General features: G+C 28.5%; 42 protein-coding genes and 1 rRNA gene. 5 read left to right on the forward strand and 38 right to left on the reverse strand.

The window, feature by feature from the left end; genetic code table 11:
- The 21 genes from CHF27_RS10345 to yabG form a co-directional block, all read right to left on the reverse strand.
- Positions 1–306, reverse strand: a 16S ribosomal RNA gene (locus CHF27_RS10345); the annotation flags it as partial.
- Between the two features lie 183 nt (positions 307–489).
- On the reverse strand, positions 490–675 hold the full coding sequence (locus CHF27_RS10350; protein ID WP_095406705.1) for a hypothetical protein: 186 nt from the start codon (positions 673–675) through the stop codon (positions 490–492).
- A 296-nt stretch (positions 676–971) separates the two neighbouring features.
- Positions 972–2,498 (reverse strand): lysine--tRNA ligase, encoded by a 1,527-nt coding sequence (lysS, locus tag CHF27_RS10355; RefSeq protein ID WP_095406706.1) that lies wholly within the window; start codon positions 2,496–2,498, stop codon positions 972–974.
- Positions 2,499–2,512: 14 nt separating this feature from the next.
- Complete coding sequence (greA, locus tag CHF27_RS10360) at positions 2,513–2,992, reverse strand: transcription elongation factor GreA (RefSeq protein ID WP_095406707.1); 480 nt, start codon at positions 2,990–2,992, stop codon at positions 2,513–2,515.
- A gap of 99 nt (positions 2,993–3,091) precedes the next feature.
- Complete coding sequence (gene dusB / locus CHF27_RS10365) at positions 3,092–4,066, reverse strand: tRNA dihydrouridine synthase DusB (RefSeq protein ID WP_095406708.1); 975 nt, start codon at positions 4,064–4,066, stop codon at positions 3,092–3,094.
- Between the two features lie 121 nt (positions 4,067–4,187).
- Positions 4,188–4,958, reverse strand: a complete 771-nt coding sequence (locus CHF27_RS10370; RefSeq protein ID WP_095406709.1) for a type III pantothenate kinase — start codon at positions 4,956–4,958, stop codon at positions 4,188–4,190.
- A gap of 18 nt (positions 4,959–4,976) precedes the next feature.
- Positions 4,977–5,576, reverse strand: a complete 600-nt coding sequence (locus CHF27_RS10375) for an ECF transporter S component (RefSeq protein ID WP_095406710.1) — start codon at positions 5,574–5,576, stop codon at positions 4,977–4,979.
- 162 nt (positions 5,577–5,738) lie between these two features.
- The gene (locus CHF27_RS10380) at positions 5,739–6,698 is read right to left on the reverse strand and encodes a P1 family peptidase (protein WP_095406711.1); all 960 of its coding nucleotides are present in this window, start codon (positions 6,696–6,698) and stop codon (positions 5,739–5,741) included.
- Positions 6,691–7,668 (reverse strand): biotin--[acetyl-CoA-carboxylase] ligase, encoded by a 978-nt coding sequence (locus tag CHF27_RS10385; protein ID WP_095406712.1) that lies wholly within the window; start codon positions 7,666–7,668, stop codon positions 6,691–6,693. The genes CHF27_RS10380 and CHF27_RS10385 overlap by 8 nt, the downstream gene beginning before the upstream one ends.
- A gap of 160 nt (positions 7,669–7,828) precedes the next feature.
- A complete protein-coding gene (gene ftsH / locus CHF27_RS10390) occupies positions 7,829–9,784 on the reverse strand; it encodes an ATP-dependent zinc metalloprotease FtsH (RefSeq protein ID WP_095406713.1) in 1,956 nt (651 codons plus the stop codon).
- Positions 9,785–9,816: 32 nt separating this feature from the next.
- Complete coding sequence (tilS, locus tag CHF27_RS10395; protein WP_095406714.1) at positions 9,817–11,202, reverse strand: tRNA lysidine(34) synthetase TilS; 1,386 nt, start codon at positions 11,200–11,202, stop codon at positions 9,817–9,819.
- Between the two features lie 204 nt (positions 11,203–11,406).
- Complete coding sequence (locus CHF27_RS10400) at positions 11,407–11,820, reverse strand: DUF1934 domain-containing protein (RefSeq protein WP_095406715.1); 414 nt, start codon at positions 11,818–11,820, stop codon at positions 11,407–11,409.
- Positions 11,821–11,883: 63 nt separating this feature from the next.
- Positions 11,884–12,693, reverse strand: coding sequence for a glutamate racemase (murI, locus tag CHF27_RS10405; protein WP_095406716.1), 810 nt, complete (start codon positions 12,691–12,693; stop codon positions 11,884–11,886).
- A 15-nt stretch (positions 12,694–12,708) separates the two neighbouring features.
- Entirely contained in the window at positions 12,709–13,776 is a 1,068-nt protein-coding gene (locus tag CHF27_RS10410; RefSeq protein ID WP_095406717.1) for a D-alanine--D-alanine ligase family protein, read from the reverse strand.
- A 142-nt stretch (positions 13,777–13,918) separates the two neighbouring features.
- Positions 13,919–14,437: a cell wall hydrolase gene (locus CHF27_RS10415; RefSeq protein WP_095406718.1), complete on the reverse strand. Its 519-nt coding sequence runs from the start codon at positions 14,435–14,437 to the stop codon at positions 13,919–13,921.
- A 34-nt stretch (positions 14,438–14,471) separates the two neighbouring features.
- Positions 14,472–15,122 (reverse strand): stage II sporulation protein R, encoded by a 651-nt coding sequence (gene spoIIR, locus CHF27_RS10420; RefSeq protein ID WP_095406719.1) that lies wholly within the window; start codon positions 15,120–15,122, stop codon positions 14,472–14,474.
- 96 nt (positions 15,123–15,218) lie between these two features.
- On the reverse strand, positions 15,219–15,899 hold the full coding sequence (locus tag CHF27_RS10425) for a GntR family transcriptional regulator (RefSeq protein ID WP_095406720.1): 681 nt from the start codon (positions 15,897–15,899) through the stop codon (positions 15,219–15,221).
- The gene (ispE, locus tag CHF27_RS10430; protein ID WP_095406721.1) at positions 15,892–16,773 is read right to left on the reverse strand and encodes a 4-(cytidine 5'-diphospho)-2-C-methyl-D-erythritol kinase; all 882 of its coding nucleotides are present in this window, start codon (positions 16,771–16,773) and stop codon (positions 15,892–15,894) included. Before ispE ends, CHF27_RS10425 begins: the two co-directional genes overlap by 8 nt.
- A 108-nt stretch (positions 16,774–16,881) precedes the next feature.
- On the reverse strand, positions 16,882–18,432 hold the full coding sequence (locus CHF27_RS10435; RefSeq protein WP_095406722.1) for a DUF3794 and LysM peptidoglycan-binding domain-containing protein: 1,551 nt from the start codon (positions 18,430–18,432) through the stop codon (positions 16,882–16,884).
- Between the two features lie 91 nt (positions 18,433–18,523).
- Positions 18,524–18,790: a Veg family protein gene (locus CHF27_RS10440; RefSeq protein ID WP_095406723.1), complete on the reverse strand. Its 267-nt coding sequence runs from the start codon at positions 18,788–18,790 to the stop codon at positions 18,524–18,526.
- A gap of 144 nt (positions 18,791–18,934) precedes the next feature.
- A complete protein-coding gene (gene yabG, locus CHF27_RS10445) occupies positions 18,935–19,795 on the reverse strand; it encodes a sporulation peptidase YabG (RefSeq protein WP_095406724.1) in 861 nt (286 codons plus the stop codon).
- A gap of 169 nt (positions 19,796–19,964) precedes the next feature.
- Between yabG and CHF27_RS10450 the strand changes: the two genes are divergently transcribed.
- Together CHF27_RS10450 and CHF27_RS10455 are read left to right on the forward strand one after the other, a co-directional pair.
- A complete protein-coding gene (locus tag CHF27_RS10450) occupies positions 19,965–21,059 on the forward strand; it encodes a PfkB family carbohydrate kinase (RefSeq protein ID WP_095406725.1) in 1,095 nt (364 codons plus the stop codon).
- Entirely contained in the window at positions 21,053–21,973 is a 921-nt protein-coding gene (locus tag CHF27_RS10455) for a pseudouridine-5'-phosphate glycosidase (RefSeq protein ID WP_095406726.1), read from the forward strand. Before CHF27_RS10450 ends, CHF27_RS10455 begins: the two co-directional genes overlap by 7 nt.
- A 68-nt stretch (positions 21,974–22,041) precedes the next feature.
- On the opposite strand, the gene CHF27_RS10460 is transcribed toward CHF27_RS10455, so the two are convergent.
- The 5 genes from CHF27_RS10460 to CHF27_RS10480 form a co-directional block, all read right to left on the reverse strand.
- Positions 22,042–22,203, reverse strand: coding sequence for a hypothetical protein (locus tag CHF27_RS10460; protein WP_095406727.1), 162 nt, complete (start codon positions 22,201–22,203; stop codon positions 22,042–22,044).
- A 9-nt stretch (positions 22,204–22,212) separates the two neighbouring features.
- On the reverse strand, positions 22,213–22,710 hold the full coding sequence (locus CHF27_RS10465) for an SEC-C metal-binding domain-containing protein (protein WP_095406728.1): 498 nt from the start codon (positions 22,708–22,710) through the stop codon (positions 22,213–22,215).
- 113 nt (positions 22,711–22,823) lie between these two features.
- The gene (locus CHF27_RS10470; RefSeq protein ID WP_095406729.1) at positions 22,824–23,528 is read right to left on the reverse strand and encodes a peptide arginase family protein; all 705 of its coding nucleotides are present in this window, start codon (positions 23,526–23,528) and stop codon (positions 22,824–22,826) included.
- A 207-nt stretch (positions 23,529–23,735) separates the two neighbouring features.
- Positions 23,736–24,401: an RluA family pseudouridine synthase gene (locus CHF27_RS10475; protein WP_095406730.1), complete on the reverse strand. Its 666-nt coding sequence runs from the start codon at positions 24,399–24,401 to the stop codon at positions 23,736–23,738.
- On the reverse strand, positions 24,401–25,273 hold the full coding sequence (locus CHF27_RS10480) for a class I SAM-dependent methyltransferase (protein ID WP_095406731.1): 873 nt from the start codon (positions 25,271–25,273) through the stop codon (positions 24,401–24,403). The genes CHF27_RS10475 and CHF27_RS10480 overlap by 1 nt, the downstream gene beginning before the upstream one ends.
- 302 nt (positions 25,274–25,575) lie before the next feature.
- Here CHF27_RS10480 and CHF27_RS10485 point away from each other — a divergent pair, with 302 nt between their 5' ends.
- Positions 25,576–26,319 (forward strand): RsiV family protein, encoded by a 744-nt coding sequence (locus CHF27_RS10485; protein ID WP_095406732.1) that lies wholly within the window; start codon positions 25,576–25,578, stop codon positions 26,317–26,319.
- A 104-nt stretch (positions 26,320–26,423) separates the two neighbouring features.
- Here CHF27_RS10485 and pyrF read toward each other — a convergent pair whose 3' ends face one another.
- Together pyrF and CHF27_RS10495 are read right to left on the reverse strand one after the other, a co-directional pair.
- Positions 26,424–27,143: an orotidine-5'-phosphate decarboxylase gene (gene pyrF / locus CHF27_RS10490; RefSeq protein ID WP_095406733.1), complete on the reverse strand. Its 720-nt coding sequence runs from the start codon at positions 27,141–27,143 to the stop codon at positions 26,424–26,426.
- A 299-nt stretch (positions 27,144–27,442) separates the two neighbouring features.
- Positions 27,443–28,264 carry a nitroreductase family protein gene (locus CHF27_RS10495; RefSeq protein ID WP_095406734.1) on the reverse strand — a complete coding sequence of 274 codons (822 nt, stop codon included), beginning with the start codon at positions 28,262–28,264 and terminating at the stop codon, positions 27,443–27,445.
- Between the two features lie 295 nt (positions 28,265–28,559).
- Between CHF27_RS10495 and CHF27_RS10500 the strand changes: the two genes are divergently transcribed.
- Positions 28,560–29,789, forward strand: coding sequence for an aminopeptidase (locus CHF27_RS10500; protein WP_095406735.1), 1,230 nt, complete (start codon positions 28,560–28,562; stop codon positions 29,787–29,789).
- Between the two features lie 171 nt (positions 29,790–29,960).
- Here CHF27_RS10500 and CHF27_RS10505 read toward each other — a convergent pair whose 3' ends face one another.
- From CHF27_RS10505 to CHF27_RS10520, 4 genes are all read right to left on the reverse strand, one after another.
- A complete protein-coding gene (locus CHF27_RS10505; RefSeq protein WP_095406736.1) occupies positions 29,961–30,917 on the reverse strand; it encodes a carbohydrate kinase family protein in 957 nt (318 codons plus the stop codon).
- A gap of 125 nt (positions 30,918–31,042) precedes the next feature.
- On the reverse strand, positions 31,043–33,439 hold the full coding sequence (locus CHF27_RS10510; RefSeq protein ID WP_095406737.1) for a homocysteine S-methyltransferase family protein: 2,397 nt from the start codon (positions 33,437–33,439) through the stop codon (positions 31,043–31,045).
- Positions 33,411–34,139, reverse strand: a complete 729-nt coding sequence (locus tag CHF27_RS10515; RefSeq protein ID WP_095406738.1) for a vitamin B12 dependent-methionine synthase activation domain-containing protein — start codon at positions 34,137–34,139, stop codon at positions 33,411–33,413. Before CHF27_RS10515 ends, CHF27_RS10510 begins: the two co-directional genes overlap by 29 nt.
- A gap of 3 nt (positions 34,140–34,142) precedes the next feature.
- Positions 34,143–34,598, reverse strand: a complete 456-nt coding sequence (locus CHF27_RS10520) for an S-ribosylhomocysteine lyase (RefSeq protein ID WP_095406739.1) — start codon at positions 34,596–34,598, stop codon at positions 34,143–34,145.
- A 266-nt stretch (positions 34,599–34,864) separates the two neighbouring features.
- On the opposite strand from CHF27_RS10520, the gene CHF27_RS10525 reads away from it, so the two are divergent.
- Entirely contained in the window at positions 34,865–35,584 is a 720-nt protein-coding gene (locus CHF27_RS10525; RefSeq protein ID WP_199533662.1) for a tRNA 2-thiocytidine biosynthesis TtcA family protein, read from the forward strand.
- 78 nt (positions 35,585–35,662) lie between these two features.
- Here CHF27_RS10525 and CHF27_RS10530 read toward each other — a convergent pair whose 3' ends face one another.
- From CHF27_RS10530 to argF, 6 genes are all read right to left on the reverse strand, one after another.
- Positions 35,663–36,496, reverse strand: a complete 834-nt coding sequence (locus CHF27_RS10530; protein WP_243445000.1) for a metallophosphoesterase — start codon at positions 36,494–36,496, stop codon at positions 35,663–35,665.
- 18 nt (positions 36,497–36,514) lie between these two features.
- The gene (locus CHF27_RS10535) at positions 36,515–37,453 is read right to left on the reverse strand and encodes an NAD-dependent epimerase/dehydratase family protein (RefSeq protein ID WP_095406741.1); all 939 of its coding nucleotides are present in this window, start codon (positions 37,451–37,453) and stop codon (positions 36,515–36,517) included.
- 209 nt (positions 37,454–37,662) lie between these two features.
- Positions 37,663–38,058: a hypothetical protein gene (locus tag CHF27_RS10540; RefSeq protein WP_095406742.1), complete on the reverse strand. Its 396-nt coding sequence runs from the start codon at positions 38,056–38,058 to the stop codon at positions 37,663–37,665.
- A gap of 106 nt (positions 38,059–38,164) precedes the next feature.
- On the reverse strand, positions 38,165–39,730 hold the full coding sequence (locus CHF27_RS10545; RefSeq protein WP_243445001.1) for a YfcC family protein: 1,566 nt from the start codon (positions 39,728–39,730) through the stop codon (positions 38,165–38,167).
- A 260-nt stretch (positions 39,731–39,990) separates the two neighbouring features.
- Entirely contained in the window at positions 39,991–40,926 is a 936-nt protein-coding gene (arcC, locus tag CHF27_RS10550; RefSeq protein ID WP_095406743.1) for a carbamate kinase, read from the reverse strand.
- A 195-nt stretch (positions 40,927–41,121) separates the two neighbouring features.
- A partial coding sequence (gene argF, locus CHF27_RS10555) for an ornithine carbamoyltransferase (protein ID WP_115976165.1) occupies positions 41,122–42,104 on the reverse strand: 983 nt, incomplete at its 5' end.

The following is a 42,104-nucleotide window of genomic DNA, read 5'->3' on the forward strand; positions in this document are numbered from 1 at the left end:
CCAATGTGGCCGATCACCCTCTCAGGTCGGCTACTGATCGTCGCCTTGGTAAGCCGTTACCTTACCAACTAGCTAATCAGACGCGGGTCCATCCTGTACCGCTAAAGCTTTGGTGCTTCGAAGATGTCTTCATAGCACTTTATCTCGTATTAGCATACCTTTCGGTATGTTATCCGTGTGTACAGGGCAGGTTACCCACGCGTTACTCACCCGTCCGCCGCTCTTCTCCGAAGAGAATCGCTCGACTTGCATGTGTTAGGCACGCCGCCAGCGTTCATCCTGAGCCAGGATCAAACTCTCAAATAAAAGTTTTGATGGGCTCAGATACTGTTATATATCTGGCTTTGTTTGGTTGTTTCAAATTCTATAAATTAACCTACTGTTTAATTTTCAAAGTTCTTCGTTTTGTTTTCCTTGTTTCTCAAGGACAAGTAATACTATACCACCTTTGAAAAATATGGTCAATACTTTTTTTAATTTTTTTTATAATTATTTTGCAATTTTTCTTCCTTTCGTACATAAATCTGCTTGAATACTAGGTTTGTTTATATTTTTATTAGATGTTTTTTTTGTAGAGTTAAAAATTTTCAGTGCATCACTACAAAAATAAACCATTATTTCTATAACTAAAAAGCTTATACATATAAGACATAACCAGTTAACTATTTCAAACATAATAAAACCCTCCAATAATCATTTTTATATCTATTTCTTAACTTATATGTCTTTTTCCTTTATAAAAAATATATCTTAAATTCTCATAAAAATATAGCTTGTCTTATATTTTTCAACTTTTGATATTTTATTACATCAATATATATCAGTTTTTAATGTATATTGATGACTTTAACATTAATTTTTTCTAAGCTTTTTTCAAAATAAAAACAAATTAACTTATTTTAAAATAAAAAAGAGTTATATTAAAATAATATCTTTAATATAACTCTTTCATGATTTTTAAAATTTTTAGCTTATTCTTCTATTTTATTTTGATTAGTTTCTATAGGTTTCATAGTAGGGAATAATAATACATCTCTGATTGATGCAGAGTTAGTTAATAACATCATAACTCTATCTATACCTATTCCTAATCCACCAGTAGGAGGTAAACCTACTTCAAGTGCATTTAAGAAGTCCTCATCCATATCACAAGCTTCATCATCACCTAGTTCTTTCTTTCTTAATTGATCCATAAATCTTCCTTTTTGGTCAATAGGGTCATTAAGTTCAGAGAAAGCATTTGCTAATTCCCATCTATTTGCGAAAGCTTCAAATCTATCAGTCTTTCTTGGGTCTTCTACATTTCTCTTAGCTAAAGGTGATACTTCAACTGGGTGATGAGTTATAAATGTAGGTTGTATTAATTTATCTTCTCCAAACTCTTCGAAGAATGCATTTATAACTTCTCCTCTTCTCATACCTGGAGTTAATTCTATTCCTTTTTCTTTAGCTATAGCTAAAGCTTCTTCATCTGTATCTATAGTAGAGAAATCTACACCTGTATATTCTTTAACACACTCTTCCATAGTCATTCTTTTCCATGGAGGTGTAAAATCTATTTCTATTCCTTGGTAATTTATTTTCATACTTCCAGTAGCTTCTTTAGCCATATGAGCAACAACATTTTCAGTTATATTCATCATGTCTGTATAATCTGCATATGCTTGGTATAATTCTATTGCTGTATACTCTGGATTATGCTTTATAGACATACCTTCATTTCTAAACATTCTACCCATTTCGTACACTTTATCAAATCCACCAACTATAAGTCTCTTTAAATATAACTCATTAGCTATTCTTAAGTACATTGGTATATCTAATGTATTATGGTGAGTTATAAACGGTTTAGCATTTGCTCCACCTGCTATTGTATTTAATATTGGAGTTTCAACTTCTAAGAATCCTCTTTCATCTAAATATGATCTTAAAGCTTTTAATGCTTTAGTTCTTATTAAGAAAGCTTCTTTTACTTCTGGATTTACTATTAAATCAACATATCTTTGTCTATATCTTAAATCTGGATCTTTTAATCCATGATATTTTTCTGGTAATACTTGAAGAGATTTAGATAATAATATAACATTACTAGCTTTTACAGATATCTCTTCTCTTTTAGTTTTGAATACTGTTCCTTCAATACCTATTATATCTCCTATATCGTATGTAGAGAATATTGAATATTCTTCTTCCCCTATTGCATCTAATCTAACATAACATTGTATTCTTCCTTCTTGGTCTTGTAAATCTATAAAACCAGCTTTACCTTGTATTCTTTTGCTCATTATACGTCCAGCTATTTTTACAACTGTACCTTCTGTAGTTTCAAAATTATTTTTTATTTCCATAGAATTACTAGTTCTATCATATCTACTTTGGTGGAAAGGGTCTCTTCCCATTTCTTGTAGTTTAGCTAATTTATCTCTTCTTACTTGAAGAACCTCACTAAGATTTTCTTGAGATTGTTCTTCTATAATATTTTGTTGATCTTTATTCATTTTCTTCCCTCCATTTATCTTCTTATTTCTAGTATTTTAAACTTAGCAACCCCATCAGGAACGTGAACATCCACTACTTCTCCTGTACCTCTCCCTAATAGAGCTTTTCCAACAGGCGATTCATTAGATATTTTACCATCATATGGATCTGCTTCTGCTGAACCTACTATAGTATACTCAACTTCTTCATCAAACTCTATATCATTAACTTTAACTATAGATCCTATTGTAACTTTATTTAAATCTATCTTACTTTCATCTATAATTGTAGCTTTTCTAATCATGTTTTCTAATTTCATTATTCTTTCTTCTAATTGAGCTTGCTCATTTTTTGCTTCATCATACTCAGCATTCTCAGATATATCTCCAAAAGATATAGCTACTTTTATTCTCTCAGCAACTTCTCTTCTTTTAACTGCTTTTGAGTACTCTAGTTCTTCCTCTAATTTACTGTAACCTTCTTGAGTTAACAGTATTTCCTTGTTTTCTTCCATAACCCCTACAACTCCTTTTCTATCTGCTTAGGAACCAACCTAATTATAGTTTAATTTTTTATACTTATTTTAATTTATGCGGTATATTATAAGTTACTCTTATTCTAATGTCAAGGAGTGTTGCATATAGCTATTTAGCTTATCTATTACTTCTTCACAACTCTCTATCTTATTAATTTCATCTCTAACTTTAGCCGAATGTCTAAGACCTTTTAAGTACCAAGCAATATGTTTTCTCATTTCTCTAACAGCTACATACTCTCCATGCTCTTTAACTGCTAGTTTTAAATGTTTAATAGCTGTATTCATTTTTTCTTCAACTGTTGCTTCCGGTAAAATCTCTCCAGTCTGCATATAATGATTTATCCTCTTAAATATCCAAGGATTTCCTTGAGCACCTCTACCTATCATTATAGCATCACAGTGAGTTTTGTCTAACATATTTATTGCATCTTCTACTTCAAAAACGTCACCATTCCCTATAACTGGTATACTTATATTGTTTTTAATTTGAGATATTATGTCCCAATCTGCCTTGCCGGAGTAATATTGTTCCCTTGTTCTACCATGTATAGCTAATGCACTTATCCCACAATATTCTGCAATCTTTGCAATTTCAATAGCATTTATATTTTCGTCATCCCAACCTTTTCTAATTTTTACAGTAACAGGTTTTTTAGAATTTTTTACTACAGAAGTTAAAACCTGCTCTACTAGCTTAGGATTTTTCATTAGAGCTGATCCATCTCCATTTTTTATAACCTTAGGTGCTGGACACCCCATATTTATATCAAGTATTTCATTTGAATAATCATTCATTATTTCAGCAGCTCTACCCATAAAGTCTGGATCAGATCCAAAAATTTGGACTGCAACAGGATGTTCTTTTTCTTCTATCTTAAGCATTTTTTTAGTATTTTCATCATCATAACAAAGTGCCTTTGCATTTATCATTTCAGTATAAAGTAATCCACAGTTTTGTTCTTTACATATTAGCCTAAAAGGAAGGTCTGTAACTCCTGCCATTGGTGATAAAAAAACTTTATTTTTTAATTCGACATTCCCTATCTTCATATTTTTTCTCCTTATTTAATTATGATATTTTAATTAAAGTTGTAGTTTTTATTATTTATATCCATAAGTCCATTCATTATCACAAAAAAGGAACTGGATTAATAATCCAATTCCTTTTCTATTATTCCTTATTTTTCTCGTATATTAATCTTAAACCTTCTAAAGTTAAAAATTTATCTACATGATCTATACTTTTAGTTTCTGATGCTATTAATACAGCTAATCCACCTGTGGCAACTACTTTAATATTATCATAGTTTAGTTCTTTTTTCATCATTTCTATTATTTTATCTACCAACCCTACGTATCCGTAGATTATTCCAGATTGCATTGCTGATACAGTGTTTTTACAAATAGTAGTTCCAGACTTAATAAGTTCTACCCTAGGTAACTTTGATGCTCTTTGGAATAAAGCTTCACTTGATATCTTTATACCCGGAGCTATCGTCCCTCCTAAATAGTCACCTTTATCTGAGATTGCACAAAATGTTGTGGCAGTTCCAAAATCAACTATTATAAGAGGAGCTTTATATTTATCTATACCAGCTACTGCATTTACTATTCTGTCAGCTCCAACTTGTTTTGGGTTATCATATTTAATATTTAATCCTGTTTTTATTCCAGGACCTACTATCATAGGTTGTTTATTACAGTACTTTATACAGAAATTTTCAAGAGAATGCATAACATCAGGTACAACAGATGATATTATAATATCATCAATTACGCTAATATCCATTTTTTCATACTGGAATAAACTATTTATTAGCATACCATATTCATCAGATGTTTTTTGTTTATCTGTATTAATTCTCCAATCCTTGATTAGTTCTTTATCTTTATATATACCTAAAACCATATTGGTATTTCCAATGTCGAATACTAAAAGCATATATCATTAACCTTCTTTCTAATTTTTGCTTTTTTTAAGTATAACCGCAACAGCAGATACTACTAAAGCTCCACCTACAGCTTCAGGTATTCCATTTGTTGCCGCAATTGTAAATATAAGTTTCTTTGCTGCAGATGCACTTTCTCCTAGAGCCTTTGCATATCTTTCTCCGTAAAGAACATAAAGCATTCCCAAAACACCAATGGTATTTGTAATTGCTCCAATTGCTCCTGCTACTAATCCAGATACATATACATTTTTAGTTACCTTAATAGCTAATCTGTATGAGTAATAAGCTAGTATTCCTATCAACACTCTTGGCAGTATAGATACTAGTGGATTAATAAATGGAAAAGATGTTATTGTAGGCATAGTAAGCGCTCTTAAAAGGCTCGTTGCACCAAATATAAAACCTACTACCATTCCTACTACTGGTCCTTCTATTATAGCACCTATTATTACAGGTATATACATTGTAGTAATAGCTATAGGTCCTATTTGAATGTATCCTAAAAAAGGAACCATTGATAACATAATTGATATAGCTGAAAGTATAGCTATTATAGTTATCCTTCTTACATTTACATTTTTTCTTGATGATGTTTGTGTTTCCATCATAAAAATACACCCCCGTTCCAGCTCATTACGATGCCGGACTTCTTAATTTTTTAATTTTTACTTAGTTTGTTACCCTTGATAATAAGTCAGGCTCCTAATTTATAGGATGCCAGCTGTAACAAAAACAATTTTATCAATAGGTAATGACATTGTCAATAATTCTTATTCGCCAAATATTTCTTTATATGATAATATATTTCCTACACTTTCAGCATTTTTAATTGCATTTGTTATACTTTTTTCAACTACCTCTGTTGCTATACTTCCTAATAGCGTTAAATCTGTTTCTATTTCTCCTGTAGCCATTGTAAAAATAGTATCGCCATCATGAGGTGTATGAATTGGGAAAATAGCCTTAGCATATCCATCGTGAGACATTTGAGATATCTTTTTACATTCAGCCTTATTTAACTTCGCATTAGTAACTACTACTCCTATGGTTGTATTATCTATGCTAAATCCACCTTTTGTCCCACTTTGTTTCATTAGTTCATAACTATTAATTGTTTTTGTTTTTGTTTCATCCAATGCTCCTGCTATAATTTTTCCATTTTCATAAATATCTCCAAAAGCATTAACCGCAATCAGAGCTGAAACTACTAGTCCACTCTCTAGTTTTATAGAATAACTTCCTATTCCACCTTTCATTGCATAACCAGGCCCTTTTATTTTGCCTACCGTAGCCCCACAACCTGCTCCGTAGTTTCCTTGTTTCAAATTATTTGAATTAGCTAATTCACATGCTTTATATCCCATTTCTATACTCGGTCTACATTTATAGTCCCCTACTGCTAAATCAAATAAAACCGCCCCTACAACAATAGGAACTTTCCCTACTCCTACATCAAATCCAATTCCCTTTTCTTCTAAATACCGACTTACACCACAAGTAGATTCTAATCCAAAAGCTGACCCTCCAGAAAGTACAACTGCATGAACTTTTTGAACTAAATTTATAGGGTCTAATAAATCTGTTTCTCTAGTCCCTGGAGCAGACCCTCTAACATCCACACCGCAAACAGCTCCTTCTTCGCATATAACAACACTACATCCTGTTAAACCCTTCTTGTCTTCAACTTGTCCTACTTTAATGCCTTTAACATCTAGTATATTACTATACATATCCTTTCTCTCCTCTTATTGAAACTTCACCCGATACAATTTCTTTAATAGAACCATTATCCTTTTCTACTATTAAATTCCCATCTTCATTTATATCTATACATTTAACTAATTCTCTATCTTCTCCTTGTAATATATATATCTTTTTACCAATTATAGCTGAATAATTCCTACAAACCTTTAATGTCTCTAATTTTGAATTTTTATGAATATAGTCAAAGTATAAAGTTTCAAATTCTTTTATTATAGCCTTAACTACATCTACTCTTGATAAATTGTATCCCTCTTTGTATAAAGAAGTAGCTATATTTTCTATTTCACTTGAAAATTCCATAGTTTTAACATTTATACCTATTCCTAAAACAACATAATTAATTCTTTCTATCTCTGCTGATAATTCCGTTAATATTCCACAAATTTTCTTGCCATTTACTATAACATCATTAGGCCATTTTATTTTCGTGTTTACTCCTAATGTATTAAGTGCTTTAGCTATACTAGCTCCTGCTATTAGAGTTATAAACGGCGCTTTATACGGTACAATATTCGGTTTTAATATTATACTCATCCATATACCCTCATGAGATTTAGAATGCCAATGTCTTCCTAGACGTCCTCTACCACTAGTTTGTTCTTCACTCACTATAGTAGTTCCTTCATTTTCATTAGTAGCTATTTGTTTTGCATAATCATTAGTTGAATCTATAGTTTCAAAACTAATAACTTTTTTTCCTATTATATCAGTATCTAGCTCATGGCAAATATTGTTAGAAGCTAACAAATCACTCGGCCTTTCTGCTAGCCTATACCCTTTTCTATTTACAGATTCTATGTTATATCCTTCTTCTCTTAATGCTTTAATATGTTTCCATATTGCTGCTCGTGACACTCCTAGTTGTTTAGATAATTCTTCACCTGAAACAAACTCCATTCCACTTTCTAGTATTTTTTCTATTATTTTTTCTCTCATAATAACACCTCTAATTTATCTAGTTATGCACATATAATAAAAGTATACATTACTATCTATAATTAAAAACCTATGTATATCCTTATAATTTAAATAATATTTCAATATATTCAATTAATTAAAAAAATAGGATCTAAATAATAGATCCTATTTTTTTAATTTATTTATCTTCTTCTGAATTTTCATGTTTTACATCTTCTTTTTTCATTAGGTCTACAGAAGATTTATTTTCTACAACATTTTCTCTATCTTCAGATTCATCTTCTTTTGTAACAACAGTCTCTTCTAGTTCTAAAGATAACTCTTTGTTAAATGCTTTTATAAATTGATCTGAGTCTAAAGTTTCATGTACTAATAACGCTTGAGCTACATATTCTAATTTATCCATATTATCTTCTAATATGTGTTTAGTCTCTCTGTATGCAACATCTACTATACGTCTTATTTCCTTATCTATTTCAGAAGCAACTTCTTCAGAATAGTTTCTTTTACTTGTGAAACTATTTCCTAAGAATACTTCATCATCTCCATCTCCAAATACCATAGGACCAAGTTTTGAACTCATTCCATACTTAGTTACCATACCTCTAGCTATAGAAGTAACTCTTTCTAAGTCATTTGAAGCTCCTGTTGATATATCTTTTATAACTATTTCCTCAGCTACTCTTCCTCCAAGGGCCATAATTATAGTTTCTTTCATTTCATTTTTAGTTCCATACATCTTATCTTCAGTTGGAAGAGGTTCTGTAAATCCTCCTGCTCTTCCTCTTGGTATGATAGTTACTTGATGTACTGGACTTATATGTGGAAGTACATGCATACATATTGCATGACCTGCTTCATGATAAGCTGTTAGTTTTCTATCTTTTTCACTTATAACTCTAGATTTTTTAGCTACACCAACCATAACTTTTGTTATAGCTTCTTCTATAGTTTCCATATGAATTTTCTTTTCTCTTCTTCTAGCTGTTAATATAGCTGATTCATTCATAATATTTTCTATATCTGCTGGAGTAAATCCAGGTGTTCTTCTTGCTAGAACTTCTGTTTTAACATCTTCTGCTAAAGGCTTATTTCTAGAGTGAACTTTAAATATAGCTTCTCTTCCTCTAACATCTGGTGCACCAACAACTACTTCTCTATCAAATCTTCCTGGTCTAAGTAAAGCAGGGTCTAGTATATCAGGTCTATTTGTAGCTGCCATAATTATAATACCTTGGTTTACACCAAATCCATCCATCTCAACTAGAAGCTGATTAAGAGTTTGCTCTCTTTCATCATGTCCACCACCAAGACCAGCGCCCCTTTTTCTACCAACAGCATCTATTTCATCTATGAATATTATAGCTGGCGCATTTTTCTTAGCTTGCTCAAATAAATCTCTAACTCTAGATGCACCAACACCAACAAACATTTCAACGAAATCAGAACCACTTATACTAAAGAATGGTACTCCTGCTTCTCCAGCAACTGCTCTTGATAAATATGTCTTACCTGTTCCTGGAGGTCCTACCATAAGTATCCCTTTTGGTATTCTTGCTCCTAATTCAATATATCTCTTTGGATTTTTCAGAAAATCAACAACTTCTTGTAGATCTTCCTTTTCCTCTGTTAGACCTGCTACATCCTTAAATGTAACTCTTGTCTTTTCATCATCTTTATGAACTTTGGCTTTTGATTTACCAAAACTCATAACCTTTCCGCCTCCACCTTGAGACTGATTCATAAATACAAACCAGAATATTACCATGATGAATATTAACATCAATGTTGGTAACATATCTACAAACCATGGAGTTGATGGTTTTGCTTCTCCACCAAACACTAATTTACCCTCTATTGTTTGCTGTAAAATATCATCTGAAAGCTTATCTCCCATTACTTCTTTAGGTACATATGATTTAAATTTAGCGTTTGTGTCTTTAACAGTTCCTTCTACTGAAGTTTCATTTACAAAATACAATCTAGAAATATTTCCTTTAGTTAATTGTGTATATACTTCAGAAAATTTCATTTCCTCTACTTTTTCTGTAGGATTACCTGAGAATTGGACTATTCCTACTATAATTATAAAAATCAGTAGGTAGAAACCTGCCCCTTTTAAAAGTTTATTCAAAAGAAGCCCTCCTTTCATAAGTTGTTTTTATTCTATAGTTTCTTAAAGCTAACCTTTAAGACTTCTTTTGTTTCTGAGTCAATTTTATAATTTTCACTTTCTTTATAATCCCCTACACAAATTATACCTTGGTCATCTTTAATTATAGGCACTTTGCATCTATCTTCTCTTGGGATTTTTAAATCTATAAATAAGTCTTTAATTTTTTTACTTCCTACAGAAAGCTTTATTTTATCTCCTGGCTCTCTATTTCTTATAATTATACCTCCTTTTATCTTATTAAAATCAAACTTTTTAGATGATTTATCAACCTTTATACTTTTGTATCTCTCTATACTCATTGTTTTGGTTTCAATAATAACACCTAATTCTTTAATTTTTATAAATCCATTACTAGGTATATTATAGCAAAAATCTATTTCTTCATTAACTATTTCTTTAGTAGTTAATATTATACTATTCTTTTTTCTATAAGCAAACACGCCTCTTGGTAAATTTATCATTTTATCTATTTTTGAATCAGATTCTAATTCTATAATATCTTCTATATGCTTTTGATCTATAAAATTAGTATCTCCAAGTATATGTTTTATACTATTTCTAAAAATTCTTACCTTTACTGCATTATGTAGAGTAATATATTTTGATAATTCAATTTCAACTGCATCTTTACTCTTTTTAGAAATTTCATCAAATTTTATTAATGCTTCTTTCTCTATGTAATCGCTATCACATTTTAAACTATTACTCATTCTCACTATAGATTCTATTACATTAGAGTTAAAATTATCCTTCATATATGGCAGAAGTTGTAATCTAATTTTATTTCTAGTATATATACTTTCTAAATTTGTTTTATCTATTCTTGGCTTTAAATTAAATTGTTCACAATATGCTTCTATATCTTCTCTTTGTATATCTAAAATAGGTCTAATTATAACACCATCTCTTATATACTCTATTCCGCGCAATCCTTGAAGACCTGTTCCTCTCATTATACGCATCAAAACAGTTTCCGCTTGATCATTTAGATTATGAGCTATCGCAATTTTATTAGATTTTGTTTTTTTCTTAATTTCATCAAACATGTTGTATCTAAGAGTTCTAGCCCCCTCTTCTAAAGATACCCCTTTTTTTTCACAATATTCAGGTACATTAATTGATTTAACAAAAAAGGTAATACCCATATCTTCACATATTTTAGAAACATACAAAGCATCCTTTTGGGCTTCTATTCCTCTTATTTGATGATTTAAATGAGCTGCATATACTTCTATATCCAATTCTTCTTTTAATCTATTTAATATATGTAACAGACAAACTGAATCTGGCCCTCCAGATAAACCTAGTACAATTTTGTCGCCCTTTTCTATTAGATTATATTTATTTATCGTACTTCGTACTTTATCAAATATCATAATTATCCCTCTTACATTTAGTTTTTATTAACTTTAAATTATAGTTTCTATAAAAAAACTATAAACCCTTGTACATTTTTTCAAAGCTATCAAAATTTAGTATAAATATAATAATACCAAATAAATTAAATAAAAGGTAGTTTTTTCACTACCCCATATAAAATTTATATAACTACTTTTATAATACACTTTTTATAATAAATATTACATGATATTCTGTATATTTATTTGTATTTTATTTTTACCTTCGAAAATATCCATTATTTTTATATTATAATCTATGCTTAATTTTATATAATCTTCTTTTATATTTATACTTAAATCTTTAGTGTCTGTTTCTATAATAAACAGACCTTGAGGTGTTGTATATTTAGTAACACTAGTCTTATCTTTTTTAAAAGTCATATTTGAATTTACTTGACCAAATCTTTTTATACTGATTTCTTCTTTAGAAATTTTTATAGTTGTTGTTGTTTCATTACTTTCCTCTACCTCTTTATATACCACATATATATCTTCATTTTTTTTATATAACTTTCCTATAGCATCTACATCTATGATGTCTTTATCTCCTTTTTCATCATACTGTATTGTTCTTATATTAACTTTTACATTCACAGTAATTTTACCTCCTAAAAAGATAAACTTTAGATATTTTCTACCTAAAGTTTATTTTATCAACTAATATTTGTATATTTCCACTTGTTTAATATCTCTTATTTCTTGTTTTAAAAATTCTTGTGCTATACTTGCAAACTTTTCAGGAATATCAGAAACATAATATTCATATATTGATTGACTATCACCTGATTCTCTAAGTAAATCTTTTTCTTCTAATATCTTTTTTAAGTCAAGAGCTGTTTCCTTAGCAGGATTAACTAGTTTTATTTCTGTTCCTACAAATTCTCCTATTGTTCTTTTTAATAAAGGATAATGTGTGCATCCCAAAACTAATGAATCTATATTTTGATCTTTTAATTCTTGCAGATATCTCTCTGCTGTTAAGTGTGCTATGTCTGTATTTGCCCAACCTTCTTCTACAATTGGTACAAATAATGGACATGCTTTATCTATTATTTTTATATCTTTATCTATTTTTCCTATTTCTAAATTATAAGCTTTCGAACTTATTGTTCCTTGAGTTCCTATAACTCCTACTATTTTATTTTTAGTAGAATATGCTGCAGTTCTTGCTCCAGCTTCTATAACACCTATTATAGGCAAATCATATTTATGATTTGCTTCCTTCAAAGACCTTGCAGTCGCTGTATTACAAGCTATAACTATAGCTTTTACATTTTTAGAAATTAAAAAATTAATAGCTTGAAATGTATATTTTATTATAGTTTCTTTCGATCTCGGTCCATAAGGTACTCTCGCTGTATCTCCGAAATATATGACATTTTCATTAGGAAGAACTTTATTTATAGCTTTTAAAACTGTTAATCCCCCTAACCCTGAATCAAATACTCCTATTGGTCTATTATTCATGTTATAACACCTACTTTACTTTCTTGAATCTAATGCTAAATCTATAAGTTTATCTATTAAATCAGCATAATCTAAACCTGTAGCTTCCCACATTTTAGGATACATACTTATATTAGTAAATCCAGGTAAAGTATTTATTTCATTTATAAATATTTCACCTGATTTTTTATCTATAAAGAAATCAACTCTAGAAAGACCTTTTCCATCTATTCCTTTAAATGCCTTTACTGCCATATTTCTTATATCTTCCATAGATTTAGAATCTATATTAGCAGGTATCTCATAAGTTGATGTACCATTTATATATTTATCTTCATAATCATAAAAATCTTTTGCTGGTTTTATTTCTCCTGCTATAGATGCCTTTACATCTTCATTACCTAATACTGCAACTTCTATCTCTCTAGCATCTATACCTTGCTCTAAAACTATTCTAGAGTCATATTTTAAAGCTTCGTTTATTCCCTCTAAAAGTTCTTTTCTATCATTTGCTTTAGATATACCTACACTTGAACCTAAATTTGCTGGTTTTACGAAAATAGGATAATTTAATTCGTCTTCAATTGAATCTAATTCTTTTTCTGATTCTTTATTGAATACCCATCTGTTTGTATCAGTGTAATTTACTTGAGGTAACCCTAATTGAGTAAATACTTTTTTACAAATTAGCTTATCCATACCTACACTAGAAGCTAAAACACCACATCCTACATATGGTATTTGACTTATCTCGAAAAGACCTTGTATAGTTCCATCTTCTCCATAAGGTCCATGTAAAACTGGGAAAAGTACATCTAATTTTTCAATATGACCATCTTCAAATAATAATCCAACCTCTTTATTCCCCATAGGCACTAAATTAATTTCCACATTTAAATTTGCTAAATTAACCCACTTACCATTTCTTATATTTTCTTCAGTACCTTCATAGTACATCCATTTTCCATCTTTTGTTATCCCTATAGTAAAAACATTATATTTTTCTTTATTTATATGTTTATATATCGAAGCTGTTGATAGCAACGAAACCTCATGTTCTCCTGATTTTCCACCGAATATTAAAGCCACATTTAGTTTATTCATCTTTATGTCACCCTTCTGCTAAATATTTTATCTCAAATATTATATGAATTTTGTTATCTAAGTGATTATTATAGTTTATTTTCAATAAAAAATAAAGGAGCAAAAGCTCCTTTACCTATAATTTTCCGTAATGTATTTTTAACTATTTAGCAAACACATGATTTCCTATTCTTACATGAGGATCTAAAGTTTTTATCCACTGACATGTGGCTATCTCAGGATTCCAAAAATATACAGCTCTCTTAGTTGGATCTTGACCGTATAAAGCTTCCTGTGCTGCTTTATATGCTGATTCTGTAGGTTTCATATTTATTGAACCATCATTCACAACTGAAAAAGCATTTCTTTGATATATAACGTCTTCTATAGAATTTGGAAATCTAGGATCTATAACCCTATTTATTACAACTGCTGCTACCGCTACTTGACCTTCATAGGTTTCTCCTCTAGCTTCTCCTGTAACTAATTTTGACAATAGTAGCAACTCTTCATTAGTTAAATGTATTACTTCTTTTCTTCGCTCTTTTGTTGATTTTGATTGAGCTGTTGGTACTATATCGTAATCATTTACACCATTATCTTCTGCTAACACAATTTCTGTAGGAATAAAAACGTAAGTTAAAACTAATAAGGTAACTATAAATTTACAGCACCTCTCCATAGTTAAAGTCACTCCTTTATGATTCTTAATTTATCTAGAATATTTCTTTTATTATCTCCACTATTTTAAATTTAATTTTTATTTTACTAGATTGTTTTGAAGTTTTTTGTGATATTAAATCATATTCCTCCTTAGTTAAAACAGATTTTAACTTTTCGTCTGTTGCCTTATCTATTACACCATTGTTTTCATCTACAAAGCATAATGGTGGAAACATAACACACCACCAATTCTTTCCCTCACCTTTACCTATTACTATTTTTAATGCTTTATATTCTCCTGATGGTAGGACAATATTAGAATATTGCTTTGTAGGAAAATTGCTATATTTTATTCCTACCTTTACGTCATAATTATATCCATTTTCAGAAATAATATTTTTACTTATTTTTTCCAAATTATCATATTCATGTTTTATGATAGTTTCACTTTCTTTTATACTAGAAGATTTTGATAGTTTTGGTTGTAAATATTTTATAACTTCATCTCTTACTTTTAACTTTAATTCTTGGTCTTCTTCTGAATCACTATTAGCTATTACATGAAATCTTATTAATTTATCTTTATAATTACTAGATATATCATCTATTTTTTTCACTTCACTATTTACACATATTGTCATTATTGATAAAACTGATATTAAGCTTAAAATTAAAACCGTTAATCTAATTTTTATCCTTTTCATTTTAATTTATCCCCCCAAGATATTTTTATATCTTGATTATTTCCAATACGTATTTATTTATACAAATCCATAAAAAAAAGAAGGCTCCACCTTCTTTTACAATTCTTTATTATTCATAGCTCTCTCTATCATAAACTGTTCAGCTTTTTCTATATGCTCAGTTGCATATTTTTGAGCTAATTCACTGTCTCCAGATATTATAGCATCCAATATATTTTTGTGTTCCTCTATTATACTTACAGATGAATCATAATCAGATATATAAGTTACTCTAAATCTATAAACTTGTTCCCATAAAGTATTTATTAGCTGATGCAATTTCTTATTATTAGTAGCTTTAAATATACATTCATGGAATTCAACATCTTTTTTTAATAAAGTATCTATATCTGCTTCTATAGTACTTGTATTAAATTCCTCAGATATTCTTTTTAACTCTTCTATACCTTCTTCACTTATTCTTTCCGCTGCTAGAGATGCTGATAAGCCTTCTAAACTAGCTCTAACCTCTAACACGTCTATTATATCTTTTAAAGACATATTAGCTACATATGCACCTTTTCTTGGCAACATAACTACTAATCCTTCTAGTTCTAGTTTTCTTATCGCTTCTCTAACTGGTGTCCTACTTACGCCTAATTGCTCCGCTAATTGAACTTCCATTAACCTTTGACCTGGTCTTAACTTTCCTTCTAATATAGCTTCTCTTAAATTTTCAAATACGACATCTCTTAATGGTTTATAATCGTCTAAATTTAATTTCGTCAAATTATCCATTAATCTCGACTCCTTCCTCACTACTACTAACAACATACACTTGATTATATTTTTTTAGCAGTTCCTTTTTTCCTTTTAATGCATCGTCCCTATTATCATACAATCCAAAAACTGTTGGACCACTACCACTCATCATAGATCCTAAAGCATTATTTTCCATCATTATTTTCTTAATTTCATCTATTTCCCTATTATTCTTAATCGTAACACTTTCAAGTACATTAACCATATGTTTTGCAACAGACTTTACATCTTTGTTTTTAAGCATTTCTAATAAATACTTGTTATCTGGTCTATATTGAATGTTATCTAAATCTAGGCTTTCATAAACCTTTTTCGTTGAAATAAATAAATCAGGTTTGCATATTAATATACTTGTTTCTTCTGGCAATCCTATGATAGGAGTAAGTTTTTCACCTATTCCTTGAGCAAGAGCAGCTTTTCCCGAAATACAAAATGGTACGTCTGCACCTAGATTTAACCCTATTTTTTGTAATTCTAGTTCTGATAAACCTAAGTTCCATATCTTATTAAGACCTACTAAAATTGCAGCTGCATTAGAGCTTCCCCCTGCCATACCTGCTGCTATAGGAATATTTTTTTGTATAAATACCTCTACTCCCTTATTTATATTAAATTTATTTTTTAATAAATTAATGGCCTTAAAAACAATATTTTCTTCATTTAGTGGTATATCTACACTATTACTTTTTATAACTACATCTTCTGATTCTAGTTCTTTTATTTTTATAAAATCATATAAATCAACGGTCTGCATTATCATCTCGACTAAATGATATCCATCTTGTCTCTTTCCTAGCACATCTATTGATAAATTTATTTTAGCTCTGCTTTTTAATTCTATAGAATTCATATTAGCCTCCTTGTATATAGTATAATGCATTTTAACTATAAACATTATACTACAAAAAATAAAATAATAGGGGATTAGAATCCCCTATTATTCATTTTTATGAAATATTTAGTCTACTAAAACTACTTTTTTTTCTAAAATTAAGCATTTGCCAGGTTTAAGAGGTTCATCAATTTTAATTTCATTCAACTCTGCAACTTCATCTTCTGTAGTATTATATTTTTTAGCTATATTCCAAAGAGATTCTCCCTCTTTGCATATATATACTATTATACTTGGAGCCTTAGTTAAGTCGTATTCACCTTGATCTTCGCCCTTTATTATAAAACTTTCTGATTTTTTATCAATTGCTTCAGTGAATCTCTTCACTTTTATATTAACGTCAATTTGATCTCTATTTAAATCAACTTCCACTTTTTCAATACATGCTGTATTAAATACAGTTGATGTTTCTGTTAAATTATCTATCGTAATATCATGTTCAAAAGGTATCTCTTCACTTAATTTATATACTAATCTTAATCCTTCAACTGGAATATATAATATATCAATTTTTATTATTCCCTGTATTACACTCTTGTCTTCTTCTATATATGCATTTTCTATAGATATAGATGGACAAACACTAACTATATCTTTAATTTGTATGTCATCATTATCATTTCTTATAGATTCTCTAACTACAAAGCTCTCTGTTGTACTACTTAGTGCTTTATTTAATCCTATTAGCTTATGATCAAATTTTATAATTTTTTGTGGTGAATATGCATCTTGCAAAACTTCTCTTGTAATTTCATCTGTAACTTTAACTTTACAACATATAGTGCTATCTATTTCAAGTAGACCTGTATTATTATCATTATTTTGTTTAAATACATAATTAAAATCTGCTATAGATAATAAAGTTTCTTCTGTCATGCCATCACAAACACCAGGAACTTCTATAAACTGAGTAAACTCTATTCCCACTTTATCTAACTCTACTAAATCTCCATCGTATGTACATGCCAATGGATTTATCTCTAAAACTCCACCTATTATAACTTTATTATCAGCAACTCTACTTTCTTTTATTTTTGCATATGGATTTAAACTTATTATCGATTGAACTTCTTCTGTATTTATAGTTATAGTATCTCTAATTACACTTTCTGATTTTTCTATACCTACAATATCTTGAAAACAAATTTCTTTTCTATGCTTTTGAATTCCTTCTACTTGAGATACATCTTTTACTATATCTAATCTTTGTTTATCAAATAGACTACCTCTTATATTCATAAGAGCTCCTACTCTGATTTTTCTTTCGTTTAATATAGTACAGTCCATATGCTCTATTTCTGGAAATAACATGTATTCCATATCTTGAACTATATTTTCTTTTTCTATGACTTCATTTATGTCTATTTTTCCATTCACATTAGAAACTGTATTCTTATCATCTGTAATATAAATTACATTGTAGTTAAAACTTCCTCTACAAAGTATTTTTCCTTCTGTTATCTCTATTTTCTTTAGAGCTATGTACCCTTCTGTTTTTACAATATCATATACATCTGACTTTTTGTCTGGTACAACCGCCTCTGTCTCAATAAATGTTTGGAATTTACCAAAGTCTATTCTATTATCAACTTTAATTACATCTTTAATTAGTTCCATACTTGCCCCCCTCTACAAAATAAAAATATCACACTATATTTATATTTAAATGGACAAAAAAAAATTACACCTATTTTTAATAGGTATAATTTTAACTTACATGTAATTTATTTTGATCTTTAAAAACTTGCAATTTTACATTAGCTGTTAATAAGTCTGAGTAACTATAAGATACTCTTGAATATCCATTAGTCTCATCATCTAATTTTACAACAAACACGCTAGGATAAACTTTTTCTAGTATCCCTTTTTTTGTAATAATCTGCTTTCTTCCCTTATTTGCCTTTAGTAATATCTTTTTTCCTAAATGTCTTTGTAAACTTTGTCTTATTTTATCTAAGGTCTGAACAGTAGCCATAATATCACCTTCTTTAAACGTTTGTATGTTTACATAATATCATACATATGATTTTTTGTCAAACGTTTAAACTAATTATTTTATATATTTTTGGCTCAAAAGTCAATAGTATTTTTTAAGATATACTGTATAATTTTACTTTTCCTAATATAAAATAGATTTAGGCATAGCCCATCTAAATTTTCCTCTTGTCTCAGACCCTCCAATTCCTTTTATACCGGTTACCGTTTGTTCTATAACTTCATCTATAGGTACTACTATATCTATTCTTGAACATGCTATTTTTTCAACAACAAATACAGGATCTAATGCATGTATCATTATTCTCCCTGGTGAACTAGCATAATTAGCTCCTGCTTTTATTATTCGTTCATAATTTGATTGACATGCTCCAGCAAATATTACTAAATTATCCAAATTAGGTTCCCATTTACGAGCTTCTTTAACTGCTTTAATAAAATTTAAAGAATTTCTATAATTGTTTATATCATCTACATTACCTCTTCTTGATGTAAGTGCGTCATGACCAGTTATTACCAAAATATCTGGGTTATGCTTTTCTAAAAGAGCTTTAACCTCTTTATATTGATTTGCTTCTGGTATAGCTACTCCTATAGCAGGAATTCCTAATTGAGTATAAACATCTAAGCATAGCTTTAGATATTCTTTATCTCCATCTATTTGCAAAACCTTACCTGGCATACCATAAACATTAGTATTAGTTTGAAGTTTTGGAGCGGCTCTATTCATTTTTTTCTGTCTTTCTTTAGCTTTTCTCATTGATTTGTATAATAAGCTTTCTACATCTTTATCTATCAAGATATCTTTGATATCTGGCATTTTCACTATTTCTAAATCATTTAAATATGCATCAGCAATAACTCTAAATGCAATCCCATTTAATGTAGCTATTTTCTCATTATTATCATCAATACTGAAGCTCACTATTCTAAATATAATATCTTTATTGTATGATTTTCTAGCTACTATATCTCCTATTTTCATAGTTGTCCTCCCTAATAAAGTTTATCTTAATTTATAATATGTTCGATAAAGTATTTTGTTCCTTCATAATATAAAACATATTTTTGTTGAAAAATAGAAACTATAGTGCTATTATATTTTTAAACAAATGCTTATCTGAATAAGCAAATATTAATTTTTGGTGATGATTATGACTGATAGAGAAAAAGAAATTTTAGAAATTTTAAAAGAAAACCCTATGATTTCTCAACAAGAGTTAGCAGACAAGTTATCTATAACTCGTTCTTCTACTGCAGTACATATAACTAACCTTATGAAAAAAGGATACATAAGGGGTAAAGGTTATATATTAAAAAAAGATAACTATATAACAGTTATTGGAGGTTCTAATATTGATATCCAAGGGGTTCCTAAAAACCCATTGGTTATGTTTGATTCTAACCCTGGAAAAGTAGATATATCTTTAGGGGGAGTAGGTAGAAATATTGCCGATAATATACGTCGACTAGGAGTAAGTACAAAGCTTATTTCTGCAGTTGGAAATGATTTATATGGCAATCAAATATTATCAGAATGTAAAAGCTACGGAATAGATGTTGATGATTGTTATATTTCAAATGAATATTCAACTTCAATATACGTTTCTATACTTAATAATTCTAGTGATATGCATGTTGCTATATCTCATATGGATATACTAGATAAATTAGATTTATCTTATATTCAGTCAAAGCATCAGCACATTAATGATTCTTTGGCTATAATAATAGATACTAATTTATCAGAAGAAGTAATAAACTTTATTACTACAAATTATTCACATATACCTATTTTTATTGACACAGTTTCTACTTCAAAGTGTATGAAGATAAAAAATATAACTGGTCGTTTTAATACCATAAAATTAAATCAATATGAAGCTGAATCATTATCAGGTATTAAAATTAACAACTTAGAAGACGTTAAACTCTGCTCTAAATATTTTTTAGATACAGGAGTAAAGAATGTATTTATCACTCTTGGTAAAAATGGAGTATTTTGTGCTAATGAACAAAAAAGTATTCATGTGAAGGGTGTTAAGATTGACATAGTTAGTGCTACTGGTGCTGGTGACGCATTTACATCTGCACTTGTTTATAGCCATTTAAATGATTTTGACTTAGAGTATTCTGCTAAGTTTTCTATGGCTGCATCAATAATAGCACTATCTCATAAAAATACAATAAATCCAAATATGTCTGTAGACTATATAAATAAAATATTAGAGGAGAAGATATTATGTTAGAAAAATATTTACAAGTACATCCTGAAGTTCAAAAAGCAATCCAAGCAGGAGAACCAGTAGTTGCTCTAGAATCAACTATAATCTCTCATGGTATGCCTTATCCTAAAAACATAGAAATGGCTAAAAATGTAAGTAAAATAATAAGAGAAAATGGTGCTATACCTGCTACTATAGCTATAATAGATGGAGTTTTAAAAGTTGGTCTTACTGATGAAGAAATAGAATTCTTAGGAACTAGCAAAAATGTTGTTAAAGCTAGTAGAAGAGACTTACCTTTTGTAATTGCTAAAAAATTAAATGGCGCTACTACAGTTGCCACTACTATGATATTATCTTCTTTAGCTGGTGTTAAAGTATTCGCTACTGGTGGTATCGGTGGAGTTCATAGAAAAGCTCAAGAAACTTTCGATATATCTGCTGATTTACAAGAATTAGCTAATACTAATGTTGCTGTTATATGTGCAGGAGCTAAATCTATATTAGATATAGGTTTAACATTAGAATACTTAGAAACTAACGGAGTACCTGTTGTAGGATTTGGTACTGAAGAATTTCCTGCTTTCTATACAAGAAAGAGTGGATTTGGAGTTGATTACAAAGTAGATTCTTCTATGGAGGTTGCAACTGCTTTAAAATCTAAGTGGGACTTAAATTTAAAAGGTGGTATGGTTATAGGTAACCCAATTCCACAAGAATTTGAAATGGATTATGATACTATTAACAATGCTATAGAAACAGCATTAAAAGAAGCTGAAGAAAATAATATAACTGGTAAAAAAGTTACTCCTTTCTTACTAGATAAAGTTAAAACTATAACTGATGGTAAGAGTTTAGAAGCTAACATAGAGTTAGTTTATAACAACGCTAAAGTTGCAGCTCAAATAGCTAAAGACTTAGCTGATATAAGCAAATAATAAATATTTTTAATACATTCACTACTATTAAAAAAGGCAAACCCTTATGGGTCTGCCTCTTCTTATTTTTAATCTTCTTTTAGATTTGGTACTACTTTTTTTACCTCTTCAATTTGATGCCATGTTTTTTCTAGATTATTCTGACTTAAGTACTCTTTTACACTACTTAAAGAAGTAAATTCCTTAACAGATAGATTATCCTCATCATCAATAAATCTTAAAATAAACATAATATTACCTTACTTTCCACAACATTTTTTGTATTTTTTACCGCTTCCACATGGACAAGCATCATTTCTTCCTACTTTGTTCTCTTTAACTATTGTTTTAGAGTTTTTATATGCTTTTTGTATTTCTTTTCTTTTTTCAGCTGGTAATATTTCTTCCCATCCTGGTAAGTTATATAACCAATGAGCTTCAACTGATACCATGTTGTAGTATAATTTTTCAAGGTCTATTTTTATAGAAACTTTTTTATCAGCTTCTACCTCTTCTAAGTTTATTTCTTCTGTTACACTTTCACTGATTCCATCTATGAATCCCATTATGTATTCATTTGAAGTATTAAACTTTTCAGCTAATTCAGCTACTGTACCCTCTACAGTTTCTATTTTATTATTTAATATTTCGTTGTATATTCCAGCTTCTACTTTTAAATATTCTTCCCAGAACTTTATTTCCTCTTCTTGACTTGCGTGATTATCACTTAAATTTCTCCATTCAGTATATAAACTCATACTTTTTTCCTCCTACTAATTTAAAAATCTTTTTTATTATAGTATAAAATCTTTTTAATAAGATTGTAAAATCTAAATATTTTCCTTATACTATTTTAATATCGGCTTAACTCTTATATTATATCATAATTAAATAATTCTTTTAACACTTTTATAGCATACTCTTGGTCTATAAAAAATGGGCTACTTGCTATTGTAATTACCTTTGCTTTTTTTATAAGTTCTTGAATCTTTTTTATTCTTAAATCATAAGAAATATAATCCATATCTTTAGAGAATATATCTAAATCTATATCTAAAACAAACTCTCCTTCTATGTCTAAATTAAATCCATATGAACTATCTATTATAACTACTTCTGAGAATATATTATGTTCTAGCGCAGGTTTAATAAAATTGCCTACATTTAATACATTATTAGTATACCTAAAAATATCATCTATACTTAATATATCTACATCATAATTTTCAGGTTCTCTCATATCCTTGTGCTGATCTACGTGAATCAATTTACATCCTTTAGTAAAATGCTCTAGATTAAGACTTTTCATCCAAAAATAAAACGCATGATTATGATTGTCAAATATATACACATCTTTTTTATCTATGTTATATTCAACCATATATCTTAGCCCTTTTGCTTTTATTTCATCAAGTTCATCTATTTCATTAAAAACTATATTTTCCCCAACCTTAACATCTTCTAGATTTCCTTTAATTAACTTTGGCACATAAATTTTTTTATTTTTTCTTTCTTCATATGAAAAAATATTATTGCCAATAGGCTTATCAATATAAAATCCTGTATATTTATTCATACTTTCTCCTCTATTTTTTATTTTCATACAACTTCTAAAACTATTATACTATAATAGTTTTATCATTTTTTTAATATTTACTTACTATATATTAATTTAGATCAGTGTTACAAAAATGCTATCAAAATATAATCCTATAGTAAAAAAAGAGGCATCTCAAAATAAAATTTTGAGACAGCCCCTTTTTCATTTAACTAAATTATATTTTTAAAATATATCCCATGGATATTCATTTGGAGGTTCACAAACAAATTCCATTTTTTCTTTTGTTGTAGGATGATTAATTTCTATCTTATATGACCACAAACATATTTGTTGACCAACTTTATTTATATCTTGAGCATATCTTTGATCTCCAACCAAAGGATGTTTTCTACTTGCAAACTGAACCCTTATTTGATGCGGTCTACCTGTTTTTAAATCTATTTGAACAAGACTAAACCCTTGTTTTGAGTCTAAAGTCTTATAACTTAACTCTGCATCTTTTGCATCTTTATGAGCTTTATTTACTACACTAACCATGTTAGTTTTTTTATTTTTATAAAGATAATCTTTTAAAGTATCTTCACCTTTTTTCATATTTCCATGAATAACAGCTCTATATGTTTTCTTAAAAGTCTTATTTCTTACTTGTTCTGATAATCTAGATGCTGCTTTTGATGTTTTTGCAAATACCATAACTCCACCAACAGGTCTATCTAATCTATGTAATAATCCAATAAATACATTTCCTGGTTTATTATACTTTTCTTTTACATAGCTCTTCAAAAGATTAACCATATCTTTGTCATTTGTATCATCACCTTGTGATAATATGTTAACTGGCTTCTCTACAACTAATAAATGGTTATCTTCATATATAACCTTTATCATTATTTGCTCTCCCATCTTCCAAATATACCACAAGGAAGTACTTTACCATCTCTAGAAGCTGGTATTCCTAACTCTCCTCCATATATCTTTCCACCTTTTACTTTCTTTCCTATAGTAGTATCTAATACATTTTCTAATACTATAGAAGAAAATCCTGTTGTGTAAGAATTTATTAAGAAAAATAACGGATCATCCGATAATACGCCCATACATAAATTAACAAAATCAAATAATTTATCTTCTATTTGCCAAACTTCTCCCTTTGGACCTCTTCCATAAGAAGGTGGATCCATTATTATTGCATCATATTTATTTCCTCTTCTTATTTCTCTTTCAACAAATTTAACTACATCATCTACTATAAATCTTACTTTTCTATCTTGAAGTCCTGATAGTTCTATATTTTCCTTAGCCCAAGTTACCATACCTTTAGATGCATCTACGTGACAAACTTCTGCTCCTGCCGATGCACATGCTACAGTAGCTCCACCTGTATATGCAAAAAGATTTAGTACTTTTATAGGTCTATTAGCTTTTTTAATTTTTTCCATTGACCAATCCCAGTTAGCTGCTTGTTCTGGGAATAATCCAGTATGCTTAAATCCAGTTGGTTTTATATGGAACTTTAAATTTTTATAATCAATAGTCCATTGCTCTGGATATCTTTTTTTATGTTCCCACTGTCCTCCACCTTTGTTACTTCTATGATAATGTCCGTGAGGATTTTTCCATAAAGCCCACTCAGATGCCATTGGCCATATAACCTGAGGGTCTGGTCTTCTAAGAACATACTCTCCCCAACGCTCTAATTTTTCTCCGTTACCCATATCTATAAGTTCATATTCTTTCCAATTATCTGCTAATAATAACATTTACTACCTCCTGATAAAATTACTGTTAATCTTATGTATTATATCATATAATCGTTTATATTTTCGGTATTTTACACACTTTATATTCTTTAGTTTTGTTACTTATTCACATTAATATAAAATACATATTATATTTTCTTTAAACTATAAACAAACATATTTGATATTAAGATTCTATTTTAAATTAATGAAAATATAATATTAATATTATTATTAATATTTTTTACTATAAATAGTTAATTATATTTCTTTAATTATCATATTATATTATAACTGATTTTAAAATAAGGGAGGTGTTAATAATGGAAAATGCTCAAAGTGTTACTAATTGTATCTACAATATTTTGTACACACAATTTAATGAAGATTTTGGTAGAGATAATTTTTTCTCTTACAACCTTATGTATCCTACTTTTTACAACTTTAAAAATGGATATTTTTTCGTTGATTTAAATATACTTAACAATTTAAACTCTACTATCAATTCTGATGTTTATACTTTTAAAACTGGCCTACTTGAGGAAGAGCAAGAATATAATAATTCAGCTGTTCAAAATGCCCTTCCTAAAAGAAATTATAAGGTTTTATCGAATTATGCAGTTACATTTAATAAAAACCATATTATTAGCATTATTTTAAGCCTTATGGGATTTGCAGGTGATTATGGACCTAAATATAATTATTTATATAATTATAATATCGATTTACTTTCAGGAAATAAAATCACTTTAAAGGATGTATTTATTGAAAAGATAGACTATATTAAAGTTGTTTCTGATTATATTAACTATAAAATAAGTCAGAATAAAGATATGTATTATAAAAATACGATAGTTGAAATATCTGAAGACCAAGCTTTTTATATTACAGATGATGGAATAATAGTATATTTTGATGTAGATGAAATAGCTCCCGAAGAATTTGGAATTCCTAAATTCAAAATAGCATTTAATAAATTTGCACCTTATATAAATCCTCGTTTTTCTTGCTTGGCACAAAATGTTATCCGTAAATACCACAAAAAATCTCATTCTAGAAAATACTAATTTTTTTAATTAACTTAGCTAATACCGAAATATAATACCTAAATTAAAATTCAGTTATATTTCAGTATTAGCTATTTTTTAATACATTTAAATTTTATATAATATTATAAAACACTTTCTATTTCTTTAACTATATTAATTGCAGATTGTTTTGGATTTATAGCTTGAGTTATCGGTCTTCCTATAACTAAATACTGTGCTCCTTTATTAATTGCTTCACTAGGAGTGACTACTCTCTTTTGATCACCTACTTCTGATGTAGTAGGTCTTATCCCTGGGCATACGGTTACAAAATCGTCTCCACAAACTTGTATTATTTTATCAACTTCTTGTGCTGAGCAAACTATTCCATCTATTCCTGATTCTTTAGCTAGCTTTGCTCTTTTTATAGCAAGTTCTTCTGTTGTCATATCACAGCCTATATCTTTTAAATCTTGATTACTCAATGACGTTAATACTGTAACTCCTACTATTAAAGGTTTTTCTATATTTAATTTTTCTGCTTCTTCCTTTGCTACTAAAGCACATTGTCTCATTCCTTCTAAATCAGATACATGTATTGTCATTAACCATACATTATCCCTTACAGCTGATCTTACAGCACTTTTCATAGTGTTAGGTATGTCATGAAATTTAAGATCTAAAAATATTTTTTTTCCCTTTTCTTTTAAATAATCGATAGTTTTTCCTCTAGTTGATACATACTGCTCTAAACCAACCTTAAATATATCTACACTATCATCTAATTCATCTATCAATTCCTTAGCTTTATCAAATTCATTAGTATCAATTGCAACGATTAATCTTTCTTTACCTTTTACCATTTTAATCTCTCCTTTTTAATAAAGCCTTATATAACTTGAAATCCTTATTAGTCTCGCTGGACTATTTTAAAAGACTTTATAATTTTATTTTTTATAATTTTATTAAAAAACCTCTAGCTAAAATAGCTAGAGGTTATAAATGCAATTTAATCCATCATTATATATAACCTTTTTAGCCTCTCTGGACTATTTTTAAGGAATTTATCTTTTTTAAGTTTTTAGGTATTAGCATTCACTTTATATCCTCTCTGAGATACGTTAAAGCTTATCTTTTATACAATTAAAACATTAATTATCATTTATGTCAACTGTGTATATTCATTGTCAACATCAACTATACTTATAAAGTATTCTTTACTCATCTTATTCTTATGTTTTTTCTTAGCATATTTCACTTTTATATCAAACTTTTTACATGCTATATCAAAGTGTTTTAGAGCTATACCCATACTTATTTTACTCATATTTTCAATAGCTTTTTTTTGTTTTTCTTCATATATATTAATAATATTTTCTTCACCATAAAACATCCACGGTTGGCAATTTTTTATTGATGGAGCAACTCTAACTGCATTTAGTATTTTAATCCACTTTCTATCTAAATTTTTAGAAATATGTTTTACACGTTCTCTATCTGGTTCTCCATTTAAAGGTCTAAATAATGACTCTGACTTTTCTGGGTATCCAAACGCAATTATAGCCACTGGATATTCTAGCTTTTTTTCATAATCTTCATCATCACTTTCAATTTCCTCTAATTCTACAAATTCTAAGATATCCTCCCTTTTTAGATTACATTCTAGCCAACATGTAGCTAATCCTAATGTAGTTAATTTTAAAACAACATTTTCTATAGCAAACCCTATATTTTGTAGATAATCATTTCCCTTATTAGATGTAACTACTATATAATGAGGTGCCTTTACTTTACATCCTTTTCCCATTAAAAAATGTATTAAATGTCCTCTATCTATAACATGTGCTTTTATATTTAAATCTTTATTTAGATAAGTTATATTGCTACATATATCTTTGACTGATTCCATTAAAGGTATTTTTATTTGCTTATTAGAGTAATTTCTTATAGATTTTCTATAAAAAATAGCATCATATAACTCCATCCACTGCCTCCTAACTGAAAATTTTTATCCAAACTCTCTTATTTTTAAGATATCTTATATTTCTATATATATTTCATCTATTCATAAAATTGCATATTCCATTATTATATTATAAGTTTTTTTAAGTATTTTTGTATAGTTTTTAAAAGAAAAAGATTTATTTTTTGTATTTTGCATTTTTTGTAAATTATATTATAAATCAAGTATGATTATTATAATTCTAATGTAAAATATAACTAATGCTATAATAATTATAGTATTTGCTTATTTCTATATAATTTAGGAGGATAAAATTATGGATTTTAATAAAAATTTAGACAAATATGCTGAATTAGCAGTTAAAGTTGGTGTAAATATACAATCTGGTCAAATATTACTAGTTAGATCTCCTATTGAATGTGCTTCATTCGTTAGAAGTGTCTTAAAACATGCTTACCAAAATGGTGCAAAAAACGTACATATTGAATGGTCAGATGAGGAAAGTACTTTAATAAAATATTTAAATGCTCCAGAAGAAACATTTAATGATTTCCCTAAATGGATTGCTGATCAATATGTAGACATCGCTAAAGAAGGAGGAGCATTTTTAACAATATATGCACAAAATCCAGATTTGTTAAAAAATGTAGATCCTCAAAGAGTTGCTAATTACCAAAAAGCTTCTGGTATAGCTCTTAAAGAATGGAGATCTTATACTTTATCAGATAAATGTAAATGGAGCATTGTATCTGTACCAACTGAAGCTTGGGCTAAAAAAGTATTTCCAAATGAAAACCCCGAAAATGCAGTTGAAAAATTATGGGATGCTATATTTAAATGCTCAAGAGTAGAAAATCAAAATCCTGTAGAAGCATGGAAACAACATAATAAAGATTTAAAATCAAGAATGGATTTCTTAAATAAAAATAACTTTAAATCTTTAAGATATAAATCATCTATAACTGATTTAACAGTTGAATTACCAGAAGGTCATATTTGGTTAAGTGGTTCTTCTCAAGATCCAAATGGAGTTGAATTTAATGCTAATATTCCAACTGAAGAAGTTTATACTATGCCACATAAATTTAAAGTAAATGGATTTGTTCATAGTACTAAACCTCTTGTATACGGAGGAAATGTTATAGACAACTTTACTCTAACTTTTAAAGATGGTAAAGTAATTGATTGTAAAGCTGAAAAAGGTTATGAAACTTTAGAAAAACTAATTTCTACAGATGAAGGATCTCATTATTTAGGTGAAGTTGCACTAGTTCCATTTAAATCACCTATTTCTGATACTAATATCGTGTTTTTTAATACTTTATATGACGAAAATGCATCTTGCCATTTCGCACTTGGCGCTGCATACCGAACTTGTATGAAGGATGGTGAAAACTTAAAATCTGAAGATCTTGATAACTACGGAATAAATGATAGTCTAACTCATGTTGATTTCATGATTGGATCTAGTGACTTAGATATAATCGGACAAACTTATGATGGAAATCAAATTCAAATATTTAAATCAGGGAACTGGGCTTTCTAATTTTAAACTAAAACAAAAAAAGGATGTTAGAAATGAAAAATTCTAACATCCTTTTTTATTGTTGACGACAAAAATTTTTATATTAATTAATCTTAACTTAAAAAGATTAATTTCTAACTTTAATTATACTACATTTATTATTATATATAAATTATTTAATTTAATAAATTTTTATTTATTAAATTCTGTATGAGTCCAATTTATATGATCTACATATTCTTGAACTAAAGTATGGCACATATCTGGATGTATCGTTTCCTCAGTTGATATAGTTATAGTTGACATAGCTATCGCAAACTTTAAAGTATCTACTAGATTTACATTATTCATATATCCATATGCAATCCCTGCTACAAAAGAATCTCCTGCTCCTGTAACATTAATCACTTTTACATTGTTTGCTTTTATTTTACCTTCTTCTACACCATTATTATAATATATACCATCTTCATCCAATGTTATAAATACATTTTCTATTCCTTGATTAATGAAATATTTACCTGCTTCTCTTAAATCATTCTCATTCTTTATTTCAAATCCACACATTATCTCAGCCTCATATCTATTTGGCTTTATCGTATTAAAATATTTTATTAAATGTTTCACGTGTTTCGCCTTAGCTGCTGAAACTGGATCTAATATAAATTTTGTTTCATCTTTAAATTCTTTTAAGATGTATTCCACTATGTCAGGTCTATCCGCATCTAAAATCATATATTCTGATTTTTTTATTATGTCTTTCTTCTGATCTATAAAGTCTGTTGTAAATTTATCAATTATTTTCATATCTACAACAGCAGACACCATTTCACCTTTTTCATTTAAAATGGCCATGTAAGTCGGTGTGTTCCCACCTTTTACTATTAATGAGTTGCTCATATCATATTTCATTACTTTTGAATGCTCTAACATTCTCTTACCAGTCTCATCATCACCTAGTATTGATATAAACTTTGTGTTGACTCCTACTCTTGCCATACTTTCTGCTATATTTCTACAGACTCCTCCAAAAGAAGTTTTAACCTTTCCAGGATTAGAGTCGTTACATCTATAATTTGTATCGGTAAATCCACAGATATCAAAAACTGATACTCCGAAAACTAATGCATAATGCTGTCCATATTCCATAATTATTCGTTTCCCTCCCTAAGAATCACCTTCCTATTTTATCATATTTTTGTGAGTTTTTTCTACAAGTTTTGCGTTTAAATGTAATGTATATTTATTTTTATCAAAAAATAGAGTATATTCCCCTATTTTTTGACATTAAAATTTAATTTTGCTATTTCAACTGCTGATCTTGCATCTTTTGAATAATAATCGGCTCCTACCCTTTTTGCATATTCTTCTGTTAGAACTGCTCCTCCTACAAATACTTTTGCATCTATATTATTATCTCGTAAAGCTTCTATAGTTTCCTTCATACTTTTAACTGTTGTTGTCATAAGCGCACTTAATCCTACTAACTTAACTTTTCTACTTTTAGCTTGATTTACGACTTCTTCTATAGGCACATCTTTTCCTAAGTCAATTACTTCATATCCATAGTTTTCTAACATTATTTTGACTATATTTTTTCCTATATCATGAATATCACCTTTTACAGTAGCAACTATTATTTTTCCTTTATAAACATTATTACTCTTATTAATTAATTTTTCTTTTATTACATTTAAAGATACCTTTACAGTTTCTGCTGATTGTATTAACTGAGGCAAAAATATATCTCCTCTATCATATTTTTTACCAACTTCATCTAAAGCAGGAATTAAAATTTTATCTAATATATCATTTTCATTTTTCTTTTCTAATAATTTTTTAGTTAAGTATTTAGCTTCTTCTTTTAATCCTCTTTCTACTATCTGTTGTAATGACTGTTCTTTTTTATTCTTATTATCTAGCAATACACTTTTAATATTCTCCGATTTATTATATTTTTCTATATAATTTGTACAGCCTTTATCTATATTATTTAAAACCTTAAATGAATTTATAGCTTCCATCATAATATCTTCATTAGGATTTATTATTGGTAAATCTAAACCAGCACCTAATGCTAACATTAAAAATGAGCTATTAAGTCCATTTCTATTTGGAAGACCAAAAGATATATTCGATATGCCTAGAATAGTTTTAACTCCTAATTTTTCTTTTACCATCTTGATTGCTTTAAGAGTTTCACTTGCTTCTTCTTGCTGAGCTGAAACAGTTAAAGATAAACAATCTATAAATATGTCCTTTTTAGCTATTCCGTAAGAATTTGCTCTATCTACTATTTTTTTAGCTATATTAAACCTACCTTCAGCTGTTTTTGGGATTCCCTCTTCATCTAACGTTAATCCTACAACACATGCCCCATATTTTTTTGCTATTGGTAAAACACTTTCTAACAATTCCTCTTTACCATTGACTGAGTTAACTATAGACCTTCCATTATAATATCTTAATCCCTGTTCTAATGCATCTATATTTGATGAGTCTATCTGTAATGGAGTATCAATTACTGACTGTATTTCTTTTAATAATTTTGGCATCATTATTTTTTCATCAATATCAGGTAAACCTACATTAATATTTAAAATTTCAGCTCCACCGTTTATTTGCTCTAGCGCTAAATTTATCACATAATCTAAGTTTCCATTTTTAAGAGAGTGTTGTAATAATTTTCGTCCTGTTGGATTTAATCTTTCTCCTACAACTCTTGGTTGATTTATATTTACAAATTTTGATGGTGAACAAACTATACAAGATTTATTTTTTTTAATTTTCATCTTTTTTAATTCACTTTTATGATTATTAATTTCTTTTATAAATTCTGGATTTGTTCCACAACAACCCCCTACTATAGATGCTCCTAAATCTATAAATTGCCTTACTCCTTCATAAAATTCTTTTGCTCCTAAATTATATACAGCTTGACCATCGATTATATCCGGTAGTCCTGCATTAGCTTGTACTATAACTGGTTTTGTAGCTACTTCAGTTATTTTTTTTACTATAGGTAATAATAAATTTGGACCTAATGAACAATTTACACCTATTGCATCTACACCTAGACCCTCTATAGTAGCTACCATACACTCTGGCATACATCCAGTGAAGCTTCTACCATTTTCATCAAATGTCATTGTACAAAATACAGGAAGGTTTGAATTTTCTTTAGCTGCTAAAACAGCTGCTTTAGCTTCGTATAAATCCATCATAGTTTCTATAATTATAATATCTGCTCCTGATTTAACCCCCTGAATAACTTGTCTTTTAAAAATTTCATATGCTCTATCAAAGCTTAACGTTCCCATAGGTTCTAACATTTCACCTATTGGTCCAATGTCTAATGCTACATATCTTGGAATTGATTGATCTACCATTTTAATTGCAGATTTAGCAACACAAATTGCATTGTCTATAATCTCTTCAACTTCATATCCTATTTTATCTAACTTAAGTTCATTTGCCCCAAATGTATTTGTTGTTAAAACATTTGAACCTGCTTGTAAATATTCTTTATGTATATCTTTAAGTTTTTCAGGATTTTCAAGTCCAAATACTTCTGGATTTTCTCCTAATTTAAGTCCCTTCTTCTGAAGCATTGTTCCCATAGCTCCGTCAAACAATAATATGTTATTCCTTATGTATTCCCTTATATCCACATCCCTCAACCTCTTTTCTATATTTACATGTAGTATTATTTTTACAGTTTTTACATGATTTTGTATTATGTATAGTAACCGAATCTGATATTCCAATTATAGCTATTACCGATTTTCTTGGTATCATTATTCCATTTTGTGTAATTGTAAGTCCTATCTCTTTACTTGAATCCAAAAGATTTATAATATCTATATTTTTAAATATTGATAAATCTCCATATCCAGGACTATACCTTTGAGTTATATATTTTCCATCTTTTAATAATTTTATTTTTATTTCACTTTGTATTAAATCACATATTTCTTCTATTGCAGTAGTTGCACATGCATCAATTATAATACCCTTAGTTAAATTTTGATAAGAATATTTTCTTATTTCTCGTTCTATTTCTATCCCTAATGTAGCTGCCATTACTATACATTTATTGCAGTTTTTTAATAAATCGTATAAATCTCGACTTTCTAAATTTATATTTGTTCCTTCTAATTTAATTATTTCACTTCTTTTAGAATTTTCTGATTTATGTTTTAAAGAATAAACCCTCAATATATATCGAGGGTTTATTCTTTGTTTAGTAAAATCTCTACATTCATTTATAATTTCAATCAACTCTTTGCTTATCTCTTGTCCCTTATATTCTAAATACCTTAATACTTCATCTTGATTTATATCAATTAAGCTTAAAAAATCCTTCTTCATATATTATTCTCCATATATATTAAGTGAAAATCCCTTTTTCAAAGCATTCTTAACATATTCTTTGGCTCCAAATAAAGATAAATCTTTATAATTTCCACATTCTATTTCTGTAGCCGCTGGCATCTCAGTTGAATTAAGTACCATTTCTAATGCTTTTTCTAATCCTTCTTTTACTGTTTTAGCATCAACATCTCCCCACAATATTAAATAAAATCCAGTTCTACATCCCATAGGTGATAAATCAATTATATTGTCTAATGTTTCCCTTAAATATGTTGCTAACAAATGTTCTAATCCATGTATAGCAGCTGTACCAAATGCCTCTACATTTGGTTGTAAAAATCTTAAATCAAACTTATTAACCTTATCGCCATTAAGTCCATCTAATATACAACACTTTCTTATATATGGTGCTTTAACCTTTGTATGATCTAATTTAAAACTCTCTACTTTTTGCATAATCCTATCCCCTTATTGATTAATTTTTTCTTTTCTAATATTATACTTCAAAAAATTATATATTTCTCTATATTATACATAAAAATGTCTTAAATATTTATTTATAGACAAAGCCAATGATTAATTTTTTGAGTATATAGTGCTTTAATATATTAATTGTTTCATATAAAATTTATTGTAATTGTTTAGTACTGTTAAGTTTGTTATAATGTTTTAGCTGTCTGTAAAAAACGGTTAGCTTAAATATAATTTATGGGGGAATATATATGCAAAAACTTCTTAGTAAAGCTCGTCAAGCTATAAAAGATTTTGATATGATACAAGAAAATGATAAAATAGCTGTTGGCCTTTCTGGTGGAAAAGATAGTTTAACTTTACTTCATATATTAAAGAGATATCAATCATTTTCTCCTGAAAAATTTGAATTAATTGCTATTACTTTGAATCCTGGAGGAGTAGATAACTCTATATTACACAATTTATGTAAGAAATTAGAAATTCCTTTTTACGAAATACAAACAAATATTAAAGAAATAGTATTTGATATAAGAAAAGAAAAAAATCCGTGTTCATTATGTGCAAATTTAAGACGTGGTGCCTTAAATGATAACGCAAATAAATTAGGCTGTAACAAAGTAGCACTTGGGCATCATAAGGACGATGCTATAGAAACATTTTTAATGTCTATGTTTTATGAAGGTAGGGTTAACTGTTTTTCTCCAAAAACTATTATGGATAAGCAGGATTTAACTATTATAAGACCTCTGATTTACATAGACGAGTATATGATAAAAAAAGTCACAAAAGAATTTAATTATCCAGTTGTTCAAAATCCTTGTCCAGCAAATGAAAACACAAAAAGGCAAGAAATAAAAGAACTTATCTCTAAACTTAATAAAGAAATACCTGGAACTAAAAAGAATTTATTTGGTGCTTTAAATAACTCAGAAAAATTATTTATATGGGATAAAGAAAAAATAAAATAAATTACTTAGATATAAAAAAGCTGTCTTAAAATATACTTTCATTATTTTTAGACAGCTCATTTTTTCTATATTTTATATTTAATTTATTGATATTTCAAATTCAACTATTTCTGGAATATTAAATAATCGAAATGGTAATTTAGTACTACCTAATCCTGAACTAACATACAGTTCATTACCTTTTATATTATAAAATCCCTTTGTATATTCTCTTCCATATGGAGGAGTTGCTAGTGCTCCTTTAAATGGTATTCTAATTTGTCCACCATGAGTATGACCAGATAGTGCTAAGTCAACAGAATTCATCTTTATTTTATCAACCAAATCTGGTTCATGTAATAATAATAAATTAAATTCATTTACTACTTTACTATCTTTATTTTCTAAAATTTTAAAATTAGGATTTCCTGATAAAATTTCGTCTAATCCTATAATATTTATAACTTTTTTATTATCTAAATATATTTTTTCTTCATCATTTACCAATAATTTAAATCCAGATTTTTTCATTATTTCTTCGTAATCTTTTTTTCTATTGTTTCTATAATCATGATTTCCAAATATGGAGAATTTAGCTAAATTAGCGTCTATTCTTTTTAAATTGCTTGATATTTCTTTTAAATCTGCTTTTTTTGTTGATGAATCTATTAAATCTCCAGTAAAAACAACTATATCTGCATTTAATGAATTCACCTTATCTACCATATCACTCAATTTCTTCATTCCATAAAAAGAACCTATTTGAGTATCAGTTATCTGAACTAATTTTAATGTTTTATTACTTTGATTATTCTTAATATTCTCTATAGAATATTTTCTCACAACTAATAAACTCGGCTCTATTAATGCTGAGTATATTGTGATAAAAATAGTTACAAATAATATAAATTTTATTAAATTCTTTTTTGTCAAAACTTTCTCCTTGTAAATTTAGCTTATTTTAATTATGTCTTCTACTTTATCCATCCTCTTATCTGATAATTTCGGCTTATGTCCACTATACCATTTATATGTCTTTTTTATACCTTCTTTCAACAGAATATTTGGTATATATAAACCATGTTCTATAAGTTTATCTATATCTAAATTATAATCTATATTTTTAAATGGAAAATATGATCTTTCTTCATATTCAGCTTTATTTATATTTACTAATTTTATTATAGGGGATTTACCTACTACTTCTCCACAGGTTTGTATAAGTTCATTCCATGAAATTAATTGTGGGTTTGTGACATTATAAGCTTCTCTTACATGATTTTTATTTATTAAACTTTCTAAAACTTTTACAAAATCGTCTATATATATAAATTGAGTGGATACATTTTTACCTGTTGGTACTGGTATTGGCTTTTCTTGTTCTATTCTATCAAAAAAATAAAATTCTCTATAAAGATTATTATTTTCTCCATAAATGTATGTAGGTCTGATTATTACATATGGCAAAGAACTGTTTATAAGAAAATCTTCTGCTTCTTTTTTTCTTAAACCATATCTTCCCCAATTTTGATTCTCTCCTTTTTCATAGTACTCCTTAGCTCCATGGCTACTATCTTTATATACTGCTCCGGATGATAAAACTATATACTTCTTGAGGTATTTTACATCTACAAAATCTATTAAATTCTTTATATCTTCTTTTGACTGCGCTGTCATATCAAATATATATTCATAATTCTTATTTGTAAAAACGTTTTTCATATCATGTCTTAATTTCCTGTCACAATGTAAATGATCTTTTAGTCCTTTATATTTTATAGCTACATTAATATTTGTAAGTATATCTACGCTATACCCACATTTAATTAAATATTTAGCTAATGCAGAACCTATAAAATCATTTCCGCCCATAACTAAAACAGATTTCATTTTATATTTCCCTCCTAAAAAAATAAACTCCTATAATATCCTAGCATACAAATATATGTACTTCATTAATTAGTTTTATTAATTTATATTATAATTAACTCCCTAACATTTATCCACTAATTTATATTATTAATATCAAATTAATAGTACATAAAAATAATAGGCCTCAATGATAAGTTTATATTTTACTAATCAGGACCCATTATTTTTTATTTAGCTATAATATTGTTTATTTTTTTCTGTATTAAATAAAGTGCAAGAGGTATATACATATACGTTAAGTATCCCTTTATGTTAAATAACACTAATATTAATAAACTCGAAGATATAATTGCTGCAATTACTGAAAATTTATCACTTCTTTTGAAAACTTTCATTAATATTCCATTCATAATCCCAAATATAATTATCATCAAAGAGAACATAAGGAATATCATAAAGTTTTGCATGCTTGCTGGAACTTTAGGTATAGATGAATATCCTATTATAAATACATAGGTTAAAGCTCCGAATAAAATATACATTTTGCCCATTGTCTTTTGCTTAAATAACAGTAACATTGTAAATCCAAAATATAAACAACTTAAAAAACTTACTAAACTCAAATTACTACATCTCCTAAACTTTTAAATTTATATTTTTATAGAAACAAAAACCATAAAGCTTACATAAAAAGCCTTATGGTTTTGTGATTGGATTATATATTTTAAATTATAGACCTAAAAGCATAGGTACAACTGATAATACTACTACTATTCCTATGAATATCATAATCATTAGTTTTGTTGCAAACTTAACCCAACTTGCGTAATCTACTTTAGCTATTGCTAGACCACCCATAACAACTCCTGATGTTGGAGTTATTAAGTTTACTATACCTGAACCTGCACAGAAAGCTGAAACTACTACCTCTGGAGATATACCTAGCTTTTGAGCTAAAGGTGCAAATATTGGCATAGATACTGATGCAAGACCAGAAGTTGATGGTATTAAGAATGATAATGCTATATATATTACATAAGCCATATTTGCAAATAATAAACCAGCAACACCATTTAATACACCAGATGCTTTATCTAATATAAATAAATCTAATCCTGTATTTGCCATCATGAAAGATACTCCTCTTGATATACCGATTACAAGAGCAACACCAACCATGTCAGCACATCCAGCTATAAATGAATCTACTACATCTTGTTCTGGCATTTTATAGAATATACCTATAACAACTGACATTAAGAAGAACCATACTGTTAATTCTGGGAACCACCAAGAACCTAAAGGAGCTCCATTTAACCAAGTTGTAGTTTCTTCAAATATAGTTACACCAAAGTTTGTCCATGGTATAACACCTAATATCATTACTATGAATGAAATTGCGAATAAACCTAAAACTAATTTTCTTTTACCATCTAATTCTATAACTTCTTCGTTATTTTTTCCGAATGCTTCATTAGCAGCATCTAATTCATGTTTAGATAATAATGTAGCCGCTTTATTAGCTTGTACTTTTTTAGCATATCTTAAAACATATACTATAGATATTCCTAATGTTACTGCCCAAAGTACTGCACCTATTATTATAGTAGTACCTTGATTTATTTCTACCCCTACTGCTCCAGCAGCTGAAACTGCAGCTCCTATTGCAAATGGGTTAACTGTTGAACCTAATGTTCCTGTACCTGCTCCAAGTAAAATTGTTGCAACAGCTACTATTGGATCAAATCCTGCTGCCATCATTGTAGCAGTTATTAATGCGTAGAATGCTAATGATTCTTCAGCCATTCCGTAAGAAGTTCCTCCTAATGAGAACACAAACATTAAAACTGGTATTAGCATTATTTCTTTACCTTTTAATTTCTTAACTAATGCTCCAACTCCTGCATCTAATGCTCCTGTCTTTGTAACAACTCCTAGGAAACCACCTATTATTAATACGAATAATGCAACGTCTATTGCACCCTTAAGTTCTCCTTGATTCCAAACACTTATACTTTTTCCTTCAGCATTGTTTATTGTTTCTAAAGCTGCATTTATTCCACCTTTTTCCATAGATGCAGTTATTTGATCATTTAACACTGGGTCTTTAACTCCAACCATACCTGTTACTGGAGCCATAACTAAATCAGATAATTCCGCTTTCTTTATTCCTGGCACAACTTGAGTTATTAATGCAATAACTATCATTATTGTTAATAATACAGTATATGCAGATGGAAATTTAAATTTCTTTTTAGTCTTCTCATTTGGCATAACAATTGTCTCGCTTTCCATGATAGTTTTTCCCCCCCATATTGATTTTTTTTAAATTGAAATTTACCTCTAAATTTAACACTTAGAAATTTTTCACTATTTATTATCAAATATATAGCTTAGATTATTTTATCATTTTATTCAATTTATATATATACAATATTATAACTTATTTTATTATTACTGAGATTTTTTATAAAATATGAATTGAATTATCTGGAAAATGCTATTCAAAACAGGATAGCATTTTCCATTTAACTATATATTGACTATCTTTTTAATTATTTTTTTATTATTGTTCCAGTTTCTCCACGTAAAGCTTCTTTAGCTTTTTCTAATGAAGTTATTAATGCTTGTCCATTAGTTCCAGCTTCTACGAAATCTAAACAAGCTTCTACTTTAGGTAACATTGAACCTTTTGCAAAATGTTCTTCAGCTATATATTGTTTAACTTTTGCTAAATCCATACAAGCTATTTCTTCTTGATTTGGTTTATTGAAGTTTATACAAACTCTATCAACAGCAGTTAATATAACTAACATTTCTGCATCAAGATCTTTAGCTAATTTAGCACTTGATTTGTCTTTATCTATAACAGCAGCTACACCAGTTAATGAACCATCTTCATTTTCTACTACTGGTATACCACCACCACCAACAGTTATAACTATAGTTCCGTTATCAACTAATTGTTTAACAGTTTCTAATTCAACTATTTCTTGTGGCTCTGGAGAAGCAACAACTCTTCTGTATCCTCTTCCAGCATCTTCTACAAATGTAAATCCTTTTTCAGCAGCTATTTTATCAGCTTCTTCTTTAGTGTAGAACATTCCTACTGGTTTAGTTAAGTTTTTGAAAGCATCATCATCTTTATCTACTACAACTTGAGTAACTACAGCTGCAACATTTTTATTTATGTTACGAGATTTTAACTCAGTTCTTATAGATTGTTGTAAATGATATCCTATATATCCTTGGCTCATTGCTCCGCATTCAGCGAATGGCATAAATGGAGTATTTGCTCCGTTATTTGATGCAAAGTCCATAGCTAAGTTTATCATTCCTACTTGTGGCCCATTTCCATGACCAACTATTACGTTGTATCCTTCTTCAACAAGATCTACTATTGTTTTTGCTGTATGTTTAACTAATTGTAATTGTTCTTCAGCATTATTTCCTAATGCATTTCCCCCTAGTGCTATAACTAATTTTTTCATATTTCCACCTCTATCAAATATTTTATAATAAATAAACCCCTGCCTACATTTTTAAAACGAGACAGAGGTTTTGAATCTTCTTATACTTTAACTTTTACAAATATAACCACTCATCTCAATATTAAACTTCAATAACCTTATTGTGAATTATCTACCCATATTAAAAATGGTAGTTTATTTGATTTTTGCTACTTCTTAAAGACCTATAGTAGCAGCCATTATAGCTTTTATTGAATGCATTCTGTTTTCAGCTTCATCAAATACAACTGATTGCTTAGATTCGAATACTTCATCAGTAACTTCCATTTCAGTTATACCGAATTTTTCATGCATTTCAGCACCAGTCTTAGTTTTTAAGTCATGGAATGCTGGTAAGCAGTGCATGAATATAGCTTCTGGATGAGCATTATCCATAACAGCTTTATTTACTTGGAATGGTTTTAATTGTTTTATTCTAGCTTCCCAAACTTCTGCTGGTTCACCCATAGATACCCAAACGTCAGTGTATATAACATCTGCATTTTTAGTTCCTGCCATAACATCTTCAGTTAATGTTATAGTACATCCGTTTTCTTTCGCTATTTCTTTACAAGTAGCTACTAAATCTTCAGCTGGGAATAATTCTTTTGGAGCACAAGCTGTGAAGTTTAATCCCATTTTAGCACAAGCAACCATTAAAGAGTTACCCATGTTGTTTCTAGCATCTCCCATGTAAACAAAGTTTACACCTTTTAATCTTCCTAATTTTTCTTCTATAGTTAATAAGTCAGCTATCATTTGAGTTGGATGGAATTCATCTGTTAATCCGTTCCATACTGGTACTCCTGCATGAGCTGCTAATTCTTCAACTGTTTCTTGAGAGAATCCTCTGTATTCTATACCATCATACATTCTTCCTAAAACTCTAGCTGTATCTGCTATAGATTCTTTTTTACCCATTTGAGATCCTGTAGGTCCTAGGTAAGTAACACCCATTCCTAAATCCATTGCTCCAACTTCGAAAGAACATCTAGTTCTTGTAGAGTCTTTTTCAAATAATATAACAACGTTTTTACCGTCTAAATTTTTATGAGACACACCAGCTCTTTTTAAGTTTTTTAGGTCTCTTGATAAATCTAAGAAATATCTTATTTCTGCTGATGAAAAATCTAATAATTTTAAAAATGAACGTCCTCTTA

Origin of the sequence: Romboutsia maritimum, assembly GCF_002251085.2 — a bacterium.
Taxonomy (GTDB): Bacteria; Bacillota; Clostridia; order Peptostreptococcales; family Peptostreptococcaceae; genus Romboutsia_B; species Romboutsia_B maritimum.

Bases quoted from the DNA above. Each gene is read 5' to 3' on its own strand.
- CHF27_RS10370 (WP_095406709.1), bottom strand. From the start codon at position 4,958: ATGCTTTTAGTATTCGACATTGGAAATACCAATATGGTTTTAGGTATA.
- CHF27_RS10450 (WP_095406725.1), top strand. From the start codon at position 19,965: ATGACTGATAGAGAAAAAGAAATTTTAGAAATTTTAAAAGAAAACCCT.
- CHF27_RS10440 (WP_095406723.1), bottom strand. From the start codon at position 18,790: ATGGCTACTGTTCAGACCTTAGATAAAATAAGACAAAGTTTACAAAGA.
- CHF27_RS10495 (WP_095406734.1), bottom strand. From the start codon at position 28,264: ATGGAGTTATATGATGCTATTTTTTATAGAAAATCTATAAGAAATTAC.
- CHF27_RS10435 (WP_095406722.1), bottom strand. From the start codon at position 18,432: ATGGAACTAATTAAAGATGTAATTAAAGTTGATAATAGAATAGACTTT.
- CHF27_RS10460 (WP_095406727.1), bottom strand. From the start codon at position 22,203: ATGTTTATTTTAAGATTTATTGATGATGAGGATAATCTATCTGTTAAG.
- greA (WP_095406707.1), bottom strand. From the start codon at position 2,992: ATGGAAGAAAACAAGGAAATACTGTTAACTCAAGAAGGTTACAGTAAA.
- CHF27_RS10470 (WP_095406729.1), bottom strand. From the start codon at position 23,528: ATGAATAAATATACAGGATTTTATATTGATAAGCCTATTGGCAATAAT.
- ispE (WP_095406721.1), bottom strand. From the start codon at position 16,773: ATGAATTCTATAGAATTAAAAAGCAGAGCTAAAATAAATTTATCAATA.
- CHF27_RS10350 (WP_095406705.1), bottom strand. From the start codon at position 675: ATGTTTGAAATAGTTAACTGGTTATGTCTTATATGTATAAGCTTTTTA.
- CHF27_RS10380 (WP_095406711.1), bottom strand. From the start codon at position 6,698: ATGTATAGTAATATACTAGATGTTAAAGGCATTAAAGTAGGACAAGTT.
- murI (WP_095406716.1), bottom strand. From the start codon at position 12,693: ATGAATAATAGACCAATAGGAGTATTTGATTCAGGGTTAGGGGGATTA.
- CHF27_RS10480 (WP_095406731.1), bottom strand. From the start codon at position 25,273: ATGTTATTATTAGCAGATAATTGGAAAGAATATGAACTTATAGATATG.
- CHF27_RS10415 (WP_095406718.1), bottom strand. From the start codon at position 14,437: ATGGAGAGGTGCTGTAAATTTATAGTTACCTTATTAGTTTTAACTTAC.
- CHF27_RS10385 (WP_095406712.1), bottom strand. From the start codon at position 7,668: ATGAGAGAAAAAATAATAGAAAAAATACTAGAAAGTGGAATGGAGTTT.
- tilS (WP_095406714.1), bottom strand. From the start codon at position 11,202: ATGATATTTGATAAAGTACGAAGTACGATAAATAAATATAATCTAATA.
- CHF27_RS10500 (WP_095406735.1), top strand. From the start codon at position 28,560: ATGGATTTTAATAAAAATTTAGACAAATATGCTGAATTAGCAGTTAAA.
- dusB (WP_095406708.1), bottom strand. From the start codon at position 4,066: ATGAAGATAGGGAATGTCGAATTAAAAAATAAAGTTTTTTTATCACCA.
- arcC (WP_095406743.1), bottom strand. From the start codon at position 40,926: ATGAAAAAATTAGTTATAGCACTAGGGGGAAATGCATTAGGAAATAAT.
- yabG (WP_095406724.1), bottom strand. From the start codon at position 19,795: ATGAAAATAGGAGATATAGTAGCTAGAAAATCATACAATAAAGATATT.
- CHF27_RS10410 (WP_095406717.1), bottom strand. From the start codon at position 13,776: ATGAATAAACTAAATGTGGCTTTAATATTCGGTGGAAAATCAGGAGAA.
- CHF27_RS10525 (WP_199533662.1), top strand. From the start codon at position 34,865: ATGCAAAAACTTCTTAGTAAAGCTCGTCAAGCTATAAAAGATTTTGAT.
- CHF27_RS10375 (WP_095406710.1), bottom strand. From the start codon at position 5,576: ATGATGGAAACACAAACATCATCAAGAAAAAATGTAAATGTAAGAAGG.
- CHF27_RS10465 (WP_095406728.1), bottom strand. From the start codon at position 22,710: ATGAGTTTATATACTGAATGGAGAAATTTAAGTGATAATCACGCAAGT.
- CHF27_RS10535 (WP_095406741.1), bottom strand. From the start codon at position 37,453: ATGAAATCTGTTTTAGTTATGGGCGGAAATGATTTTATAGGTTCTGCA.
- CHF27_RS10515 (WP_095406738.1), bottom strand. From the start codon at position 34,139: ATGAAGAAGGATTTTTTAAGCTTAATTGATATAAATCAAGATGAAGTA.
- CHF27_RS10485 (WP_095406732.1), top strand. From the start codon at position 25,576: ATGGAAAATGCTCAAAGTGTTACTAATTGTATCTACAATATTTTGTAC.
- CHF27_RS10520 (WP_095406739.1), bottom strand. From the start codon at position 34,598: ATGCAAAAAGTAGAGAGTTTTAAATTAGATCATACAAAGGTTAAAGCA.
- CHF27_RS10505 (WP_095406736.1), bottom strand. From the start codon at position 30,917: ATGGAATATGGACAGCATTATGCATTAGTTTTCGGAGTATCAGTTTTT.
- lysS (WP_095406706.1), bottom strand. From the start codon at position 2,498: ATGAATAAAGATCAACAAAATATTATAGAAGAACAATCTCAAGAAAAT.
- pyrF (WP_095406733.1), bottom strand. From the start codon at position 27,143: ATGGTAAAAGGTAAAGAAAGATTAATCGTTGCAATTGATACTAATGAA.
- CHF27_RS10455 (WP_095406726.1), top strand. From the start codon at position 21,053: ATGTTAGAAAAATATTTACAAGTACATCCTGAAGTTCAAAAAGCAATC.
- CHF27_RS10545 (WP_243445001.1), bottom strand. From the start codon at position 39,730: ATGGAAAGCGAGACAATTGTTATGCCAAATGAGAAGACTAAAAAGAAA.
- CHF27_RS10425 (WP_095406720.1), bottom strand. From the start codon at position 15,899: ATGGATAATTTGACGAAATTAAATTTAGACGATTATAAACCATTAAGA.
- CHF27_RS10475 (WP_095406730.1), bottom strand. From the start codon at position 24,401: ATGATAAAGGTTATATATGAAGATAACCATTTATTAGTTGTAGAGAAG.
- spoIIR (WP_095406719.1), bottom strand. From the start codon at position 15,122: ATGAAAAGGATAAAAATTAGATTAACGGTTTTAATTTTAAGCTTAATA.